The organism is Calothrix sp. NIES-3974, assembly GCF_002368395.1.
In the GTDB taxonomy this organism is placed as follows: Bacteria; Cyanobacteriota; Cyanobacteriia; order Cyanobacteriales; family Nostocaceae; genus NIES-3974.
This window is the reverse complement of record NZ_AP018254.1, coordinates 1-57671: the sequence shown is the minus strand read 5'-3', so window position 1 is coordinate 57671 and position 57671 is coordinate 1. Positions and strand designations below refer to the sequence as shown.

Annotated in this window: 41 protein-coding genes and 2 pseudogenes; 25 read left to right on the top strand and 18 right to left on the bottom strand. The window is 42.6% G+C overall.

Going from position 1 to position 57671, the window contains the following annotated elements; all coding sequences use genetic code 11:
* The first annotated feature begins 543 nt into the window (after positions 1-543).
* From CDC37_RS00215 to CDC37_RS00200, 4 genes are all read left to right on the top strand, one after another.
* Complete coding sequence (locus tag CDC37_RS00215; protein WP_096619869.1) at positions 544-819, top strand: Npun_R1517 family heterocyst differentiation transcriptional regulator; 276 nt, start codon at positions 544-546, stop codon at positions 817-819.
* An 865-nt stretch (positions 820-1684) separates the two neighbouring features.
* Positions 1685-2104 (top strand): photosystem I reaction center subunit II PsaD, encoded by a 420-nt coding sequence (locus CDC37_RS00210; RefSeq protein ID WP_096619867.1) that lies wholly within the window; start codon positions 1685-1687, stop codon positions 2102-2104.
* A 479-nt stretch (positions 2105-2583) separates the two neighbouring features.
* Positions 2584-4104, top strand: a complete 1521-nt coding sequence (gene trpE / locus CDC37_RS00205; protein WP_096619865.1) for an anthranilate synthase component I — start codon at positions 2584-2586, stop codon at positions 4102-4104.
* Between the two features lie 155 nt (positions 4105-4259).
* Positions 4260-5516: a YcjF family protein gene (locus tag CDC37_RS00200; protein ID WP_096619863.1), complete on the top strand. Its 1257-nt coding sequence runs from the start codon at positions 4260-4262 to the stop codon at positions 5514-5516.
* Positions 5517-5520: 4 nt separating this feature from the next.
* On the opposite strand, the gene CDC37_RS00195 is transcribed toward CDC37_RS00200, so the two are convergent.
* The 4 genes and pseudogenes from CDC37_RS00195 to CDC37_RS00180 all read right to left on the bottom strand — a co-directional run bounded on the left by CDC37_RS00195 (position 5521) and on the right by CDC37_RS00180 (position 7317).
* Positions 5521-5850 (bottom strand): hypothetical protein, encoded by a 330-nt coding sequence (locus CDC37_RS00195; protein ID WP_096619861.1) that lies wholly within the window; start codon positions 5848-5850, stop codon positions 5521-5523.
* A 166-nt stretch (positions 5851-6016) separates the two neighbouring features.
* Positions 6017-6462, bottom strand: a pseudogene (locus CDC37_RS25685) (transposase); the annotation flags it as partial.
* A gap of 161 nt (positions 6463-6623) precedes the next feature.
* Positions 6624-7034, bottom strand: a complete 411-nt coding sequence (rbfA, locus tag CDC37_RS00185; RefSeq protein WP_096619859.1) for a 30S ribosome-binding factor RbfA — start codon at positions 7032-7034, stop codon at positions 6624-6626.
* A 76-nt stretch (positions 7035-7110) separates the two neighbouring features.
* Positions 7111-7317, bottom strand: coding sequence for a DUF751 family protein (locus CDC37_RS00180; protein ID WP_096619857.1), 207 nt, complete (start codon positions 7315-7317; stop codon positions 7111-7113).
* Positions 7318-7867: 550 nt separating this feature from the next.
* On the opposite strand from CDC37_RS00180, the gene CDC37_RS00175 reads away from it, so the two are divergent.
* Both CDC37_RS00175 and CDC37_RS00170 read left to right on the top strand, forming a co-directional pair.
* Positions 7868-8830 (top strand): DNA adenine methylase, encoded by a 963-nt coding sequence (locus tag CDC37_RS00175; protein ID WP_231943166.1) that lies wholly within the window; start codon positions 7868-7870, stop codon positions 8828-8830.
* 323 nt (positions 8831-9153) lie between these two features.
* Positions 9154-10131 (top strand): type II restriction endonuclease, encoded by a 978-nt coding sequence (locus CDC37_RS00170; RefSeq protein WP_096619853.1) that lies wholly within the window; start codon positions 9154-9156, stop codon positions 10129-10131.
* Positions 10132-10198: 67 nt separating this feature from the next.
* Here CDC37_RS00170 and crtI read toward each other — a convergent pair whose 3' ends face one another.
* The 3 genes from crtI to CDC37_RS00155 all read right to left on the bottom strand — a co-directional run bounded on the left by crtI (position 10199) and on the right by CDC37_RS00155 (position 15220).
* Positions 10199-11848, bottom strand: a complete 1650-nt coding sequence (crtI, locus tag CDC37_RS00165; protein WP_096619851.1) for a phytoene desaturase family protein — start codon at positions 11846-11848, stop codon at positions 10199-10201.
* Between the two features lie 1019 nt (positions 11849-12867).
* On the bottom strand, positions 12868-14127 hold the full coding sequence (locus tag CDC37_RS00160) for a HetZ-related protein (RefSeq protein ID WP_096619849.1): 1260 nt from the start codon (positions 14125-14127) through the stop codon (positions 12868-12870).
* A 424-nt stretch (positions 14128-14551) separates the two neighbouring features.
* Positions 14552-15220, bottom strand: coding sequence for an L-threonylcarbamoyladenylate synthase (locus tag CDC37_RS00155; protein ID WP_096619847.1), 669 nt, complete (start codon positions 15218-15220; stop codon positions 14552-14554).
* Between the two features lie 147 nt (positions 15221-15367).
* Here CDC37_RS00155 and larC point away from each other — a divergent pair, with 147 nt between their 5' ends.
* The gene (gene larC, locus CDC37_RS00150; RefSeq protein WP_096619845.1) at positions 15368-16804 is read left to right on the top strand and encodes a nickel pincer cofactor biosynthesis protein LarC; all 1437 of its coding nucleotides are present in this window, start codon (positions 15368-15370) and stop codon (positions 16802-16804) included.
* The gene (locus CDC37_RS00145) at positions 16797-17729 is read left to right on the top strand and encodes a lysylphosphatidylglycerol synthase transmembrane domain-containing protein (protein ID WP_096619843.1); all 933 of its coding nucleotides are present in this window, start codon (positions 16797-16799) and stop codon (positions 17727-17729) included. Before larC ends, CDC37_RS00145 begins: the two co-directional genes overlap by 8 nt.
* On the opposite strand, the gene CDC37_RS00140 is transcribed toward CDC37_RS00145, so the two are convergent.
* Positions 17726-19072 carry a hypothetical protein gene (locus CDC37_RS00140; RefSeq protein WP_096619841.1) on the bottom strand — a complete coding sequence of 449 codons (1347 nt, stop codon included), beginning with the start codon at positions 19070-19072 and terminating at the stop codon, positions 17726-17728. The two genes, CDC37_RS00145 and CDC37_RS00140, sit on opposite strands and share 4 nt — an antisense overlap.
* A 1310-nt stretch (positions 19073-20382) precedes the next feature.
* On the opposite strand from CDC37_RS00140, the gene ndhL reads away from it, so the two are divergent.
* The 8 genes from ndhL to CDC37_RS00100 all read left to right on the top strand — a co-directional run bounded on the left by ndhL (position 20383) and on the right by CDC37_RS00100 (position 33683).
* Positions 20383-20595, top strand: a complete 213-nt coding sequence (gene ndhL / locus CDC37_RS00135) for an NAD(P)H-quinone oxidoreductase subunit L (RefSeq protein ID WP_096625751.1) — start codon at positions 20383-20385, stop codon at positions 20593-20595.
* A gap of 40 nt (positions 20596-20635) precedes the next feature.
* On the top strand, positions 20636-20938 hold the full coding sequence (locus CDC37_RS00130) for a DUF3007 family protein (protein WP_096619839.1): 303 nt from the start codon (positions 20636-20638) through the stop codon (positions 20936-20938).
* Between the two features lie 103 nt (positions 20939-21041).
* Positions 21042-21845 (top strand): tryptophan synthase subunit alpha, encoded by an 804-nt coding sequence (gene trpA / locus CDC37_RS00125; protein ID WP_096619837.1) that lies wholly within the window; start codon positions 21042-21044, stop codon positions 21843-21845.
* 319 nt (positions 21846-22164) lie between these two features.
* The gene (locus tag CDC37_RS00120) at positions 22165-22809 is read left to right on the top strand and encodes a heterocyst differentiation related protein (protein WP_096619835.1); all 645 of its coding nucleotides are present in this window, start codon (positions 22165-22167) and stop codon (positions 22807-22809) included.
* Positions 22810-24727: 1918 nt separating this feature from the next.
* Positions 24728-25666, top strand: a complete 939-nt coding sequence (locus CDC37_RS00115) for a DUF7507 domain-containing protein (RefSeq protein ID WP_096625749.1) — start codon at positions 24728-24730, stop codon at positions 25664-25666.
* On the top strand, positions 25663-29613 hold the full coding sequence (locus tag CDC37_RS00110; protein WP_231943165.1) for a hypothetical protein: 3951 nt from the start codon (positions 25663-25665) through the stop codon (positions 29611-29613). Before CDC37_RS00115 ends, CDC37_RS00110 begins: the two co-directional genes overlap by 4 nt.
* 15 nt (positions 29614-29628) lie before the next feature.
* Positions 29629-31911, top strand: a complete 2283-nt coding sequence (locus CDC37_RS00105) for an OmpA family protein (protein WP_096619833.1) — start codon at positions 29629-29631, stop codon at positions 31909-31911.
* Between the two features lie 152 nt (positions 31912-32063).
* The gene (locus CDC37_RS00100) at positions 32064-33683 is read left to right on the top strand and encodes an SdrD B-like domain-containing protein (protein ID WP_096619831.1); all 1620 of its coding nucleotides are present in this window, start codon (positions 32064-32066) and stop codon (positions 33681-33683) included.
* Between the two features lie 81 nt (positions 33684-33764).
* Here the strand turns inward: CDC37_RS00100 and CDC37_RS00095 are convergent, their stop codons facing one another.
* From CDC37_RS00095 to CDC37_RS00080, 4 genes are all read right to left on the bottom strand, one after another.
* Positions 33765-34214, bottom strand: a complete 450-nt coding sequence (locus CDC37_RS00095) for a hypothetical protein (protein WP_442861056.1) — start codon at positions 34212-34214, stop codon at positions 33765-33767.
* A 535-nt stretch (positions 34215-34749) separates the two neighbouring features.
* Positions 34750-36906, bottom strand: coding sequence for a caspase family protein (locus CDC37_RS00090; RefSeq protein ID WP_096619827.1), 2157 nt, complete (start codon positions 36904-36906; stop codon positions 34750-34752).
* A 246-nt stretch (positions 36907-37152) separates the two neighbouring features.
* Entirely contained in the window at positions 37153-38319 is a 1167-nt protein-coding gene (sat, locus tag CDC37_RS00085) for a sulfate adenylyltransferase (protein ID WP_096619825.1), read from the bottom strand.
* Between the two features lie 198 nt (positions 38320-38517).
* Positions 38518-39105: a L,D-transpeptidase gene (locus CDC37_RS00080; protein WP_231943164.1), complete on the bottom strand. Its 588-nt coding sequence runs from the start codon at positions 39103-39105 to the stop codon at positions 38518-38520.
* 1186 nt (positions 39106-40291) lie between these two features.
* Between CDC37_RS00080 and secA the strand changes: the two genes are divergently transcribed.
* Entirely contained in the window at positions 40292-43084 is a 2793-nt protein-coding gene (gene secA / locus CDC37_RS00075; protein WP_096619823.1) for a preprotein translocase subunit SecA, read from the top strand.
* A gap of 92 nt (positions 43085-43176) precedes the next feature.
* On the opposite strand, the gene CDC37_RS00070 is transcribed toward secA, so the two are convergent.
* Positions 43177-44208: a S1C family serine protease gene (locus tag CDC37_RS00070; protein ID WP_096619821.1), complete on the bottom strand. Its 1032-nt coding sequence runs from the start codon at positions 44206-44208 to the stop codon at positions 43177-43179.
* A 1141-nt stretch (positions 44209-45349) separates the two neighbouring features.
* On the opposite strand from CDC37_RS00070, the gene CDC37_RS00065 reads away from it, so the two are divergent.
* Entirely contained in the window at positions 45350-45796 is a 447-nt protein-coding gene (locus CDC37_RS00065; RefSeq protein WP_157780601.1) for a hypothetical protein, read from the top strand.
* 246 nt (positions 45797-46042) lie between these two features.
* On the top strand, positions 46043-47791 hold the full coding sequence (locus CDC37_RS00060) for a mechanosensitive ion channel family protein (protein WP_096619817.1): 1749 nt from the start codon (positions 46043-46045) through the stop codon (positions 47789-47791).
* 174 nt (positions 47792-47965) lie between these two features.
* Here CDC37_RS00060 and CDC37_RS23810 read toward each other — a convergent pair whose 3' ends face one another.
* From CDC37_RS23810 to CDC37_RS00045, 3 genes and pseudogenes are all read right to left on the bottom strand, one after another.
* Positions 47966-48607, bottom strand: coding sequence for an IS630 family transposase (locus CDC37_RS23810; protein WP_197707004.1), 642 nt, complete (start codon positions 48605-48607; stop codon positions 47966-47968).
* The gene (locus tag CDC37_RS24810; RefSeq protein ID WP_096619812.1) at positions 48520-48912 is read right to left on the bottom strand and encodes a helix-turn-helix domain-containing protein; all 393 of its coding nucleotides are present in this window, start codon (positions 48910-48912) and stop codon (positions 48520-48522) included. Before CDC37_RS24810 ends, CDC37_RS23810 begins: the two co-directional genes overlap by 88 nt.
* Before the next feature lie 209 nt (positions 48913-49121).
* Positions 49122-49409 (bottom strand): annotated as a pseudogene (locus tag CDC37_RS00045) (WD40 repeat domain-containing protein); the annotation flags it as partial.
* Positions 49410-49470: 61 nt separating this feature from the next.
* Between CDC37_RS00045 and CDC37_RS00040 the strand changes: the two are divergent.
* On the top strand, positions 49471-49950 hold the full coding sequence (locus CDC37_RS00040) for a PIN domain-containing protein (protein WP_231943163.1): 480 nt from the start codon (positions 49471-49473) through the stop codon (positions 49948-49950).
* On the top strand, positions 49947-50156 hold the full coding sequence (locus CDC37_RS00035; RefSeq protein ID WP_096619808.1) for a hypothetical protein: 210 nt from the start codon (positions 49947-49949) through the stop codon (positions 50154-50156). The genes CDC37_RS00040 and CDC37_RS00035 overlap by 4 nt, the downstream gene beginning before the upstream one ends.
* A gap of 148 nt (positions 50157-50304) precedes the next feature.
* Here CDC37_RS00035 and CDC37_RS00030 read toward each other — a convergent pair whose 3' ends face one another.
* On the bottom strand, positions 50305-52080 hold the full coding sequence (locus CDC37_RS00030; protein WP_096619806.1) for a WD40 repeat domain-containing protein: 1776 nt from the start codon (positions 52078-52080) through the stop codon (positions 50305-50307).
* A 486-nt stretch (positions 52081-52566) separates the two neighbouring features.
* Positions 52567-53463 carry a 4-hydroxybenzoate solanesyltransferase gene (locus CDC37_RS00025; RefSeq protein WP_096619804.1) on the bottom strand — a complete coding sequence of 299 codons (897 nt, stop codon included), beginning with the start codon at positions 53461-53463 and terminating at the stop codon, positions 52567-52569.
* A gap of 213 nt (positions 53464-53676) precedes the next feature.
* Here CDC37_RS00025 and CDC37_RS00020 point away from each other — a divergent pair, with 213 nt between their 5' ends.
* The 4 genes from CDC37_RS00020 (at position 53677) to CDC37_RS00010 (ending at position 57505) form a co-directional block, all read left to right on the top strand.
* The gene (locus CDC37_RS00020; protein ID WP_096619802.1) at positions 53677-55329 is read left to right on the top strand and encodes a Ppx/GppA phosphatase family protein; all 1653 of its coding nucleotides are present in this window, start codon (positions 53677-53679) and stop codon (positions 55327-55329) included.
* Between the two features lie 409 nt (positions 55330-55738).
* Positions 55739-55879 (top strand): hypothetical protein, encoded by a 141-nt coding sequence (locus tag CDC37_RS25055; RefSeq protein ID WP_231943162.1) that lies wholly within the window; start codon positions 55739-55741, stop codon positions 55877-55879.
* 3 nt (positions 55880-55882) lie between these two features.
* Positions 55883-56338, top strand: coding sequence for a transposase (locus CDC37_RS00015; RefSeq protein WP_255408878.1), 456 nt, complete (start codon positions 55883-55885; stop codon positions 56336-56338).
* Positions 56339-56920: 582 nt separating this feature from the next.
* On the top strand, positions 56921-57505 hold the full coding sequence (locus CDC37_RS00010) for a CPBP family intramembrane glutamic endopeptidase (protein WP_096619800.1): 585 nt from the start codon (positions 56921-56923) through the stop codon (positions 57503-57505).
* Positions 57506-57671 lie beyond the last annotated feature (166 nt).

Here is a 57671-nt window from a genome sequence, read left to right as displayed (position 1 = left end):
ATATATCTAGTTCTTAAAAGTACAATTCCTCAGTTGCTTTTACTCAGTAAATTGCCAGTTCATGGGGCGATAAAGGCACAAATAATACATTTAGTAAAACTACCCATTCATGTTCAAAACCTTGATGAGTAATGATAAGTGGCTTGTAGTTTCCTCAAAAGCCAGCGTTTTTACTTACGTAAAAATACCTTTTTTATGTAAAAACAAAAACTGTTATTGACGTTCAATTCAGCATGGTGTAAAAACACTTTAAAAAGAACCAGCTAGTTCTTACAGAATCTTTATTGAAGAAGGCTGAAGAAATTTAATAATAGTTATTGGTTTACATTGACTATTGCTGGGGTGTTAAAGTGTAGACCTCGTTATCAAAGGTTGATTACGGAAAATACAAGGGAGTGTCATCATGATATACAGCGTTTACTGAGACATATCACAGCCAAATATCGATTAAACTTTTGATTTAAGTCAAAACTAACCTTAAATCCCGCCTGCACTTCAAAGCTTAACAAAGCAGACAACCACCAGCCAAAGGAATCTACAACTATGAGTTCAAAGCCATTAGCACGCCAACTCGAAAATTCTGATGTCGGCGTATACGAGTGCGAAATCCATCTCAAATTTCGCCTAGTCGAAGAAAAGAGCCTGTTAAGCGACCCAGAACAGATTTTACAAGTGTTGTTAGAGGCCCTATGTGAAGGACAAGATGAGTTTCTCGAATACCTTCAAACCAACGTGAAGGCATACGAAATCTCTGAATTCAAAGCCTCTCCACAAATGCGCCGCCAGCTAATGCGCCTACGCAACTCAAACGAAACCTAATCCTTAATTTAGCGGTATTGGGTATCAAATATATCCAACTTTGGATATATCTTCTGAGCTTTTACCAAGACTTTACTTTATATTAAGCATTTGTTTGACCAATGTTTCGCCAGCTTAGTCTCCAATCTTTGTAATCAGTTTGCAACTACCGAATAGTCTGACTCCAGCTCAAGTGACCAAACTGCGGTTAAATTACGGAATTTTCACAAAAGCAGTCTTCTTTTTGCCTCCACGCGTGACCAGAGAAGCCACTGTCAAATTTAGCAGTAGCCTTCACCCATCACACTACGAGGAATATTGGGTGCCTACTAGAAAGTCAATTAACTTCAACTTGTCAAGTTAAGCTTCTTTAATGAAGGTAAATTTGACTCAATTTTTGTCTCAGGGTGATTCTTCACAGTTAAAGTTAAGGATTTAACTCATTCTGGATCTACGGTCTTTATAGCTATTTCTCAAGCTTCAATTTATTTATTGCCGCTTGTACCGTTTGTATAACGGGTAGATTTGCTCCCTACTCTCTCCAGGTTCTAGAGATTTTTGGATAATGGAGTTAAACCCGATTAAAACCAGGTAGAATTTTTTGCTCTTTCCAATCCTTACAACCTTTCCAACCAATTATTTCCCCTCATAGGAGGAGACTTGACCAAATTCGATCCAGATTTGGCTCAAATCACACAAAGTATCACTCTAACATCTTGAGAGTGTGGCATTGGTTTGTGTTTTCAGAATTTCTAATTTGACAAATAGCCTGATTTATAGTAAACAATCCATCCTCCACAACAAACTGTTACATACTATGAAAAAAACGCCATATCCATAGCCGACCAGTGTTAGGATGCCGTAAAAACGTTCGAGTTAAAAAACTATGGCAGAAACACTTTCTGGACAAACCCCCCTATTCGGTGGTAGCACCGGTGGCCTACTCTTAAAAGCCCAAGAAGAGGAAAAGTATGCTATCACTTGGACAAGTCCCAAGGAGCAAGTTTTTGAAATGCCCACCGGTGGTGCTGCGGTGATGCGTCAAGGTGAAAACCTATTGTACATCGCTCGCAAGGAATATGGTATTGCCTTGGGCGCTCAACTTCGGAAATTTAAAATCACTGATTATAAAATTTACCGAATTCTTCCCAGTGGCGAAACCACAATGATTCACCCAGCAGATGGCGTTTTCCCAGAAAAAGTTAATGAAGGTCGTCAGTCTGTGCGCCTTGTCGGTCGTAGTATTGGCCAAAACCCCAGTCCTGCGCAAATTAAATTTAGCGGCAAAGCAACTCACGACGTTTAATAAATCAGTATATTTTGGATTGTGGATGGGTGATTTTGGGTTCCTAGTCAGGACTTTATCCCTGATATTTGAAAGTGGAATTTCAGAGAGTTACCTTCTGTAGCAAAAACCCATAGGGTTGTTTGCCGGAAAAACATCTCCCTAGCAACTTTCCTGGGCAAAGGAATGATTCCGTAGCCTTTCTCCAGCTTTCGGAGGTACATCTTAAGATTTATCTAGCTTTGATTAATAAAATTATCGGCAGACTTAAAATCGTACCTCACCGAAGCGGGAACCGCGATGAAACCCAAAATTCAACATCTCAAATTCCAATTGATACTAAGTAAAATCCAGCTTGTATCTCCCCAGGGGTGCTAAATGCGGAGAAAGAATTGGGATAAAATGCTTCAGGGAAAAGGTAAAATTCTATTCCATTACTGGAAACCTTGAATCTAGTTCAATTCTCTCGGCATTTAGCACCCAAAACTTGGCGTTTAATTATGGTATCCCCCGACTTTTCCCAATTCGCAGCATTAGCAAAAAATGGTAATTTTATCCCCGTCTATCAAGAATGGGTAGCCGATTTAGACACTCCTGTTTCTGCTTGGTATAAGGTTTGCAGCGAAGATAAGTATAGTTTTTTGCTGGAATCTGTGGAAGGTGGTGAAACTATTGGCAGATATAGTTTTGTTGGTAGTAATCCCCTGTGGAAATTAGAAGCACGGGGTGCGGAAACAGTACAGACCCATCGGGATGGTTCCCAGGTCAAGTTTACGGGGGACCCATTTGTCGCCTTAGCTGAGTGTTTACAACCCTACCATCCTGTAAAATTGCCAGAATTACCCCCAGGAATTGGTGGTTTATTTGGGTTTTGGGGATATGAATTAATCAACTGGATTGAACCCCGTGTCAAAATTCATGGTCAGGATGAGCGCAATCTTCCCGATGGGTTGTGGATGCAGGTTGACCATTTGTTAATATTTGACCAGGTGAAGCGGCGAATTTGGGCTGTTGCTTATGCCGATTTGCGTGACCCAAATGTAGATTTACAACAAGCCTATACTCAAGCTTGTCAGCAGGTAGTAGGAATGGTGGAGAAATTATCCGCACCCGTCGCACCAGAAAAAGCAGTTCTTGCATGGACTCCACCGGGACGCAGACCTGTAATAGGTGGGGAAACGATGGGATATACCAGTAATTTTACCTGTGAGCAGTTTTGCGAATGTGTGGAAAAGGCCAAGGAATACATTAAAGCAGGGGATATTTTCCAAGTTGTAATTTCCCAACGCTTAAGTACGGAGTACAAAGGAGACCCCTTTGCTTTGTATCGTTCCTTGCGTCAGATTAATCCCTCTCCCTACATGGCCTATTTTAATTTTGATGATTGGCAAATTATTGGTTCCAGTCCGGAGGTGATGGTTAAAGCCGATAAGGATGGGGAAGGGAATACAATTGCGACAGTGCGTCCAATTGCGGGAACCCGTCGTCGGGGGAAGACTCCTGGGGAAGATAATGCTTTAGCAGAGGATTTGTTGCATGACCCGAAGGAAGTCGCGGAACATGTGATGTTAGTGGATTTAGGACGAAATGATTTGGGACGGGTGTGTGAAAGTGGTACTGTGCATGTCGATGAGTTGATGGTGATTGAGCGTTATTCCCACGTTATGCATATCGTTAGTAATGTGGTGGGTAAATTAGCTCCGGGTAAAACCGCGTGGGATTTATTAAAAGCTTGTTTTCCTGCTGGAACCGTCAGTGGTGCGCCAAAAATCCGTGCGATGGAGATAATTAATGAACTAGAACCTACCCGCAGAGGAGTGTATTCGGGGGTGTATGGGTATTATGATTTTGAAGGACAATTAAACACCGCGATCGCAATCCGTACAATGGTGGTTCGCAATGGTATCGTTTCCGTCCAAGCTGGTGCTGGTTTAGTTGCGGATTCGGTACCAGAGAAGGAATACGAAGAAACTTTAAATAAAGCACGGGGATTATTGGAAGCTATTCGCTGTCTACAGTAAATTAGGGAGTAGGGAGTAGGGAATAAAGGAAAGAAACTTATTATTATTTGAGAACAAAGTCAATAATTGGCTGATACCTGGTTTACTAAATTTTATTCTCAATATACCAGGAGGTTTTTAAAAACTTCTATTTTCTCCCGACTGCTTCAGCGACCATGAACAAACCAAAGGGTTCATTTGAAAATTCCCCCCTCAAACAGATTACTAACGTCTTTAGTAACGTGGCTTCCCAAATCACGGGATTTTTTCCTGTCAAGCAAGTTTCCCGAACTCTGACAAAATGGTTCAGTGTCAGTGATGAGCAAATCGCCGAAATTTTGGCACAGGTACGCCAACAATTACCGACTACAGAAGCATTACTCATTGGCAAACCCCAAGCTGGAAAAAGCTCCATTGTCAGAGGTCTGACGGGGGTTTCCGCCGAAATTATCGGTGAGGGTTTTCGTCCCCATACTCAACATACCACCCGCTATGCCTATCCTTCTGAGGATTTACCTTTGTTAATATTTACGGACACAGTAGGTTTGGGGGATGTGGAACGGGATACCCAACTAATTATTCAGGAATTGAGTGGAGATTTAGCTCTGGAAAGTCGGGGGGCACGGGTATTAATATTAACGGTAAAGATAAATGATTTTGCCCATGATTCCCTGCGTCTAGTAACTCAAACCCTGCGGCAAAAATATCCGGATATTCCCTGCTTATTGGTAGTAACTTGCACCCATGAAGTTTATCCTCCCACGGTTGACAACCATCCTCCCTATCCACCGGATTTGGAAGTAGTAAATAGAGCCTTTGCAGCGATTAAAGAGGGATTTACAGGTTTGTACGACCGAGCAGTTTTGATTGACTTTACCCTCGAAGAAGACGGTTATCAACCTGTGTTTTACGGAATTGAAGCCCTCCGCGATACCCTAGCAGAATTATTACCAGAAGCAGAAGCACGTACCATCTACCAGCTACTGGATCGGGGAATAGGTGATAGGATAGGCAATTTATACCGAGATGTGAGTAGACGCTATATGCTGGCTTTTGCAATTATGGCTGCAACTCTAGCTGCCGTCCCCTTACCCTTTGCGACCATGCCCGTATTAACCACATTGCAAGTATCAATGGTGACGGTTCTCGGCCAACTCTATGGACAAACTCTGACACCATCTCAAGCAGGGGGAATTGTCAGTGCGATCGCGGGAGGATTTTTAGCCCAGATGGTAGGACGGGAATTGATTAAATTTATACCAGGATTTGGTAGTGTAATAGCGGCATCTTGGGCTGCTGCCTACACTTGGTCATTGGGTGAAGGTGCTTGTGTATACTTTGGTGATTTGATGGGTGGGAAAAAACCTGATCCAGCAAAAATTCAAGCGGTGATGCAAACTGCATTTAGTGAAGCTAAGGAAAGATTTAAGTAAATGATTAGAATGTAGGGTCATGTTCCCCATCCCAGCATTTACCTCCTTCCCAGGTTCTACTCGTATGTTCACAATCAGCACGATTTTGCAACCAAGGAATGGACGTGCGGTGAAATTCTGGTTTTTCGTACTCGTATAGGGAGTTCCCCCCAAAAGGGAATTCAGCAAGGGAATCAATCACAGATGAACATAAAATTGTACTGGAACTAACAAATACACCAAATGCACTAACACCAAGCAGAACATTGCATATACTAAACTGTTTTTTACCCGGTTTGGTTGCGACTGCGACTTTTGTTGCAACTTTAGAGTTATTACGATAATCTGTTTTCATCTGAAACGCTCCTGATTTTGACGGTAATTTCTCACTCACAAACTGATAATTTTCATTGTGGATTTCTATTGTGGATTTCTGATGTTGTCGTGAGCGTTTACAGATTAGTTTGTCTTAAGCTTGAATTTGTATATTTTGTCTGATTTAGGTGAATTTATAACCCTAACTAACCTGAGTTTGGGTTAAGCAGAGATAAAACCCAATCCATTTGAAGGCTAGGCTTCTGAGGTTGGTGACAATAGGCAATTAATCCGCACAGCACATTAACGCAGAAATTTACAGGGCTTCGATGTCTGAAATCTAGCCTGCGGCAACGCTTCGCGTACGATCTGAGAAATATTCTTGAGTTAATCGTTAATTGTCTCAACGATGGAACGCTTACGTGACAACAGTTTGTCATGAAGCCGCATCAACTTATTTTTCATATTGCGGCGCGGTTTGGCGAAAAATTCGATTCCGAATTCTTTAAAATGCTTTTCAGCAAGCTCTTTCGATATATAACCCCTATCTGCAAATATAACCCCTATCTGCAAAGATTTTGCCAAACAAATCTTTGAGTAAATTAGGAATGGGTTTTCGGTCATCAATATTATCAGGGGTAAGAATCACATTTGCGGGAAATATCTCTACAGAGACAGTTAAAAATTACATTGCACAGCAACAAGGTTAACTGGTAGGCTAAAGCTTATGAAATAGCTTTCATCCCTTGGCTAAAGCCACAGGGTTTTCAGCATATCTCTTATAAATCGGATTGCTATTTTATCGATACAAACCTAATCATCCCGATCAAGGGGTGGAAGGGGGTCAGTATCATGGGAAGAATTAGCCGAGGATTCAAGACTGATTTTGTTTAACAGTGATAGAACCCGACTTCCTCGTTCAATGGACTTATCTTCAATAAAAACCACTTCCGGAGTCCTCCGTAAACGAACCCTAGCACCTAACTCACTCCGAACATAACCTGTAGCTGATTTGAGTCCAGCCATTGTTTGTGCTTTTGCCTCATCATTACCATAGATCGAGACGTAGATTTTCGCGTGTTGCAAATCGCCGGAAACATCTACATCTGTAACACTGACCATTCCCATCCCTACACGGTCATCTTTGATATCATGAAGTAGCATTTGACTGACTTCCCGGCGAATTAATTCCGCAACACGGGAAACGCGACGATTTGTAGCCATAGAAAATAATCTCGCTCGAGGTTCTCAATACCAACCGACAGTTTGCTTATCTTGACACCGGGTCGCAAGCAAGGATTTACACTGTTCCCAATCCTAACATTGCTCGCAGGGTCAAGCTGACGAAAACCAAGCTACTAATAAGCAAACCAATTAAGGCAACCAGGGTAATTGGTCGTTTCACTAGGGGTGCAAGGGGAGCGAATAAACTCAATAGCACACCCAAAGCTGTTGTCACTAGGTAGCGTGGATAGCGAAAAACGTTCTCCCAAAATCCATCAAACATTTAAACTTGAATAACCCTGTTTTTACAGTACTCTGTTTAATTTTAATTCTTCTAGGTTAATTGTAGTCGATTGCATTTGGTTTATTTTTTCCAATCCCCAGTATAACGAAAATCAGTCGATCTGTGACGCGTCTACACTTTCAAGTCAACCCCTTATGGGAAAAACCCATAACCAAACAAGAAAATAGCTGATTCCCAGTCCCCCTACAGTTGTGTCTAAACCCTATCTTTGCCAACGGATACCGATTCAAAAAATGTTTGTAACGCATTATTCAGAACAAGAGATGTAGCATTGCTACGTCTCTACAAATTTAATCTTTCGCCTTCTTTTTTCAAATTGCTATGATTTGCGATCGCCCCAAATATCCCCTATTCCCATCTAAAAACAGCAAATACACTTCTTTTCCCCTCGATAATTGTGTAATATACGACAGCGTTTATTCATCTCCTTCTTTAAGATTTTGTTGTTTATAGTACATATCAACTAAAACAAGATAAAATAATCCTAGGTAGTACAGATAGCCCACCCCACCCTCCTGAAGGTAGAAACGTGTCGTCATCCTTGTTAACATCCACATCCCATCTCCATCCTAAACCATTTTTAAAATGGGCGGGAGGAAAAACCCAATTGCTACCATCTATTAGTCGTTATTTACCCAATGGTTTGCAGGATGGTTCCATCACCAAGTATGTGGAGCCGTTTCTCGGAGGGGGTGCAGTATTTTTTTATATCACCACAAATTACCCACACGTACAGGAGTATTATTTATATGATATTAATCCGGAGCTAATTATTGCCTATCAAACAATAAAAATGAGTGTTGATAGTTTGATTGGCGAATTGCTCAAGCTAGAGGATAGGTATCGTGTTTTAAGTTTGCAGGAAAAAATCAATTTATTTTATCAAATTAGAAGTGATTTCAATCAGGGAAAAAAGTCAGTCAATTACCATGATTTTTCCGAAAAATGGGTGCAGAGAACTGCCCAAATGATTTTTTTAAATCGGACTTGTTATAATGGCTTGTTTCGGGTTAATTCCCAGGGATATTTTAATGTGCCGATTGGTCGATATAAAAATCCCACCATTTGCAATCAGCAAAATCTCTTAGCTGTCTCTCAGGTTCTGCAGAAAACGACGATTATTCTGGCTGGAGATTTTGAATTAATTAAAGATGTTGCAGATAATCCATCTACGTTCGTTTATTTCGATCCACCCTATCGACCCATTAGTCAAACAGCTAATTTTACCGCCTATTCCGAGAGTGTGTTTGATGATGAGCAACAAATGCGGTTATTTAGATTATTTAGATATTTGGATGAGCAGGGTGCAAAGCTGATGTTAAGCAATTCTGACCCGAAAAATCAAGACGAAAATGATGATTTCTTTGATAATATCTATGCAAATTATTATATTCAAAGAATCCCCGCCATTAGGTCAATTAATAGTAATTCTCTCAGACGGGGAAAAATTAATGAAATTTTAATTATGAATTATCATGAATCCGTGGTTTGATATTTATTTTGTTTTTTTTACCTGTAATTGAGAAAATGTAACATACAGCAATCCGATTTAAGTCGTGAAAAATAGCGTGCCGTTGACTGTTAAGCGTCAACTGTCAACCGTTAACAACCCTACATGTAAGATTTCACAAAGAATTTAGGACTGCTATATGTAAATTGATATTGCGTATAAATTCCAGCACCCATGACTAGATATATAATTTTGCTGTAGCAAAAAATCCTAATTTGAGATTTATTTGTCAGTGCGTAAGTACTAGGTAATTTTCTGTTTTAAGTTTGTGTTCCAACCTTGCTCAATCAACTTAATTCTTGCAGATGAAATTTCATCCAGCCTTTAAATCATTATTGAATTGTGAGAATGAAGGGGAAGTTTTTGGCTATTTTCAGAAAACTTTGACGGATTCGATTTTGACCTGGGATTACTTTGTGAATTGGCAGAAAATTTTAGACCATCATGAAGAGGTCAAGGGGAGTTTAGAGACTTTAAATCAATTATTGGGGAAGGAAAATATCGAACAGGAATTTAGAAACCTGTTAGTTATTCATCCAGAAGTAGCGGGGGTAATTCCGATTTTAATTGCCTGTAGAAATACAGATTTCCATATTTTGACCAATTATTTAAATGGCAATTTATATTATCAAAATTATAGTTTTCCCCATCATACTTTGCCCCTATTTAGCCCAGCAGAAATAGATCAGATAGTTGAATTCGCCCAAGCTACAGGTATTCTAGATTTATTTGCCCAATCTAAAATTCGGAGTGTAGCGGATTATGTATTAGGGATTGAAGTGGGGTTAGATAGTAATGGACGCAAGAATCGCAGTGGGACGACAATGGAAGCGATCGCAGAAACTAAGATTGCCCAAATGTGTCAGGAGTATGGTTTTGCCTACCTGAAACAAGCAACGAGGGAAAAAATTAGGGAGCGGTGGGGTATTCCGGTTCAAGTCGATAAATCTAGTCGCAAGTTTGATTTTGCGATTAATCATCAAGAGCAATTGTATTTAATCGAAGTCAATTTTTATGGAGGTGGGGGTTCCAAATTAAAAGCGACTGCGGGGGAATACAAATATCTATTTGATTTTTTATCAGCCCAAAAACACACACTAATTTGGATTACGGATGGTCGGGGTTGGAAGGAGTCCTTAAATCCCTTGGAAGAGACTTTTAATTATATAGACTATACCTTGAATTTGCATATGATTCATCAAGGTATATTGGCAGAACTAATCAACCAGGAAATTGAAAACCCCGATTATAGTTGGGATAGAAATATGTTAGCAGCAGGTTAGGGGGTGGAAATGCTCCACCTCACCCCTACCGGAAAAATATCCTGAAAATATATTTTTTGCTGCTGATTTAACTTACCTGTAGGTTAAGTTCCGGATTTGGTTGAGCATTGACAATTTCCGGTGCGATCGCAAAATCTTCGGCAATTAATCTCGCGGTCATTTTCGCTGACATCATCACACTCGGTGTTCCCGCACCCGGTTGGGTTCCCGCACCCACCAGATAAAGATTACGAATGTCTTCGCTGCGGTTATGGGGACGGAAAAACGCCGACTGCACCAAAATTGGTTCCGGACCAAAGGCATTACCCACATAGGAATTTAGGGTATGTTCAAAGTAATCAGGGGTAATAAAACTTTTATGTACCAACCGTTCCTTAAGTCCCGGAAGATAGCCCCGCTGATCGAGAAAAGTTAAAACAGTATCAACCAAAGGTTCTCCCAATTTTTGCCAATCCAACCCCGAACCGTTGTGGGGTACCGGGAGCAGGGTATAAGCTGCATGGTGTCCCGGTGGTGCTAGGGATGGATCGGTGAGGGTCGGAACATGCAAATACTGGGAAAAATCGCTAGCCAAAATTTTGCGGTCAAAAATATCCTTTAATAATTCCTCGTAACGTGGACCGAGAATAATCGTATGGTGACGTAACTTTTCATCCTCCCGTCCATCAGCCCTAAACCCGAAATAAATCACAAATAATGACATCGACTGCTTAGTCAACTTGATGCGGGTGTCACTATTCCAAAACCGATATTTTTTATCGATTAACTGACCGTAGGTATGTGCCCAATCGCCATTAGAGACAACCACATCAGCCGATAATTCCTCCCCGTCAGCAAGGGTGATACCCGTTGCAATCTTTTTGCCACCTTGCTTAACCACATTGATTCGACTGACCTCGGCATTGTAGCGAATTTGCCCACCCAGTTCGGTAAACTTTTTCACAAAACCCTTGACTAAAGCTCCCGTACCACCCATCGCAAAATGGATACCCCAGGTTTTTTCCACAAAGTGAATCATGGCGTAGATCGCAGGAACCGAAAGGGGATTCCCACCCACCAACAAGGTTTCAAAACTAAATACTTGACGGAGTTTATCACTTTGGAAATACTTACTGCTAAACCGAAACAGGTTCCGTACTGCATCCAAACGCAATAAATCGGGAGCAACCTTCAACATGGAACCGACGGAACCAAAATGGGTATAACCTAGTTCCAAAAAGCCCCGGTCAAAAATTGCCTTTGCATCTCGATGGAAACGTTCGTATCCTTCTAAATCCCCAGGTTCACCCAAACGCTGAATTTGTTCGCGGGTATGAACCGGGTCCCCATCATAATCAAAGAAAGAACCATCATCAAAATAAATACGATAGAAGGGGAGAATCGGGATAATCTGTACATAACGACTGGTATTGGAACCACCAGACACACCCGTTTTTATCCGCTTACTTTCATCAACGATTTCTGGGGGAAAATCGGGACTTCCCAGGTCAGCACAATCCCGTTGCAGAGAAAATAATTCTTCAATAAAGTGGGGGACAGTAATCACAGTTGGTCCCATATCAAAGGTAAAACCATCAACTTGGCGGACATAGGCACGTCCTCCGGGACTATCGAGTTTCTCCACAATCGTCGTCTCGAACCCCAGACTTTGCAGGCGAATCCCCATAGATAGCCCGCCAATACCGGCCCCGATGACAATAGCCTGCTTGCGGCTCATACCTGGCTCCTGTAGTTTAACGTAACAAACTTTAACATCTAACTAATATCTCACTATTTTGCTCGTGGAAACAAGGGCTAGCCAGCTTTGATGGGGGAAAATCGGGTTAACGGTTAACAGTTGATAGTTGACTGGTAAGGATTGTCAATGAGACGTAGCATTGCTACGTCTTTACAAAATTCATCTGTCGCATTCTTTTTTATCTCGTCCCTATGCTCCGCGTGGGGATGCATTCCACGAGGCTTTGCCTCAAATCAGGAAACAGAGCTTCCCCATATGGATCAACAGCCGCAGTATTGGAACAAGTTTGTGGTCACGGTTTGTGCATGAATTTGCGACCCCAAAAAAGGCACAAGGTACACAGCCTAGTACAGGTTGGCGGAAATAAACCGAGTATTAAGTTAGTCACAACTTTTATCTAGTGACTATGCTCTGCGTGGTCACTCAGTCAGCGAGGGCTACTGCCTTCATTCATTCACGAGGTAGGAGCTTCGTAGATTCCGCATCTATGCGGAGCATGGGTACGAGGAAAAAGGTAGGCGTATTTACGCCGCGTGGTACTAGGCTCTGCCTCTACATTCTTCAACCTAACCTACCCAATAATCAGGCTTTTAAGTCTAATATCGTTTACGCTAATGCTTGCTACATATCAAGGGCTGTAACCGTTGATTATTCTAGTTTCACATTTATTGCAAAGTACAAGAGAATCGATATAACTGAACTGTATTGGTTGATAGTTGACATCTTCTGCGGTAAATAGTTCAACCTGATAAGTAGCCTTACCAGGTTGGAAAAAATCGGAAAAATATTCACTTAATTTATATATTTGCTGGTTGGTTAATTGGGTACTGCAATCAGGATTGAATCCACTCCCTCTCTATCTCCAGAAAGATGGGAAATCTATCTGGAGATAGTAGGGATATTAATGATTGCGAGCATAGAATTGTTACTAGGATGGATTAACGGAAAATAAATATACCAAATAGGTTAGGATGAAAATATCCATACTTGATCAAGAACTAACCCGTTTGCATTTCCGTATTACCATTACGAATAGACCAAGCCATTTCCAGTAGCTGCGTCCAGCGTTTTTGTAACTGCTTAGGAGTACATTTAACGGTTTTGGCAATAATTTGATCGCTGTGTTGTTCGGCTTTCAAATTGAGAATTTGCCGTTGTTGCTCGTTAAGCTGATTGACGAACCGTTCCCATTGGTGGGAGGATAAACCAAGTTTTTGGTCTAAACCTGCACCTAACCATTGATGAACCAATTGCCATTCATGGGTACGGGCGAACTTTTCCACATGATATTTAAACCGTTGCTGTAAGTAATCCCGTTGACGACTGGTTAAGCCGAGGATTTGATCGATTTCTGGTGCGGATAGGTCTTGCATTTTTAAAGTCAGATAATCAATGCAATCTTGCTGTCCTTGCACTTCCAGATATTTAATCAATTCCGAGATAACGCGATCGCGTTCTGAATCTTCGGCGATATCGTGGTGATTTTGGGAAACCATCTGCGATCGCAACTGCTGTACCGTGGAACTGCGTTGGTAAGCTTCCCCATCTTCGGTTTTGGCTGACTCAACTGCGGCTTCAAAATCCACGGTTGTTTCCTGGGGTTGGCGACGACTAAAACCTTGCGCTCGCAAGATAATTAACTGCTGATTGCAACCGCCTGGTAAATTAATCCGCCGTTTGGCATACTGTTCTGTAAATGCCATGTATTCGGCTAATTGTAACCGGGTGCGGGGGGTATAATCTTCCGCTAACTCGTTTTCGCGACGAAAAGCTTTAATAGCTTCAATATAAAATGCTTGAAGAAAATCTTCAATTAAACTATAACGCCCATCAAACCCTAATTGGGTTCCTGGTACGGAAATATGGCGATAAACTATAGAACCTAAACTACTATGTAATTCTACGCGACCTCGCTGGGAACCCAATTGATAGTAGCGTAGACATTTTTGCATCCGGTGACGAGCAAGTGTTAATTGCCACGAATTAGCTTGACCTGAAGTTTGAATCCGCGCACTTTTATCGCAAATTCTGGTGACTTCTTTGGCGATGCGTTCGGCGATCGCTTTCACACCCGCAGGTGAGGCATTGACTTGAGATTTAATTTCGTGATAAATCAAATCTACTAATTCATCTGTATGAGAATCTGTGTTTTGCGCGTCTACGTAACGGTAAACACTAGATTCAGTCGCAGTCGGGGTGTGGTTAACGGTGGTTAAGGTAGGGGAAGTAACTGGTAGATTGGCTAAGTTGGCTTTCATGATGTTTAGTTCCTGGGAGATCGCACCTTCACAACGAGTGAGGGAACTGAGAGATAGACGTACCTTTTATTCTGTTTGAGCCTGTTATTTGCTGTTCAATACGGAATTGATAGCTGGGTCTATTTCAACATTTACACCTAGTAGATTTGCGGTGTCTATTTTTTGTTTCCCTCATGTTTATAACTTTAAGGAACTCCTCAAAATTACTGTTATCTCGATGTGTCGGTTTCTGCGATCGCAACTCGATCCCGACTGTCACACACCCCATCATACACTCCTCGAAAGACCTCAAACGTTGACGGTAAAATCATTTTGTCAATATTCAACTATCTTGAACTAGGCGATTTGGACTATGCCAATTCGCCAACTGGATCTGCGGCCTTTTTTACACTGAATTGAGAAAATTATTCTCCCCCAGGGCAAATCATAACCACATTTGTGCTTTTTCCCAACCCAGACCACGACGGATGACTTGTGCAGGTTCATCTGTCAAATCTAAAATCGTGGAAACCTCGGTTCGGGGTTCCTCTCCAGTATCAATAATCAAATCCACAATCCCGTCAAAACCATCAAAAAGCTCGATTCGTGTACAATTAGACATATACTCATCATCGATATCTTCGTACTCATCCTCATCCCACAAATTCGGTGATAATTTTGCCGAAGTCGAGATAATCGGATTTTGCAGCGCTGCCAACAGCGTTGCACAAAATTGATGGTTTGGGACTCGAATTCCTGTAGTTTTCCGTTTCGGAGCTTGCACCAACCGAGGAACCAATTTAGTTGCTGGTAATAAAAACGTGTAGGGACCTGGAACCAATCGCTTCATCACTTTATAGGCATAATCTTTGACAAATGCATAGGTTGCCACATTAGAAAGTGATGGACACAAAAATGTCAACGGTTTTTCATTCGCCAAACGTTTAATTTTTCGTACCCGTTCAACTGCGGACTTGGAATTTAAATCGCAGCCAATCGCATACACCGTATCGGTCGGGTAAAGCATAACAGCACCATTTTGTAGTGCTTGTTTTACTTCTTCTATTCTCCGGTTTTGAGGATTATCAGGATGAACTGAAATTATTTTTGCCATAATTTGAGGAAAACATGATTTCAAAACGCTTGTAATCAAAGTGTGATTATGATGTAGCCTTTTATTTGAGGCACTTTCATGGGAATACGTAATATACCCCCATCTCCTGTATCCTGTATCCTGTATCCTGTATTCTCCTCCATAACCATGTCTAAACTCATCTACCTCCAATGTCCTACGGGAATTTCTGGAGATATGTGCCTGGGTGCATTAGTTAACTTGGGTGTTCCGGTGGATTACTTAAGAGAAAATCTGTATCGTCTCGGAATTGATGGTGAATTTCGTTTGCAGGTGGAAGTAGTGCAGCGTAATGGTCAAGCCGCGACGAAAGTAAATGTGGATGTTAGGGAGTTAAATCATACACACCATCATGAACATTACCACCATCACCACGGAGGGACACGGCATTTACCGGAAATCGCTACCATGATTCGGAATGCCAAACTTCCACCCCAAGCTGAAGCTTGGAGTTTAGCAGTTTTTCACCAATTAGCTGTAGCAGAGGGTGCAGTACATGGAATCGCACCGGAAAAAGTCCATTTCCATGAAGTAGGAGCGGTAGATGCAATTGTGGATATAGTCGGAACCTGTTTGGGTTTAGATTGGTTGGGGATCGATACCACTCCCCAAGGTTTACCGATGATTTATTGTTCTGCTTTCCCGACGGGGGGAGGGATAGTACGCGCAGCCCACGGATTGATGCCCGTACCAGTACCAGCAGTGTTAAAATTGTGGGAAATGCGGGGCTGTCAGGTATACAGTAACGGTATTGACCGGGAATTAGTTACACCCACCGGAGCCGCGATCGCTACTACCCTAGCACAGGAATTTGGTTCACCTCCCCCCATGCGCATCAAACAGATTGGTTTAGGTGCGGGAAGTTTGAATCTACCGCTTCCGAATATTTTGCGGATGTGGTTAGGTGTGACTGATGCAAAAGAATTGGGAACAACAACTTTGAACCACACAACCCATCATACCCATGACCATCACCATATTCATGGGGAGCAAAAACATCACAATTTCCCCAATCATCACACCCATGACCATCATCACCACCATCATAGTCATGGGGATCAAGAACATGACCATTCCCCCAAACCATCTCCAGAGGAGGAAACCATTGCTGTCCTCGAAACCCAAATTGATGACCTCAACCCCCAAGCCATTGGTTATTTGTTTGATCGACTTTTCGCAGCAGGAGCACTAGATGTATTTACCCAAGCCATTGGGATGAAAAAATCCCGTCCAGGTTTTCTGTTAACTGTGATTTGCCGACCCTCAGATATCTCTTTATGTGAGGATATTTTATTCCAGGAAACCACCACTATCGGTATTCGTCACTCCTTCCAACAACGAACTCGATTACATCGGGAAATTCAGCAAGTACCCACCGAATACGGTTTAATTAGTGTCAAAGTCGCTTGGCAAAATCACCAAAAAACATCCAAAATACCAACTATTACCAATATCCAACCCGAATACGAGGATTGCGCAAAAATAGCCCGCGATCACAATTTACCTTGGCGAGAAGTTCACCGAATCGCCCTCCAATCTTGGTACAATCATAATACCCATGCTTAAAAAAATCGGACGCTGTTTAATTTTTGGGGGAACCCTATTCTTTGTGGCTAAAGCCTTAAAGGATAATTGGAGTGAAGTCGCTAGCGTCAGAATCGATGCTGCGGGTTGGGGTATTTTGGCGATCGCGACGGGTGTGACTTTAATGGCCCATATTTGGGCTGGATGGATTTGGACTTGGATTTTGCATAGTCTCAATCAATCCGTTCATAGCCCTGAGTTTGTCATCGTTTATCTGAAAACCAATATTGCTAAATATCTACCGGGTAATGTTTGGCACCACTACGGACGCATTGTGGCGGCTAAAAATGCCGAAATACCCGTCAGTATCGCCACCTTAAGCGTTATCCTGGAACCCCTATTAATGGCCGCAGCAGCCTTAATTACGGTGGTGCTACTGGGTAGACCATTGGCACTCATGGGAGCAAACCTCCTATTTCTGCTACTACAGTGTGTCGCATTAGCAGGGATTTTAATCGGTATCCACCCTTTTTTCCTGAATCGTGTCGTCAATTTGGCCCAAAAAATCAAAGGTAGCAAAGCAGAAACAAATCCCCAGAATACCTATCGAATCCAGCGATACCCCCTCCGTCCCCTAATAGGTGAATTTGGATTTTTACTCCTGCGTGGTAGCGGTTTTATCTTGACCATTTTTGCGATCGCTCCCTTGCCAATCCGCCAAATTCCTGTACTAATAGCAACTTTCAGTTTATCCTGGTTACTGGGCTTTATTGTGCCTGGCGCACCCGGAGGTATCGGTGTATTTGAAGCTACAGCAATCCTGTTATTAAGACACCGCTTTTCCCCTGCCCTCATCATCGCTGCTGTTGGTTTATACAGGCTCATAAGTATTATTGCGGAAAGCATGGGCGCAGGACTAGCTTCCCTAGATGAACGTTTGTCCCAAGACGAAACCAACCAAACTTAACCAGAAGTCGATTCCATATCCTTACGTAGCTGGGAAAATACGCGATAGCCATCCAAATTCATTTCATTTTCAAAGGGTGGAGATGGCTGGATTTCTCCCTGCATCCGAATCAAATTATATTCAACATTGTCAGCGTAAATGGCAAAGGTAATATTAAAAATTTCCAGAAAATTAATTACCCACTGACATTCATGTTCCGGAAATTGGTTGTAATAGCGAATTAAATTAGCAATTCGCAAATTTAGATGACTACGACTATGACGACTAATTAAAACAAGTTTCAATAACACAATCACCAAGGTCAGGGAATTCCCTTGAGATAACAACATGATAAATAACTGGGATGGTTCCCGACTATTTTCTGTTGTGAGACAATCAATTACACGGTTGCAAACCCTCAATATTAAATCTTTGTCTATCTTTCTATTATCATATTCCGGCTTCCAAGTAGCTAATTTTTCTGTTAGTTGCTGTTTTAAAGCAGATACAGTTTCTGGGTGCTGAACAGAAAAAACCAAATATTTCTCTAGGCTAATTTTGAAGGATTTTAGGGTCTGATGCTGAGTTTGTTGTAAAAATATATTAGCAATATTTTCGTAACTGAAAATACCTTTCTTGACCACTATTGCTTTAATTAATCTTAAAACGTTATCCCCCAGAACTGTTGGATTACGATAGCGATTAATAGTTGATGAGCTAGACTGGGAGCGAGCAATATACATTGCCAGTTCAAATTTGAACTTATCTTTGAGATTTTTGGCTAATTTCCGAGCTGCTTCCTGTTGTTCCCGGGGATTATTCTGATTCACAGATTGCTCAAACAGCAAGTAAGATGTATAACGTCCAATCCATGCATTCTGATGATGCTCATCATGACGCTGGGAAAATAATAGTAATTCTTGATAGTCCTGACTTTGAATAAAGTTTTTTAACCAAATATAAAAGATTTTTTTCTGTTTGCTTGATACATTAGTTAAATCGGTAATTGGAAAATTTTGAAATAAAGCAATTAAATCCTGAATGTAGGATTGGTGTTTTCTCACACCTTCCCAGTTATTAATTAATATATAACAACATCTTTTTAAAGTATGGTGATACTCCCGTTCATCCTTTTCTGATAAAACGGAATATAAATCCGGTACATATTGTGAACCATGACCTGTTAATGCACCCAAAAATATCCGCTCAAATTCTTGCAAAACCTTATCTGGTTCTCGAGTTTTGACGCAACTGAGGAGAAAATCATAAATTTTTTCCTGTACAGTCTGCAACTCCAGATGTCTACGAATTGAGTTATAAGTGTGCGGATGACCATGAGCGTGTAGCAATTGATTCCGGCTCATTTTCGCTCTTACCAATCCATTCCCTTGTGCTTTGTTTTATCAGCTTAACTCTGGGATGGAATAGCATCAATAAAGTTATGGCAAAATCAGTATTTTTTTACACAAATTTGATAAATCTGACTCTGCACAACTTTAATTGTTAAGGATTGATTTCGGTATTTACTGAATATCGGTTACGTAAGTTGTAATCTTCCAGAAACCTATCGAATCATAAATTCCAGTGGATACAACAATCCAGTTTGAAAAACACAGGACTTACCCAAAGAAGATTTGTCCGCAGCGACCGAAACACAGTTTCGGGAAGCAATCGCAGTATTTTTGCACAAGACGCACGTAGAGCGGCGTTTTCAAAAGACAACACCTGCGGTGTACACTGCGAGAGCAACAAGCTTGCTACGTGAAAAGTTACTTCGCGATCGCATCCTGTGGGAAACAAACTACGTAATAAGGCAGTGGCGTTTCTTTTGCGTCAGCCCTAAAACATTAATACAGAGATACAGATGGGGGTGAAGGGACTTGAACCCTTACGACCGTTTAAGGTCAACGGATTTTCATTCTCCTGTAGCTTTCACTACTACCGTACAGTTAATTACTGAAAATTAACTGGGTTTTGAGAATTGGACTCTCTCTTTACCCTCGTCTTGACGTTAGGGTAGCTCCCGTCGAGTCTCTGCACCTTTCCCAGTCAGGCAATAACCCGAAAGTACATATCTCAAGAATTTTTATTGAAATAGTTTACTTTCTAGTTTATTTACAGTTTCTGGGACTTGGCTCAGGATTGCCATATTTCTAAACTTACTGACGTTTAAAAACTTAGGTTTCCCTGAGTTTGAGAGCATTCACTTGTCAAATTTCTCTAACAAGGCTCAATTTACTTAAGTCCGTAGCGTCTACCATTCCGCCACACCCCCAAACTAAGTTGGGATTTTACTGTTTTCTAATTTGGGGTGAAAATTACCCCCTATCTATTTGAGCATCAATTACGTATTTTGTCCAACATTTTTTCAAAAATTTTTTTTTCCCCAATTTTCGCGCTCTCTCCCTGGGAAAATTGGGAGTAGGGAGTGGTGAGTCGGTAGTAGGAAAATTTACTTTCAGAAGTTCTGGTGCATGTAATACGTAGCCTATTCCCTGTTCTCTGTTCCCTAATCCCTCTATCTACAGCTACGATGATATGCAATCGGTACTACTTCCCTGAATACGGTGTTCAGCCTATGATGGGAATTGAGCCAATACATTTTGTTGTTTTGTTGAGAGAAGAAACAATGCCTGACATGACAAAGCTTGACCTCACAAAGCTGGATGCGACGATGATTGTTCCCTTGTTGTACTTGGGGTTAGCGGGAGCATATTTACTAGTGATGCCAATTTTGGTAATTAACTACTTGAATCTTCGCTGGTACTCAGCAAGTTCGGTAGAGCGGTTATTTATGTACTTTTTAGTCTTTTTCTTTTTCCCTGGTTTATTGGTTTTATCGCCAATCATCAATTTTCGCCCCCGCAGAAGACGCATTGAAGCTTAAACTAGTCTAAGTTCACATTACACAGTTATTTATCACTTCCATGCGACGCATCGACGCACTCCTGATTGTCTTTGGCGTTTTTGCCGCCGGAGGGCTAATATATATTATCTTCCAAGGAGTTGGTTTTGATAGCCAGCAAGCTGGTATTTGGAGTCAGTTTTTGCTGGTTCTCGGTTTAATTGGTTGGTTGTTGACCTACGTTTTGCGAGCAGTGGGGAATAAAATGACCTACCATGAACAACGTCAACGCTATGAAGAGGAATTTTTAACTAAGCAGCTGGAGCAAATGTCTCCGGAGGAAATTGCACGACTGCAAGCGGAGATTGAAGCAGAAAATAATTAAGGCGATAGGAATTGGGAATCGGAGGACAAAGGAAGGCATTAATTGTGAGATGATGATGTATTACTATTGCCGCAAAATCTAAAATCTGAGATTCAAAACCCGCATGAGTGCGATTTCTAAATGTTTTCAATCCTTAGCACAAAAGCAAGAATGTGCCCTAATTCCCTTTATTACAGCAGGTGATCCAGATTTGGAAACCACCGCTACTGCTCTAAAGGTACTTGATCAAAATGGGGCCGATCTAATTGAATTGGGAATTCCCTATTCTGACCCGCTTGCGGATGGCCCCGTGATTCAAGCTGCGGCCACTCGTGCTTTACAACGGGGTGTCACCCTTGATCGGGTTTTGGAAATGCTCGCAGCAACAATTCCTTCCCTGAATGCTCCGATAATTGCCTTTTCCTATTACAACCCAATTCTCAATCGCGGAATTGAAAAGTTTTTATCCCAACTAGCTCAATCTGGGGTGTCCGGTTTAATTGTCCCTGATCTACCCCTGGAAGAAGCCCATAGCGTCCTAGAGCCCGCGATCGCATGTGGTATCGATCTCACTCTTCTTGTCGCTCCCACTAGCTCCCCGGAACGAATTGCCGCCATTGCCCAAGCATCCTCCGGCTTTATTTATCTTGTCAGCGTTACAGGTGTAACGGGAATGCGATCGCAAACGGAAACACGAGTATCTGATTTAATTAAACAAATTCGTAATCATACTGATAAGCCCATCGGTGTGGGTTTCGGTGTTTCCAACCCAGAACAAGCCCGACAATTACGTGATTGGGGGGCGGATGGGGTAATCGTCGGTAGTGCCATTGTCAATCGATTAGCAACCACCGAACCTAGCGCCGGATTAGCTGCCATTGGCGAGTTCTGCCGCTCCCTCAAATACGCGATTGCCAACGTTAACTAACTCCCGATTTCCAGTTACAAAATATTGCAATTGGACTCCAGCCTCGTATCCGGGTGATAATGCTTAGTTTTACCCGCAAATCCTCGGAAGAAAGATAAAAAAAAGTATAAATACTGCAATATTTCTCACCTTTCTAGGTAGACATTTTCACAGATATCGTCTTGAATATATAAAGCGCAAATCCATTTCGCTCGAATGGCAAATTATCTATGTAAAGTAATATAACTAAATAACTCTAAGGCGATATTAATTATGAGTGTGAGAGTGTGGCAAATATTATTGGAGTATGGAGCGCAAATCCTAGTTGGAGGTAAGGGCGATGAGTGAGAGCATGGCGTTTATCGGTGGAGTTGCAGTGGCTGGATTGGCTGCATTACTGCTGCTAAAGGGTACGAATAATCCGGTTCCAACGGGTTTTATGCCACAAATCCAGACACCCGTAGTCACCCAACCCTATTTGAATCAACCTGCACCCTATGGAATGGGACAACCGGTACCAAATCCGGGTGTACTCCCTCCAGGTAGTGACCAATTGCGAGTTGATAACGAACGGATGAAAATGCAACTTGAGACATTCCAAAGAGAAAACGAACGTCTCAAGACAGAAAATCAACAATTGCAATTTCAGTTACAGGCTTTCAACAATCAGCAACAACTGAGCGCAATTCAAAATCAGAATCAGCAGCAAGCAGCTCAGTTGCAACAGAACCAACCTTGGTGGTCTTCGGGAATTGTTTGGGGTGTCGGTGGAATTGCTTTAACGGTCAGTGGTGGAATCGTGGCTGCTGGTGTTTCTGCGTTGTTTTCCCAGAAGTCATCCCGTCCAGTACGTACAGTCCAGGTAATCCATCCATACAATGGTCCCAGTTCACCCCTAGTGCCAACAACTCGACGTTCGGAATTTCTCCCTCCCCGCAATGAGGCTCGACGGATTGAAACTCCTGAGTATGATGATACCTATTAAGGGTTAACAGAACGCGAAAGTCCATGCATAAACGCGAAGCAAGGTAGGGATGAATCGCGGGTTGCGACGATTGCATACCTGACTAAAATCAACCGTGAAGTTGATAAAGACCCTAGAAACCAATACGCTTGGTATTAAAGATAACCGTAGGTTGGGTTGAGGTTTTGCATAGACTGTTGATTTTGTGGAAATTTACCCATAAGTTCACACAGTTTTTGTGATGATCTCGTCCCGATGCTCCGCATGGGGACGTATTCCACGAGGGCTACTGCCTCAAATCAGGAAGCAGAGTTTCCCTATATGTATCAACAGCCGCAGTATTGGAACAAGTTTGTGGTCACGGTTTGTGCATGAATTTGCCACCCCAAAAAAGGCACAAGGTACACAGCCTCGGCTCTGCCTCTACATTCTTCAACCTAACCTACCCAATAATCAGGCTTTGAAGTCTAACTGAACTGTATTGCCCTAGAAACAGAGTATTTCTTTGTTTTTAGGGTTACTTATTGCTCCAAAATATTACCTAATATTAGGAGCGCTTGTTCCTATCTATTTCTGGGATGCTTTTGCGTTACATCCTACGTATAAAAAATTTCTTCAGATTTTGTTAAGAATACTAGTTTTCAGTCTCAGAGAGCGAATTTTGTCTGTTTTGTAGTAACCGAGAATTTATGTTTACGTACAGTTTCTAAATTGTCCACAATATCTCTCACGAAAGAAAAATGTGTTAAAAATAACTGTTTGTCATGTGTAGGGTAATTAGCTACTGATAATACTTGGCTATGTATAATGCTTTTTTATACTTTTACCCTAGTCAATATCTTTGCAATTAGGTTTATTTTTCAGTAAATTATATAAATTTTGATGAAAAAATAGTATTTTTTTTACAAGCTCTAAATGAAATTTTTCTCAAGTTATCATGTAGAAAACACGAACTTGTTGAGTATAAAAAGACATGAATACTCTCCTGTTTGCATTTCTAGCAAATCTGGGTAATATTACTTAAGTGTTGCCCACTTGAATAGAAGCGCCAAGCTAAGTAGATTATCATCGGATAACTATATGGCGATGATAGTCTGTTTAGGAATTAATCAAGCGTAAGATTAAGTGACCTAGAATTAAAATCAGATTCCGAACTAGGACTAAAGGTACAGCCGTCAACAAGTTGATATGTCGGTTAGGTAATTCCTAATAAAGATGCACTCGGAGCACAATAGAGTTCAGTGGTTTATGAATTAACTTCGTAAATTTAGATTTGTGTGGTTCGCTAGTGTTTTCAGATGGATATGAAACCAGGAAAAATAAACTTTCCATAGGTGTTTTTTGACTTGTTTGGTATCAGACATTTAATAAAAATGTAGATAAGGCAGAGGTCTTTGTTGAGAGCTTTGTTGTTGATTTTTGTTGAGAAATACAGAAGTCAAAATCGGGCTGTCAATGGGTTGTCGTCGGCAATTTTTATCATAAAACTACTCAGTTTAATGAATTAACGCAATTTTGATGTAAGTTGGCGGAAATCAACCTAATTATCTAAAAAGCTTGGGTAAATTAGCTGGACATGCTGACTCCTACTATCTAGTAGGGGTGGGCTTATTAGGTATTTTCAACTCAAAGTAATCTGATTCAAAATCAAAATATTCAGTACTGATCGACCTATCTGGGTGATAGTGATTTGAATCATAGACAAAAAAGTTTATTTAACTAAATATTTGAATTTGTAGGTGTGCAAATAGTTAATTAGTTTGATAATATGCTCTAACCAGAGAAAATAAGATGAATAACCAGGAAATATGCAAATTATTCAACTTTAAATACTTTGATTACATCAGTGAATAGATTTTTCCTTAACGGGAACATTTTCGCCTCGTTAGGCGTGATTGAAAATGATTTTAAAACTCTGTTATTTATTGATGCCAGGGATATGACATCTATTTTGTTACGATTGAGGTCTAAAAACCTCTTGTATCCATTTTCTTTTTTAACTGTTTTAACGTCCATAATTTTACCTAGTAGTGCCCAGACGGATATTCGTAATATAGGTAGAATCGGCGCAGATAACTTACCACCGGGTCCCCAAGGAAGAGTTGTGGATTCAAACCCCACCAGCGTCAGTGCTGGACAGGCAGAACTACAGGTAATTAAAACAGGGGATCGGGCAGCAGCTGAACCGGGGGATACGGTTATTTATCAGATATCTGTCCGTAATACGGGTCAGGTGACAGCAAGGAATGTTCAAGTTACAGACCGTTTGCCAAGGGGATTGAACTTGATTGAGCGATCGCTGCGGGGAAGGATTGGTGATCGCAGTGTGGCGGTGAGTTTGAATCGCTCGGGGGATGGGCGATTGGTGACAATTACGACACCAGAGGAATTGCCAGCTAATCAGACCTTGGTGATTAATTACGGGGTAGAGGTGACACCGGATGCGATTCGAGGAACAGGAAGAAATCTAGCCCAAGCGCGAGCGGGGGATTTGACTAGTAATCAAGCAAGCCATTTAGTACGGATTCGCAGGGGAATTGTCTCCGATTGCGGCACATTGATTGGACGGGTATTTGTAGATAAAAATTTTGACGGTGAACAGCAACGGAATGAACCAGGTGTTCCCAATGCAGTCATCTATATGGATGATGGCAATCGGATTGTCACCGATGCCAATGGGATGTTCTCCTTGGCAAATGTGGTATCTGGGTATCGTTCAGCCACCTTGGACTTGAGCAGTCTACCTGGTTATGGGTTAGCACCGAATAAATATTTTATTGAAAGAAATAGCCAGTCAAGAATGGTGCGAATTGCACCAGGAAGTATGGTCAGGGTAAATTTTGCGGTTACGCCAGCGTTTTCAGAGGATAAGCGATGAAAACAACACAATTAAGAACGAGATTATTGAAAAAGTTAAGTATCAGCTTGTTAAATCAAGGCTTTACAAAAAAAGATATTTCCCCAGCTATGGTCAAGTTGCTAATTAGTTGCTGTCATTCTGGGGGATTATTGTCAACCGTGATGGCGATCGCGTTGCCATCGATGATTGGGTTGAGGTTGTTATCAGCTGATAAAGCCATTGCTGCTACTTTTTCCTTGGTGACACCGGGAAGGGATGATTCCCAATTATTAGCCCAAATTGGCGATGGATTACCAGGGGAAACTTCTCCTACGCCAGTAATTCCTTCTTCTAGGGAAAATAGGGACAATCCGGAAAATCCCAGCAATTCCCTTGGGGAGAAAACCCTGAAGTTAGATATTGCTCCAGTGGGAGACCCCCGCGTTCAAGCCGATGGTCGGTCGCGAATTCAACTGCGGGGGGAAATCACTGACCAACAGGGAAACCCAATTAACAAAGATGTGGTGGTGACACTGACAACCAGTGCGGGAAAATTCATCGGTGCAGACCAGAACCGGGATCAACCGGGATTTCAAGTGATTGCCCGTGATGGGGAATTTTTGGTGACTCTGCAAGCAGATACCCAACCCCAACAGGTGCGTATCCGAGCGGCGGTAGATCGAGTTCGCAATCAGGCCACATCCCCCCTGCGTCCGGGTATCGGTACTAATGAACCCTTCCCCCAACAAACGGACACATCCCTGATGGAAAAACTCACTGGTGACAATCCGATTGAAGCCTATACCCAGGTGGAATTTGTCACCAATTTGCGTCCTTCCCTAGCCACGGGGATAATCAATTTGCGAATTGGTGCGGGGGGGACAGATTATTACGGCAGTTTCCGGGATTTCCTCAATCCAGACAAAATCAACGATGGGACAACGGTGGATTTGAAAGCATCCGTTTTTGCCACGGGGACGGTGGGTGAATGGTTATTCACCGGTGCATTCAACAGCTATCGACCCTTGAATCAGGATTGTGAAGGGCGAAATCGTCTGTTTGGCACACTACAGTTTTGTGAACAACAGTACCCGGTGTATGGGGATAGTTCTACCTTTACCCAGACAACACCCTCCATTGATAGTTTCTATGCCAGATTGGAGCGGACACCGAAAATTCCCGGAGCGGACCCGGATTATATTATGTGGGGGGATTTTAATACCCAGGAATTTTCCCGACCATCCCAGTTATTTTCCGGGACATCACGGCAATTGCATGGACTGAAGTTGAATTACAACCTAGGAGCATTGCAATTTACCGGGATGTATGCCAACAACATTGAAGGGTTTGAAAGGGATACCTTTGTGCCCAATGGTACAAGCGGTAATTATTTCCTTTCCAAACGGTTGTTAGTACCTGGTAGCGAAACTGTATATTTGGAAACTGAAGAAATTAACCGACCGGGTACAGTAATTGAACGGATACCACTGTACCGCGATCGCGATTACGAAATTGATTATGACCGGGGGACGCTGCTCTTTCGCCGTCCGACTCAAGCCACTGAACTAAATCCCTTTGGTAAAACCTTGGTGCGACGGATTGTGGTGACTTACCAAAATGAAGGGGGGGGAGATGGACAGTTGTATGCCGGGAGATTGCAATATAATATCTCTCCTAGGATAGATGCCCAATCGTTTGTTGCGGGTAGTTATTTGCAGGAAAATCGAGGTGATCGGGAATTCCAGTTGTATGGTGCAGACTTTTTGCTTTCACTAGGCAACAACGCCAAAATTACCGGAGAATTTGCCCGTTCCCGCAACGAATTAGAAACGGGACAAACGGTAGATGGAAATGCCTACCGTTTAGAAGCGATCGCTCGATTTAACGATAATTTATTTGCCGAAGGCTACTATCGCGCCGTAGAGCCAAATTTCGCCAACAATGCCACCTATAGTTTTGCCCCCGGACAAACCCGGTATGGTGCATCCTTAGCAGCCCGTCTCACCCAGACTACCACATTTAATCTTGGCTACGACCAGGAAGAAAACTACGGTACAGCCCCCAGCAGGGTAGTGGACTTCGTTGACCTGTTTGACCCCCGTCCCCAAGCTCGTCCTGGGGAAGCAGTGAACAACAGGTTGCGAACATTTCGGGTGGGGGTATTGCAAAAATTAGGCCCAGGAGACAGGTCACCGGAAGTCGGTTTAGAGTACGTCAACCGCAGTCGGGAAGACAGGGTTAACGATACTTTCAGTGGTGATGCGAGTCAATTGGTGTCACGGTTACGGGTACCAGTGACAGAATCCCTATTGTTTCAAGCCCAAAATGAATTAAACCTGGGAGGTCGAGACCCCCTGTATCCCAACCGCACCACCTTCGGCTTAGATTGGCGAGCCTATCCTGGGGTGACGTTTCGATTGGCACACCAATTCTTCGATGACAGTGAACTGATTCGCGGTAATTCAATTACAACTTTGGATACTCTGATTGACCATCGTTTCAGTGAAAATACAGCTTTAACCGGACGTTATTCCGTTCTGTCGGCATACAACGGACTGCAAGGACAGGGAGCAGTCGGACTGAATCATAAATGGGCGATCGCTCCCGGTTTGCGGGTGAATGTGGGTTATGAATATGTATTCCGCAACCTGTTCAATGCCACTGCGGCAGGTCCTCGATTTGAACAATACTATGCCGTCGGTCAAACCGCATCCTCTCTGGGACTATTTTCTGGCTCTGTGTACAGTCTGGGGTTGGAGTATACCGATAATCCTAACTTCCAAGCCAGTGCCAGATTTGAATACCGGGATGGAGACGAAGGGGATAATCTGGTGGTGAGTGCAGCTGCTGCGGGGAAACTATCGCCTGCTTTAACAGCTTTGGTGCGCTATCAACAAGCAGGTGGAGCGAATGTGTTTTTACCGACGAATGCAGGGATTGATGTGGCAGGAGTGCGGTTCCAGGAATTGGGTGACACCACTAACTTGAAGGTGGGATTAGCCTATCGAGACCCGACCAACGATAAATTTAATGCCCTGTTGAAATACGAATATCGACAAAACTTTGATTTGACCCCCGAAAGTCAGTTTACAGGTAGCACCTCCACGGGTAATGTCTTCTCCCTAGAAGGGATTTATGCTCCGAATTGGCGCTGGGAATTTTACGGTAAGTATGCACTGCGTAACGGGGTGACTTTCTTCGGTGGCGATCGCTTTGATGGTACTGTGAATTTAGCCCAATTGCGGGCCAGTTACAAGTTGGGATACCGCAACGATTTGGCGGTGGAAGGTCGCTGGATTGGTCAAACTTCTAACAACAGTGGCAATTATGATGAATATGGGATTGCAGTGGAAACCGGGTATTATTTGACTCCTGACTTACGGGTAGGAGTGGGGTACGCCTTTGGTAGTGTGGATGACCGGGATTTCAATGGCTTTCGCTCCCAGGGTGGCCTGTATATGAATATCAGCTTGAAGTTGAACGAATTGCTGGGTGGATTCGGCTTACAAAGACCCGTACCCAGGCAACAACAAGAGTCGGTAGTTCAACCCGTGAGTCAAGTTGAATCCAACACTTCAGAGTCATTTAAGGATGGAGCAATTCAGGGGAATCTCGGTAGTGAAGCGAGTAATAATGAAAACCATTCATTGATGAATTTACCGAAGCAAAATCCCCCCCAAACAGAGAATACATCAACCGGATTACAACCGGAATCCCATCGTCCTGCTCCAGTGGTTAATCAAGACATATCCCCATCCGCTCCAGAATCGCAACGTGAATTAATCAACCGTTTGCGGGGAGATAATTTCCAGGCTGTTCCCGGTGGTGAAGTAACAACAGAAAAATTGTCAAGTCCCCCAGGAGATAATTTGGCAGATAATTTACAAACATTGCCAGAAAAGAGCCAAATAAATTCCCAACAGGAATTAATTAAACGGTTGCGTCAACAGCAAGTTGAGGCAAAAACCACCGCTAAAGAGGAGTGAGGAGTCGAGATTAATATGTCTAAATTGAATGTGGGATGGTTGTCAAAGTGGAAATTTCTGGAGGGAGGCTTTAGGCAAAATCAAGCAAAATTAGCCAAAAAATCACTCCTGTTGCCCATTTATTTGTTGCCAATCAGTGGTATATTCGCAGCTAATTCTGGGGTTAATGCCCAGACAGCGCCAGCTATCCGGGTAATTGTCAACTCTAACCAGGATGGGGAGGTGACAGCAGATGAAAAAATCACCCTGCGAGAAGCGATTGAGTTGGTGAATGGGACATTAAAAGCAGAGCAACTTAGTCCCCAGGAACAAGCGCAAGTCCAACCCCTGACGGGAACAGGAAGTCGAATCGAGTTTAATTTGCCCAGTGGGGAGACAACTATCCAACTGCAAAAGATTTTGCCCGATTTGGTGGCCACCGGGTTAACAATTGATGGGACAACCCAACCCGGATACGACCCGAATACATCTGCAACTGCGGAGATTTTTATTCCCGTTCCAGTGGTGACAATTACCCCAAAACCAGGGACTGAGATATTTCGTGGTTTGACGGTGACAGCCGATGGCATTACCATTCGGGGTTTGAATTTATACGGCTTTAATGCCAGTGCTATTAGACAGCAACTGGGTAACTTATTAATTTATGATGGGATTCCTAAACCCGTCACCCTGACCACACCACCGGGGGATATTGTGGTTGCTCATCGTCTACCACCCCCAGATATTAGTCGTCAACGACCCCCCAGTAGTAATTCACCCTTCCGCGATCGCGATGTTCCCCCCCAAAATGTGGTAATTGAAAACAACTGGTTGGGGTTGACCAGGGAGCAAAAAATGCCGATGGCGAACTCGGCTTTTGGTGTTTATGTATTTAATTCCCGGGGAACCACTATTCGTCGCAACCGGATTGATTTTCAGGAAGCTAGTGGGATAATTACCTCCGTGCGGGCAGAAAATACCAATATTAGTCAAAATATCCTCATTGGGAACGGTATGGCGGGAATGCCAGATGCTGTAAGGTTAGAGGGGATTGTCAATAATTCCCAACTGACGGGGAATTTAATTTGTGCCAACGATGGAGCGGGGGTGTTTTTATTTAAACCTGAAGGTCGGGTGAGATTAGAAAATAATAAAATTACCTATAACGGTCGCAGGTTACGTAGAGCAGCCGTGTATGTGATGGGTAGCAACCATGAAATTATCGGCAATGAAATCGATAATCAGACTGGTCCCGGTGTGGTGGTATCCGCCTTTCCAGAACATAACCGGGGTAAAAGCAACTCAGCCATCGGTAACATCATCCGCAACAATAGATTTGCCATGCTGGAAGGGTTAAGTATCGATTTAAACACCTTCCGTCACTTGGATGTACGGGACTTCCAGAAAGGGGATGGTCCTAACCCCCGACGGGATTCAGGTAATCGCCGTCTAGATACGGGAAATGGGGCAGTCAATGCACCTGTATTTACCAGTCGTCGATTGATACCGAAAGGCGGAAGCGTCACCATCGCCGGAAAAGCCGACCCAGGGGCAGAAATAGCCATTTATCGCTTAGGAGACTATCAACGGGGTCGAGACGCGATTTACGACTACGGCTATGGAGCCTTGAGTGAACCTTTGACCGTAATTACCGCCGACACAGATGGTAAATTTAGCACTACATTGAATAACCTCAACCGAGGAGATGTGGTGAGCGCGATCGCCACCGACCCCAAATATGGAACATCAGAACCAGCCGTCGCCGCCATCGTCGGTGCAGAGGGAATTCCCAACGTCAAACCCGATTCCCGTCCCCAACCGATTCAACCACCCCAGTGTGTCACTCCCCCCGCACCACCACCGCCACCGGAACCCCCCGCACCGCCACCACCACCGGAAACAATTCGACTGCGCGTTCCCAACAACATTCACTTCGCCTTTGACCGCTCCTTTATTAGCGATCGCAGCGCTCAAGTATTGAACCAGATAGCCGCAGTATTACGCCAGTATCCCACCATTGTGATTGAAATCCAAGGGCACGCCGACCCACGGGGAACAGATGCGTATAACTTGGCACTAGGAAGAAGAAGGGCCCTAGCCGCCCGTAATTATTTATTACGGCAAGGAATAGCACCGGAAAGGATGACGATTCGCTCATTTGGAGAACGGGTGCGTAGAAATCCTGGGACTACAGGTGTTCTCAACTATGCCCGCGATCGCCGAGTAGAAATCATCTTTAGGGATATCCGCGGGGTGGAAATCATCATCGAAAGTCAGGAATCAGACCTACAACTTGAAGGGGACCCCTTGAAACGTTAAGCCGATGCCATCAATTTTAGTGTTCAGATCAAGATAGCTGAACCACAATCGGTTATTTCATGCCGATAAACCGATAAAAAAATGTTTGCAACACCTATGAGACGTAGCATGGCTACGTCTCTACAAACCGTTAAATCCAAAATCTAAAATCCATGAAATTCCTATTAAAACGACTATATTCCCCCTCTGGATGGAAACGAAAATCCGCCCCAGTTCCTAACTATGTAAATTTACTATGGCGGTACACTTTAACCGGATTAATCTGGACATTACCATCCCTATCCCTAATTAGTTTGACAAATAGGAATAGTGCGATCGCTCAAACAACACCTCCCTCCTGTCCCGTCGGAACCCAACCCAGCAGAATCAACCTCATACCCGGAAACTTTGAAGAAACCAACGGTCGCACCTTCACCACAGAAGGAGGAGAAGTTAGCGCCACATTCCGCTTCCGGGAAACTCTTCCCGGTCGAGTCATCGATCGACAAGAAAGCCGTATTACCCCTGGTGTGTATGGGGGATTACCTGGTCCCAACCTCTTTTGGAATATTGGTCCCGAAAAAACCCCCGCACCAGTAGGGGAAAGCGCAACCCTCACCATTGAATTCAACCAATCCGTCACCCTTGCTTCTCCCCTCCTCATCCTCGATATTGACCGGGATGGTGAAAGGGATGTGGGTTTCACCTATCAAGACCGCGTTACCATCACCGCAACCAATAACGGTTCCCCTGTCAACGTCACCCTCCGTTCCCTGGGAACAACCACTAGAATTGAAGGTAATCGAGCTGTTGGTATCAACGAGAACTCATTTCCTGACCGTCCCGATGGGAATATTTCCGTCACCCCAGCAGGACCAGTTTCCCAAATACAAATTCTCTATGAACCAGGAACGGAATACGGACCACCTCTACAGGACGAAAGTATTGGTTTACAACCTATTAGTGTGTGTATTCCCAGTCCCAGGGGAGCAATCGGTGATACGGTGTATAATGACCTAGATGGGGATGGAACCCAAGATGCCAACGAACCCGGTTTACCTGGAGTCACCGTTAGATTGATTGGTGCAGGGGAGGATAACGTATTTGGCACTGATGACGATATTCAACTCACTACCACCACCGACGAAAACGGTAAATATCAATTTCGGGACTTACTAGCAGGTCAATATCGCGTTAGCGTTCCCAACCCTCCCAATAGATTTTCCCCCACCCAAGCCTTCAACGAAGTTCTCAATCTTGCTCCCGGTCAAATTTTTAACGACGCAGACTTTGGTTTTCGTCGTACCGTCGTTGAAGCAGAAGAAACACCCAACATCCGTGTGATTAAACGTATTACCAATGCCCTTCGCAATGGACAACCCTTACCAGTAGGCAATTTTAACAGCTTTAATCCAGATGGAAGCAGCGACAACGATGACCAGTTACCCGGTCAAGAACGATTCGTCGGTGTTCCTCGAATTGAAACCCCGCTACAAAGTGGTGACGAAATAGAATATACAATTTACTTCCTCTCCGAAGGTGGTGCAGCTTTGCAAAATACCCGCTTTTGTGACCCCATACCAACGGGTACAACCTTCATTAACAACAGTATTACCGTGAGCGGTGCAGGTAGTGATGCTCAACCCCCTCGGTACTTTACACCCCTAGCTCCCCTCGATGGTTTTGCGGATATCTGTGGTGCTAATAACACCAATGGGGCTGTAGTTACTAATCTGGGTACAATTTCCCCCAATAGCTTTGGTTTCGTCCGCTTCCGGGTAAGGATTAACTGACGCAAACGGTAGAGACGACCCGATAAACAGTAGAGACGACCCGACGGGTCGTCTCTACTATCTACAAAATCCAAAATGGAATTATTTTTTCTCCGTAATTGTAATTGTGTAGGGAAGATAATTATCCTTTTTATAGGAACCGACCCAAATCTGATAGGTTCCTTGTAACCATTCACCGACAATTCCTGGATTTTTGCCTTCAAAATCATCATTGCACCAGCTACCACCAGGACCACGCACAATTAAGGCTGTATCTTGAGGACTTTGAACCTGCAACTTCAGGTAATCAAACTTGCTGGTCAAGTTTAGTGTATGTCCTGGCTTTTCATCAAAATAACCAGTGCAAGGACCTGTGGGGGTATCTGCACGTCCTGCGATTCGCTCTCCGGGAATCGAACCTCCACTCATCCCCCTCACCGTTAAAGGGTCGGGTGAAAATTTGTTACCTATAGTAATATCGCCAAATATGGGTGGGGTGGACTGGTCAGCTTTGGCTGTTTCAATGATTGTTAGTAGGCAAATAGAACTCAATATTAAGCAAAATATGTTGATTTTTGGTTTGAACACAGTAACTAGCATTTAATTTCGTAATTTCATTTCATTAGTATATTTTTTCAGTGTGGTATATGACACTAATTTAACAACATAAGTTCCCGCTTTGGTAGTAATTGCTGATAAATCTTGCGGGAAAAGAGGAAGTGGGTATAGACACCACATGTCGCGTCTGTAGGGTGAGTAGGAATTAACTATTTAGATGCTTCTGTCGAAAAGTTTGGGTATAAAGGGCTAAAGTGCTACTACGTACCTTTCTTGACTCATCAAAATTAAGGGGACAGACCACTAAACATAGGGAATTATGGCAAAAAACTATTTGGAAAAAAATAATTAAAAAATAAAAAGCCGACACCTGGTAAAGGCAGTCGGTTGTTTTGTGTGTTCCCTATTAATGACTCGGCTAGAGTTCAGTTACCTTTTATTATTTCTTTTTTATCCAGAGTGGGAAAGGATATAAATCATGGCATCCTGTGATTGTCATCACACCCTAATTAGCACAAAAAGTGATTGCCTACACGACTTGAAAAGTAAACTTAAAACTAGCCCAGCAATTGACATCCCAAGCGTAGTGGTCAGATGCGATCGCATATTTTTGGGATGTGGTAGCGCTAGCGTCGTGGATATCTTGCAGTAAAGCGCGGGAAATTTCCACAGGTTTATTTAAAGTCAAGACAACTGGGGATTTGCGGGGGGAGTAATTTTCGTTACCTAGTGCGGCTAAGGTATGTTTCCAAGGTTGGGTACTAACCAAAAGTTGCAATTCCCAAACAGCTGTCAGTCCTTGCAAAGTCCATTCAAATCCGGGTGGGGTTTTCGGGATAATATCGGTTTGGTTGGGTGCAATGGTAATATCTTGCAGTTGGGATTGGGAGGTTGGGGAATCGACGGATATTTGCCAAGGAAATAGGGCGATCGCATCTTTATTGCTATTTAAGCCCACCAACATCACATAAACCGGTTGGGAATTGCTGTTTTCAATCCGTATTTGAATCCGACTACCTACTGGTATGGTGGGAAGATTACTCACGGAGGATTTAATTGCTGATTCAAAAACTGGAGATGAGTTATTATGCTTGGTTTCTGTTTGAGTTTGTCTTTGTAATGCAGCACGGGGAGCAACGCTATTAGTCACTTCCAATGTTGCTTTAATACTTAATCGGGATGAGGTTTCGTTTTCCGTCTGATTCCATATCTTGGCTGCGGTTAAAGCCTTTAATTTGGGTTCTAAGCGTTTTGTGGCTATTTTCACCGCTTCTCCCACCTCTCCCATTGTATTGGGAACTGGTTCCCCGTCAACTGAAAATAACCCATATTGACTCTTTGCACCACTTCCCTGTTCCAACTTGCCAAATACCCAATCGGCTGGTTGTTCTCCCGTCACCACCGCACTCACACGGGGAATACTCGCAATCCCACTCGTTGCATCCACCCGTTCAATCCGTTCCAACTGGGAATTGAGAGCTACTACCAAATTAATATCACGGGGAATAGTGCGGATAAATTCCTGTACAATTGTACCTAAACCCGGTACTTTCACCTTTTCCTGATTGACATTTTGCACTTTGGCAATTAATCCACTACGCGATCGCACCTGCAATAGTTCACCCTGACCCCCACCTGCAACCCGCAACAAAGATGATACACCATACAAACCTATTACTTGCGGGGGTAATCCACCTAACCAAACCAAACAGGTTTTTCCGTCCTCCTCAATCCCATTGATTACCCCTTCTCCTATCGGGGAAATGTTTGTCAACACCGGTTCCGCAAATACAGCAGCCAATTTCACTTTTTTGCCATCATCTGCCATTGGTTCTTGACCCAACCCCAAACTGGATAGGCTAATACTGACTTCCCGTAAACATCTCTGTACGGTAACTGCTGGATCATGACTCCAAAAATACTGGGTAAAGGCATAGGTGAAGGCTCCAGCTGTTAATCCCGGCAAATCAACTTCCCTAACCGCAGTATTCCTATCATCACTCGCCCTCAGCGTAATTACTGATGTATCTCGGAGAACTTGATTCTTCAAACTTTTGTGGAGTGCCAACTCATCATCAGTGACGTTAATACCGGGACGAGATGGAACAGAGCGACTCAAGAAACCACCAGCAGGATGACTTTCTATTCCGTGGTAGCCGGTATCAAATATAGCCAAGCCCTGGACTCGCAGCGATCGCAGCAATAATAAAACCGTATCTTCCAGTAAATAATTGCTAACCTTCCCATCTCCATCGCCATCAATCGGAATCAAGGCATTCTCCGCAGTTTCTAACACACCACCGGATTTCACTTGAGTCCCATAGCCACTAAAGTGGAAAATCACCCCATCCCCCGGTTTGACCAAATTAGGCAAATATTCCTGCAATGCGGCTTCAATTCCTGTCCGCGTCGCATTGGAATTAACAATTTCCAGAATATTTTCCCGTTCAAATCCGAAGCGATTAACTAACAATTCACGCTGCAAACTCACATCGGCAACACAACCCCGCAGGGGAGGCAAAAATTTATAGTCATTAATACCTACTAACACCGCAAACTTTCGCGGATTTGATTGCGCCAAAGCCGACAGGGAACGCTGATTTCCCCATAGCCAAGTCGCATCTGAGACTCCTAGAACCGTCAGGATGGAACCAACACTTCGTATAAATGTCCGTCGCTGCATCATTTTCACCCCCCTCTTTCCAGATATCAGATTAAAGGGCTGAAATCCATTGTGTAAAGTCACTACCGATACGCTTCTTGCCTGGCTGAGTAAATCAAATTATTCGATTATCGGGGTTTTTGGTGATCAATTGCAATCCATAATCGAAAATTTTCGATTTTATTCAGGAGATGGGAGGGAGTCGGGGGAGGAGGTATCAATTTGTATTCTGTCTCCTGACGACCGTCTCCTATCTCCAACCTTCAATCCCTAACCATGCATAGCTCTTGCCAACTCAGCTGCAACTTCCGGACGGGAAAATTCTGGGGGTGGTAATTCTCCTCGGCGTAACATTTCTCGTACTTTTGTACCAGACAGATGCACCCGCTCTTCTGGTGTACTAGGACTGGTTTTTGTCGTTGCCATCTGTTTAGTACGCAAACAATAAAAGGCATGTTCAAACATCATCGGGATAATACCCAACTCACCGGGTGCAAATTCATCAAAGATATATTGAGCGTCGTAGGTTCCGTAATAATCGCCTACACCCGCATGGTCGCGTCCAACGATAAAATGGGTACAACCGTAATTTTTGCGTACCAATGCATGGAAAATGGCTTCCCTCGGACCAGCGTATCGCATGGCGGCTGGGTTAATCGCTAAAATGACTCGGTTTTGGGGATAGTAATTGTCGAGCAAAATTTCATAGCAACGCATCCGCACATCTGCGGGGATATCATCTTCTTTTGTTGCACCGACCAATGGATGTAAAAATAGGCCATCAACAGTTTCCAAGGCGCATTTTTGGATATACTCATGGGCGCGGTGGATGGGATTACGGGTTTGGAAACCCACAATTGTCCGCCAACCCTTTTCTTGGAACATCCGTCGTGATTCGGCAGGGTCTATTTGGTATTTAGGAAACAATGGATGGGGATGACGTTGCAATAACCAAACATCTCCTGCTAAATTTACTGAACCTTGATTGTAGACAACTTTAACACCAGGGTGTTTTTCCTCATCTGTCCGGTAAACATTGATGGCTTCCCGTTGCTTATCATAGGTATATTTTTCTGTCAGCAATAACAAACCAATATATTCCCCCTGGGGATTATCCAGACGAACATAACCACCTTCCTGTAGGGATGCTGCGATTTCTTCCGTAACGGATAAGGTGATAGGAATCGACCAAGGAGTGCCATCTGCTAATCGCATCTCGGCTACAACCCGATTGTAGTCAGCTTGATTCATAAAACCCGTTAGTGGACTGAAACCACCAATGGCAATCATTTCCAAATCAGAAACTGTCCGTTCATCCAATTGAACGCGGGGGAGAAATTCGGCTTTAGAAAGAAATTCTTCGCGTTGTTCGGGGGTGGCAATGCGATTAATTAACTGTCCACCGTGGGGTGCAATGCCCTGTTTGTTGTAACTCAAGGTAATCCTTCTCGCGTTTTCACTGCAATAATTTCCATTTATAAATAAACTTATCAAAATGTTGATACCGAAAGAAAATTTATTTTCGGAAAGTCGGGAGTAGCCTACATGTACTACGTACACCAGAACCCATGAAAATATACCATTTCACAAACCCTTGCTTCCCCGACTTCCTGTACAGACGACCGTCGGGTCGTTCTACTCCCTGACGACAATCGGTGTTCCTACCTTTGCCCAGCTAAATAACCACCTTGCTTGCTGGGGTCTGAGGTTAATGCAACCATGACTGACGGGTGTACCAAAACGATTATGCCAGTATGCTCCGTGAATTGCATAACCGTGATGGTAATACATGGTATAGGGTACGTCGGGAATATCGTAGCCAGTTCCCCGCATTCGTGTCACCCGTAGTTTGGTTTGGACTGCAAATACTCCTGTGGGAGTAGGTGTGCTGGGTTTACCTGTAGAAACCCTGACTCCGTAAATGGGTTGATTTCCTTCCCAAGCGATTAGACGCTGCTGTTTTAAGCGAATTTCAATCCAACGTTGATTGGATTGTTTGAGGTTTCTCATGGTTTGGGTGATGGTTGGGGAGGATTTGGTGGATTGAGCGAAAACTCTCGTGTCCGTTTGTGACCGGGTATTCCCTGGGTAGGGGAGAGAAAATCCATTGAATACCGATACGGATAATATGAATGCGATCGCAATTCGATTAATCCTTCTCCATCCCCCACCGTCGTTTTGCTGGCGATCGCTGTGAGTTTGCATCCCGTGGGTTTTAATCATAATTTCACCCCTGTATAACTTTTTATACTCCAAACGGTGAGGTATTGGACTTGCTAATATTGCCAAAACACCCTTGGGTCGAGTTACATTGCTAATCGCTAGTTCATAACCCCTAACCGCTTATCGTCAAGTTTTTTACTTGAGTATTTTCCAATAATATTTATTCCGGTCAATGTTTCTTCCGTTTGTTTTAGCTATAGGTAGCTTTCCTACGCTTAACTACACTGTCAAGTAAGGCTATTCCTTTTATTCCTCCCCAAATCTAGTGACATCGGAATTTACAGAATTACACACTTGCATAAATTTTCCCGACACTGATGTGGACTATACCAACTCGTATTGCTACGCGATGATGAGTGTGCTGTGCCTTACTTTTAAATTTTGTCCCATGTTATCCGTAAACACTTACCCAACTATGAATTTTTAACTAGAGCAGTTTAAAAAGTGTCACTCATTGAAATCCACAATTAAAGATACAAGAGATATTCTGTATAAGTGCAAGGAGTGATACCACTTCACCATATGTTTGTCACAGGTTATTGTCGGAACTCCCTTCATTTATAGGGTGTTGCGACTTCCGAATGTTGCAGCAAGCAAGTGAAATGGTATAAGTTTTTACGGAGAGGCGCTGGGGTAGGCAAAAATCTCAGTCGCTTTTTCGTATGTATTTATATGCAAGTATTTATACTGTCAGCTAGGTAGAATGGTAACATTTGTGCTGTGGTAGCGATTAGGGCACAGGTATTCAGTACGGGTAGTTCTGACTACAAATAGGCTTTGTAATCTTGAATAAAAGTAAAGTTATAGGGACAACAGGAAAATAGATTTTTGCTCAAAAGCGGGATTTAGCTGGTGGTGGTAGGGGATAGGATTTGGCAGAGACAGCAGTGGATGCTATGCTTTGGGAGCAAAATGATACGATAAAGACAGTTTTAATATGGGTTATTAGATTTCCGATCAATCTTCCCGATGCGTTGGATGTTGGCAGCGAATGCTCTGTAGGGTATTCCGCAAAGACTTGCATCTTAAAATGGTTAGGGGAAGGCGATCGCGATCGAAATCGCTAAAATAATTAACATTTGATTTCGATCCGCGAGTTATTCGGTATCTATAAATAGATATGTATATAATCTAAATCCAACCTCTGATTCATCCCACCACTTGTTTTTGTTGAAAATAAACTGCCATGCTAAACAAATTGTTGGGCGACCCCAACGCTCGTAAACTCAAAAAATACCAACCTTACATCGCTGAAATTAACCTCTTAGAGGAAGAGATTCAAAGCCTAGATGACAATGCCCTCAAGGCGAAAACTGGGGAGTTTAAGGAAAGATTAAGTAAGGGGGAAACCCTCGATGATATTCTTCCGGAAGCCTTTGCCGTAGTTCGGGAAGCAGCTCGTCGTGTTTTGGGTTTGCGACACTTTGATGTGCAGTTATTGGGAGGTGTGATTTTACACACCGGACAAATCGCCGAGATGAAAACTGGTGAGGGGAAAACCCTAGTGGCGACTTTACCGAGTTATTTGAATGCGTTAACAGGTAAGGGAGTACATGTGATTACCGTCAACGATTACTTGGCTAGACGGGACGCAGAATGGATGGGACAAGTCCATCGGTTTTTGGGGTTGAGTGTGGGGTTAATTCAGGCGAATATGACTCCCCAGGAAAGAAGAAAGAATTACAATTGCGACATTACCTACGTTACCAACAGCGAAATTGGCTTTGATTATTTGCGAGATAATATGGCAACTTCGATGGCGGATGTGGTACAGCGTCCGTTCAACTACTGTGTGATTGACGAAGTTGATTCAATTTTGATAGATGAAGCGCGCACACCCCTAATTATATCTGGACAGGTGGAACGGCCAACCGAGAAGTATCTCAAAGCTGCGCAAATTGCCTCTGCTCTCAAAAAAGATGACCACTACGAAGTGGATGAGAAAGCACGCAACGTCTTGCTCACCGACGAAGGGTTTGCCGAAGCCGAAAGATTATTGGAAGTCACAGATTTATTTGACCCGGAAGACCCTTGGGCCCATTTTATCTTTAATGCCATTAAGGCGAAAGAATTGTTCTTGAAAGACGTAAATTATATCGTCCGTCAGGGAGAGGTGGTCATCGTCGATGAATTTACTGGACGGGTGTTACCGGGTCGGCGCTGGAGTGATGGATTACACCAAGCCATTGAAGCCAAAGAACGGGTAGAAATTCAGCCAGAAACCCAAACCCTGGCTACCATTACTTACCAAAACCTGTTTCTTTTGTATCCCAAATTAGGGGGGATGACGGGGACAGCCAAAACTGAGGAAGCGGAATTTGAACGGATTTATAAACTAGAAGTAACCGTAATTCCGACCAACCGCACCCGTCGTCGTCAGGATTTATCCGATATGGTGTTCAAAACCGAAGCCGGTAAATGGCGAGCGATCGCCCGTGAATGTGAGGAAATGCATAAAGCTGGTCGTCCGGTATTAGTGGGTACAACCAGTGTGGAAAAATCTGAGTACCTGAGTCAGTTATTGAAACAGCAGGGTATTCCCCACGAATTGCTGAATGCTCGTCCGGAAAACGTGGAACGGGAGGCGGAAATCATCGCTCAAGCGGGAAGGACTGGGGCTGTAACCATTGCGACAAATATGGCAGGTCGAGGTACGGATATTATTTTGGGTGGTAATTCCGAATACATGGCGCGGTTGAAATTGCGTGAGTATTTTATGCCACGGATTGTCAAACCGGAAGATGAGGATGTTTTTGCCATTAATCGATCATCGGGAGCGCCTTCAGGTGGTAGTGGTGGACAGGGATTTGCACCGGGACGTAAGGTGAAAACTTGGCGGGTATCTCCGGGAATTTACCCAACTAATATTTCCAAAGAAGCGGAAAATATGCTCAAGCAGGCGGTAGAATTTGCCGTACAGCAGTATGGGGAACGTAGCTTACCGGAACTAGAAGCGGAAGAAAAAGTGGCAGTTGCTGCGGAAAAAGCTCCCACGGATGACCCGGTGATTCAGCGTTTACGGGATGCTTACAAGTTAGTTAAACAGGAATATGAAGTTTTTACCTCCCGCGAACATGATCTGGTGGTAGAGCGGGGAGGTTTACATGTAATTGGTACTGAACGTCACGAATCCCGACGGGTGGACAACCAATTGCGAGGACGAGCAGGACGACAGGGAGACCCAGGAACAACCAGATTTTTCCTCAGTTTGGAAGATAACTTGATGCGGATATTTGGTGGCGATCGCGTTGCTAAATTGATGGAAATGTTCCGGGTTGACGAGGATATGCCAATCGAATCGAAAATGCTCACCAACAGCTTAGAAGGAGCGCAGAAGAAGGTGGAAACCTACTACTACGACATCCGTAAGCAGGTGTTTGAGTATGACGAGGTGATGAATAATCAACGACGAGCGATTTATGCAGTGCGTAGACGGGTATTAGAAGGGGAGGATTTGAAGGAACTGGTAATTGACTATGCGGAACGCACAATGGACGATATTGTCAATTACTATATCAACCCCGATTTACCTTCGGAAGAATGGGAACTGGATAAATTGGTGGAGAAAGTGAAAGAGTTTGTCTATTTACTAGCCGATTTGCAACCAGAACAGCTCTACGACATGTCCATGTCCGAAATTAAGGCATTTTTGCATGAACAGGTGCGCATTGCCTACGATATGAAGGAAGCACAGGTAGACCAAATTCAACCAGGGTTAATGCGACAGGCTGAACGTTTCTTTATTTTGCAGCGAATAGACACCCTATGGCGTGAACATTTACAAGGAATGGACGCATTACGGGAATCTGTTGGTTTGCGTGGATATGGACAAAAAGACCCCCTAATTGAGTACAAAACCGAAGGATACGAGTTATTCCTAGATATGATGACAAATATTCGTCGCGATGTGGTTTACTCCTTGTTTATGTTCCAACCCCAACCACCCCAAGCTGCTGCACAAGCAACGGAGATGGTGTAGTTTCTGGATGGGGAGAGGTGTGGTAGACTGTACCCTATTGGGTTAACACTATTCCCGACTCCCTGTTCCCTAGCCTTACGAAAATACCCCACCTAATTAGATGCCGGAATGGGAATAATATCGGTGGTAAACTTTTGGTGATTACGCAAAATCGTCAACTGCGATCGCACTCCAATTTGATCCGGGGTCAGCATTTTTTGCAGTTCATCCATATTACGCACTGGTTTACGGTTAAAGCCGACAATTACATCCCCCTCCCTTAACCCTGCATTTGCTGCGGGACTGTTCGGTTCCACGTACATGATAAAAATTCCTGCATCACTGACTAATTCGTTGAATAACATGATTCGTCTGGACACTTGAACATTTTGTCCACCAATGCCGATGTATGCCCGTTGGGTTTTACCATGACGCATCAATGCAGGTATAATATTCTTGGCCGAATTAATGGGTATGGCAAAACAAATACCCTGGGCTGCGATCGCTACTGCTGTATTAATCCCAATCACCTCCCCCGTTGATGTCACCAAGGGTCCACCAGAGTTCCCAGGATTCAAAGCTGCATCGGTCTGGATAATATTATCAATCAACTTACCGGAAGCAGAGCGAAATGACCGACCCACCGCACTAATTACCCCCGTCGTCACCGTCGTTTGAAATCCATAGGGATGACCGATTGCGATCGCTAATTGCCCCACTTTGACAGTTTGGGAATCCCCTAACCGCGCTACAGTTAGGTTATCCCCATGGATACGAATAATTGCTACATCCATATCCGGGTCATCACCGACAAGTGATGCTGCATAGTTGCGACCATCTGCAAGCGTCACCTGGATTTGACTTGCTCCCTCGACAACATGGCTATTGGTCAAAATATAACCATCGGGTGTAAAAATGAATCCGGAACCATTACCCTGAATTTCTCGACTAATAGATGGAAAACTAGGACGATATCCTGGAATCCGACGTTTGACATCGATATTCACAACTGCTGGACTAACTGTTTCTACAACACGAACAACAGCATGGGAATAAGCATCTAATAACTGTTCATCAGATTCATAATTATGCTTCAAATTCATGGCAAAATTATCATGATTCAACATGCGTAGGTTTCTAAACATGTTTAATTTCCTTTGACCTCATCACCAAGTTGAATATTGATAGTTATACTTCACACGCTGATATATTTTTCTTTTGGTTTGTTGACAGTTAACGGGTGACAATTTATGTTTCTGCATTAACCACCTGAATAAAACTGAATAAAAAGGTCACTTTTTAACTGTCATACCTAAAGGATGTACAAACTCCCTATTATCAATTATGAAATCTTTTTGAGTGAAGTTTCTTAGAGGATGTTGGTTAAGTATGAATCAATACTTTATCAACCACTGATTGAAGACAATTAATAGACTCAAACGGTATATTTGTCCTCAGAAACAGACGCGACATGTCCCGTCTCTCCCGATTCCTTGCTCCCTGTATTAAAATCGATTTTTAAAATATCCTCTTAGTCATCTCATCTCACTATCACAGTCGCTATACTTTTGCAAATTTAACATTGGTATCCAAAGTCAGGATAAGAAAATAATTTGATGGTTTTACTCCTAGTTTGGTCAAAACTGAGGATTTTAATATAGGTTATTGATTGAGATTAATTGCATCAAATCCTAATGTACCTGATAAATATGGTTGCTTACAGTTAGTCAGTTACAGTTTTTCCCTCCAAGTTAAAATAATTGATTGGCGATTTCTTAGTAGATACTACACAAGTAAATATCACATCACCGGAGAGTGGAGACGCGATGTATCATGTCTCTACTCAAAATCACCATGAAAAATCATTAACCAAACCCTACTGGGATTCCCATAATCCAGAATTTTCAGTTTTTAAAAACCCCATCACTAAACCGTTAATAGTCCACAGTTAACAATCCAATTTTTCACTTTGTCATTCTCAAAATATTTATTTTCCAGCATTTTTACTGAACTTGCTCATAAACCTTTAATCTTTAACCACAATTGTATTTTCAGTATATTTTGACGGAAAACAATGCGTTTTATGTATATTCAATTAAAAGGGGTTAAGAAAAATAAAGATTCAGTCAACTTGATGAGAACTTGCGGAATCACCCTAAATACAAGGGAATTTCTTAGCTAGGGCTAACAACTAGGGATAATCCCTAGGGGTGCAAAAAACAAATATTGAGCAATGATGATTTTCAATTACTCAACACCCGATACTATCTATATCAATTTGCATATATGTATAAAAAATTGCTGGCTTTTGCAGCGATCAGCACCATTAGTTTGCTATCTGTATCAGTTTCCGGCGATTTTGCAGAAGCACTAACACAAAATCGCCTGTTCAACAACGTAGTGAAAGCACATAAACTAATTAAATTAACCAATACCCAGCAATCACCGTTACAGATAGATAACCTTCCAACTGACAGTACCACCTACTACAGTCCAGAACTATGGCATACCTACCAAAGACTACAATCACAACAGGAAGGTATACCCACCCGTAGTGCGATCGCAGTTTATGTCGGTGCTAAAACCTTGATTAAACAGCAACTAAAGCCCCTTGTTTCCACAAAGATTAATCATCAAGGTACCAATAGTGCCAGGCTTACTAAAGATATCATTATTTTTCTTCGCAAGCAAGGGTATTTAAAATATTTTGTCAGCAAGAACTATCAATCATGATTTTTCTCGACTCCTCAAACACTGATAAATCATGAAATTGCAGAATGCACACTAGATATATAAGTTATTGGGCATTTAAATCCATCTTCAGACATAAATTATTCCTGACTTTTGGTAGAGATATATTCTCTGATACAACATCAAAAAATGATAAAATGAATCAGATAAATACAGGAACATTCCGAAAAAAATAGCAGATTCATCATCAATCATCGACACCAAAAGTATTTGGGGGATAATTTTTTCATGCGTGGAACTCATCAGATTTGTCAATATCTGAAAAAACTCAATAGCAAAAAATTTATCTCAATCTGCTTAGGATTGATTTTATTTATCTTCTTTTCAGCCTTTCCCAAATTACCAACGTTTGCCCAAGTTACCGACCAAATTCCCATCCGAATCCCTAGGGTCAACGACTTATTTTCTGCCAATAACTCGAATATCCAAACCGCTCCAGTTTTTCTCGATGGTTATGAATTATTTACAGTCACAGCATTAGCCATAGAAACCCAAAATAACCTCACTACTGATTTAAAACCAGTGAGCAAAAGGGTACAAAAAATTGAAAATAATCTCATCCGCTTCGTGCATCAGGATGAGCCAATCGAGAATATACGGGTTACTTATAATCTGGATGAAGCTAGTAATTTACCAATTATTTATATTAATGACCAGTATTTAATGACAGTCACGAATTTAGATGCCCAATTACAAGGAATGAACCAGCAAAGATGGGCATCAGAATTAACAAAGGTGATTGAAAATGCTTTAATCAGAGCCAAACAGGAGCGACAAATACCATTTTTAATTAGACAGGCTCTCAAGGCTTTGTTAATTATTTTGATATCAACTATTTTTGTTTGTATCCTCAAATCAGTTAAACAGCGAATTTCTCGTCGCCAAGAACAGTTAGAATCGGAAATAGCCCAAGAAACTCAAGTATTATCCCAACAGGAAGCAGAAGCAGATGTTCATCTCATCTCGACAGAAATTAAGGTGGTAAAAAAGCAGCAAGGATACAATATCTACGACATCCAAAAACTGCTACTGGTATTAGGACAAATTGCTATAGTTGGCAGTAGTATTTTTCTTATCCTGGGTTTATTCCCCTACACTAGAGGATTACAACCTTTTATTTATTCAACTCCCTTAAAAGTTGTATTTATTGGTTTAGGTGTATATGTATTGATAAAAGTTGGTAATATTCTGATTGATAAATTATTGAATATTGTCAATAGTAGTTATCTGGTTACACCCAGCAATTATCAAAGGCTATCACTCCGAATCACCACCTTTTCCCAAGTTTTAAAAAGTGTCAATGCAGTGGTTTGGATTAGTGTGGGAATTTTGAGTGGATTGTCCCTATTTGGAGTAAATATTGTTCCCCTTCTAGCAGGTGCGGGGATTATTGGTTTAGCCATATCTTTTGCATCCCAAGGTTTAATTAAGGATATTATTAATGGTTCTTTTATTCTCCTAGAAGACCAGTATGCTGTCGGTGATGTGATTGTGGTGGATAAGGTTGCAGGTTTTGTGGAAAATATGAATTTGCGCATTACCCAATTACGTGATAACGAAGGACGATTAATTACAATTCCGAATAGTGCGATTTCCGTAGTGCAAAATCTTTCTAAGGACTGGTCACGGGTGGATTTAACTGTTGAAGTTGCATACGATACGGAACCCAATCATGCATTGAGTGTAATTCATCGACTTGCAGAGGAGATGTTTCGGGATAAAATTTGGCAAGAAAAAATTCTCGAATTTCCCGAAGTTCTGGGAATTGATAAAATCGATCACAAAGGAATGTTAATTCGGATTTGGATTAAAACCCAACCTTTGCAACAATGGGCTGTAGCGAGGGAATTTCGTCGTCGTCTGCGGATGGTGATGCAGCAAGAAGGGATTAATATTGGTATTCCCCAGGGTGTCACTTGGTTACAGGAAAATTTGGGAATGGGTCGGTTGGAAAATGGTTATTTGTTGAGAAAATAGTATTATGGTGATATGTTTCGCTTTGAGTTTGTTGACTGTTGACTTATATCTTGCACCTTTACGTATACATACGTTGAATTTCAAAACATACGCGATATAGCTACAGTAATTTTGTTTGATTTTAACGCTAAAATACTACTTTTAGCTTTATACTGAGTACAGCAGATTCGAGGTTTATGAGGTACAGTAGCAACAATTAGTAAACCAATTTTTTAGATGCTTTGGATCAACTAATGTCAGTGCAATTTTAATTAAACCATCAACTACAGATGCACTTTTAGGAGAAAACTGTTTTAAGAACGCTTTTAATTGTGACCACCAATGTTCAATTGGATTAAATTCAGGGGAATAAGGAGATAGATAAAGAACACTTGCTCCTACAGATTCAATCAAAGGCTTAATCTCTTCGACTTTATGTGCTGGCAGATTATCCATTACAACGACTGCACCAACCCATAATTGTGGAAGTAAAAAATGCTCTACAAAAACTTTATAAGCTTCTCCATTCATTGAGCCATTTAAAGTCATCACAGCTAAGACTTTTTTGAAGCTAATTCCTCCAATTACACTTATTTTTGCACCTCGGTAATATGGTTTAAAATCATAAGCTCTACTCCCGCGATCGCTTCGAGCATGAGTTCTAGTCAAACCAAGCAAAACACCCATTTCGTCTATAAACACAAGGTTTTCTGGGTCTATGTGTTTTACTTTCTCCCAATATTCTAATCTCAGTTTTTGGACTCTTTCTGTTTTCGCTTGGCTGCTACGTAAAGTCTTTTTTTTCGAGTTAATTCTTGTTTTTGCAATGCACAACACATCACACTTGCACACACCCAAATGTTATATTTTTCTCCAAAATACTCGCAATATTCCAATAAAGTTAAATCCGGGTAACTTTGAACCATTTCTGCTAATTCGCTACCGTAATCATCTAGCTTACCCTTCATTGCTCCACCTTGCTTTTTGGGTTCTAGATGCCCTTCCAATTTTTTTTGCCTGATTAGCTTCTGCACATAGCTTTTTGCTATACCAAACTGCACAGCTACTCCTCGAATTGATGTATCACCCTTTTCGTAAGCACTTACTATTTTTTCTCGTAAATCGATTGAGTAGGGTTTCATTTTAATTTTTGATGCACTAATAACAAGTGTACCTCATTTACCTCGAAAGTGCTGTATCTTATTTCCATCAGCTTTTCTTGGTGCAAGATGTGAGTTGACCTCTAATACCGATATTTTCCTTTGGGTTTGTTGACAGTTGACTTTTAGGGATTAACCATCTAAACGAAAACCTCAGTTTATCAACATTGAAAATATACTTGATTATTCCGTCAATCACTACGTTGCCAAATTTTAATGGTTTTGTCGAGACTCGCACTTACAATCATTTCTCCAGATGTGGTAAATGTAAGGGCGGTGACAGTATGCCTGGATTTCTCACGAGTAAGTTATGAGTCTTGGGTGACGAATTAACTTTTCTTCTACTCCCTACTCCCTTTAAGTTTTAGGGTTTTGTGAGAGATGGGGGTATGGCTGTGTCCATAAAATGTCGCGAGGTGTTCTCCCGTTTCTAAACGCCAAAGTCGCACTGTTCTATCTGCGCTACCACTGGCTATTAAATATCCCCTAACTGGGGTATGATGGGAACTGGTAACGGGAGCGATCGCCTGTATACTATCAATGTACAAAAAACCAGGGTGTTTGGTTTTAATAATGCCACTAATTTACTTAGATGTATGCTGTTTGAATCGTCCATTTGATGTTCAAGAACAAGAGCGTATTAGGCTTGAGACAGAAGCAATATTATTGATTCTAGAACGATGTCACACCGCAGAATGGGAATTATTAACTAGCGAAGTAATTGATGTGGAATTAGCACAAATTATTGACCCAGAACGGAAGCAAGGAATTGAAATTTTAACTTCTATTGCTAAATCAAAAGTAGAATTAAATGAAACTATTCAAAACCGCGCCATAGTTTTGCAAGGTTTAGGAATTAAATTTTTTGATTCACTGCATATTGCTTGTGCAGAAGTAGGGAAGGCAGATGTTATGCTAACAGTCGATTATCGATTGTTGCGAAAAACAGCAAATTCTCAACAAAATTTGGCAACTATTGTTGCAAATCCAGTTACATGGTTAATGGAGGTATCTGAATGAATACGAACCGAATGAGTCCATTAGAAATTAGAAAAAAAGGTTTAGAAGCTTTGGCTAAAGCTCTTGGTCCTGTTGGTATGGTACGTTTTTTGCTGCAATTTGGTAGTAATAAAGGCAACTATACTGAGGAACGTGATCAATTACTCGAAGGAATCACGATGGATGATGTTTGGGTACAAGTTCAACAAAACCGCGATCAGAGGTAATTCGATACTTAATTTAATATAGCAATCCGATTGAAGTAGTAAAAATAGTCTGCCGTTGACTGATGACTGTTAACCGTCAACCGTTGGGTTTGTTGATAGTTGAATTTCAGAGATTAACCATCTAAACCCAATATACTTGATTATTCCGTCAATCACTACGTTGCCAAATTTTAATGGTTTTGTCGAGACTCGCACTTACAATCATTTCTCCAGATGTGGTAAATGTAAGGGCAGTGATAGTATGGGTGTGTCCGCGAAATGTCGCGAGGTGTTCTCCTGTTTCTAAATGCCAAAGTCGCACTGTTCTATCTGCACTACCACTGGCTATTAAATGTCCCCTAACTGGGGTATGATAGGAACAGGAAATAGGAGCGATCGCGATCGCATATATACTATCCTGATGTCCCGTGAGGGTGTGCACTAATTCCCCCGTAGCTAATCTCCATATTTTGATGTTTTGGTCTTGACCCCCACTCACTAAATATTCTCCGTCGCTACTAACCGCTAGGACGCGAAGATGATGGGTATGGGTGTGGATTTGTTGTCGGGGTTGGAGGGAAAATTGCTGCAAAACCTGTTCGGGGGACACTTCCCAAATTTGGATGTGGTGATGGGAACCTGTAATCAATTTATCTCCGTTGCGGTTGAATGCTAAAGCTTGTACCCCCATCCCTGATAGAGATAATCTCCCTTCGATTTCCCGTTTGCGTAAGTCCCAAAACAAGATGGTTCGGTCGTCTCCACCGCTAACTAAAATACGTTGATTCGGTGTAAATGCCATACACCTGATGGTTTGCTCATGCTCATGCAAAATATCGACTAAATCACGCGCTCCCACATGCCAAATTTTAATCGTTGCATCCGCACTACCACTAATTAGCATCCTGCCATCAGGGCTGAATGTCAAGCAATTTACCTCATCAAGCCATCCGGAATAACTCCACTGATATTCTGAAAGGGTGCAGATAAATTCTCCCCTGGTTAAATTCCACAGTTTAATTTCCCCCCTACTACCTGTAGCAAGGATGGATGGGGTTCCGTACACAGGGTTTTCTGGGGTAATTGCTAAACAGTTGATACCCCGTGTATGTCCTGTCAAGGTTTGCCAACATTCCCAATCACCAATGAGGGATTGGAGGGGATGTTTAGTTACGCAAAGGGTTGGGGAGGGATTAACTGGTGATTGCTGTTGGGTTTGTAACCACTTGATACACCAATTAAGTCCACCGCAGTAGAGTAATTCATTCAGTTGAATTTGTCGATTTGCTGTGTGTAAGTCTAGAAATTGGGAAATGACAAAGCCTAATAAAATAACCTGTGGTTCATAGTTAGGTGGGGGATGTAAACTTGTATGCAGAAAGAGAATAATTTGATGGTTTTTAATATCGTCCTCACTAATTTGTGCAGAAAATTGTTCCGAGTCTAGTCCTCCGTAATCTCCGCTAGAATCGATTTGTATTTGTAAGTTGATATCCGGATTAGCGGTTAATTGATAGGAAAACTTCCGTTTTGAAAATAAATTGGAGATGGGATAATAATTATCTTGAATGGCCAAATTATCATCACTATAATTATGCAAAGGATGAAACTTTTGTGGTTGTAAAAAATTTATGACTTGTTCGCTGACCTGCTCATAGTAAAAATAGCTTTCCACTTGTTGTTCCCAAGTCATAATTAGGTGACTTTCGGCGTTGATTTCTGAGGGTAAACCAGCTAAACTGCTGGTAAAATGGGAGACTGTCATCATCGCCTTTTGCCGAGCAGTATCCAACATTTCCAAAAACTGACCTTCTCGAAACTTCAACCGTTCTGCATGACAGCCAAAAACAGAAGCATCCAAGAAAATGGCTTCACGGGATTCGTTTTTCTTCACGCGTCGAAGAAAATCCTTCTGTTGCGATCGCAGTAAACTGATCCAATCCATTTATAACCTATATATCCATCCCTACCTGTCAGTAAGTGAAAACAGAGAACTTGGTCAACATTCTGGGAAAATTTTACATCCGCAAATATTTTTTTAGTGGGTTTTACCGATTGATTTAACTAACCCTAAATTTCTGCCGACGATATCTGATTTAAACAGAACATACCCAATAACCATTCTTGTCAATACCATGATTTTTCTCAAAAATACGTATTTGTTTATACATTTAACTTCATAGTGAATATTTATTATTGAGAGATAAAAATTTTATATGTAAATCCTGTGATTTCTATTAGTATTAACTGTCCTCCTATCTTCCGTAAAAACTAGGAGGAAAGGCATTGTATGACATTTAAATGGGCATATAGTGAAGTAGTAATGACAGAATCAAAACTGGCATAAAATATATTTTTGATTTGCCAACATGTAGAGACGACCCGACGATTGCCGACATGTAGAGACGACCCGACGGGTCGTCTCTACGAATTAAAACAATAAACCGATTTCCATTCCCACAAGCAGAATAAAACCAATCCAGACATTTTGACCAAAAATACGGCTGTAGGTAGATGATGGAATTTCCGGTTGAGAAAGCTGATATATTTGCCAACTCCAACCACAAATAGCAACTAGAAAACCCAGCCAAAAGCCAAAATGTAAATGGGTGACAAATCCTAAAGCAGCTAGAAGGATAATAGTAGAAAGATAAAAACAAGCGATCGCTGCAACAACATACTCACCGAAAAACAGCGCACTGGAATTAACACCGATACGTCGATCATCCTCGCGATCGCTCATCGCGTACACAGTATCAAAACCCAAAGTCCACATCACCGTTGCTCCCCACAGCAACCATGTCGGTAAAGACAAACTGCGGGTGACAGCACTCCAACTAATCAGAACCGCAAATCCCCACGCCATCGAAAGTATCAATTGGGGAACAGGAAACACCCGTTTAGCTCCAGGATACAGCAAAATCACTGGAACAGCTGCCACACACAGCCAAAAGGCCAAAGGATTCGCCAAGGGATTCAAATAAAACGCCAATCCCGCAGCACAGACCATCGCCACCACTAACACTACTATACCCACCTGCACAGAGAGCGATCGCGCTGCGAGGGGACGATTTTTGGTGCGCTCCACCTGGGGGTCAATATTGCGGTCCCACAGGTCATTGACAACACATCCAGCTGCACTTGTAGCCAGCGTACCGATAATAATTACTACCACTAACGGTAAAGGAGGCTTACCCATACTAGCCATGAATATAGCCCATAAAGCCGGAATCATCAAAATTAAGCGACCTGCTGGCTTATCCCAACGTAATAAACGGATAATCCGATTGACAACGGGTTCTTGCGGGGTTTCTGGCTGAGTCAACATAATCTAGTTAATTGTAGGGAGTAGGGGTAGTAGGGGGTGCTGGGGTAGCTCAATAATTATATATCTAAGTATTTCTGTGTTATTAACCATTTTCTTTCCCTCCTGTATCTATCCTGTCTCTTTAATTATTTACACAACTTTACACATAAACAACAGGTTTTTTTGATATGTATAAAGTCACAGGAGAATGTAGTAACCAAGAGAACAAGGACAATGGTCGATTTGGTATCACCCGCAGACGAGCAAACCAGTAGAACACCTGGGGAACCCCAGATAATTGCCGCGATCGATTTAGGGACGAACTCGCTACATATGGTTATAGTCCAGATTGAGCCGACCTTGCCTTCGTTTAGTATTATTGCGCGTGAAAAAGAAACCGTGCGTCTAGGCGATCGCGATTTACAAACGGGTAATTTAAAGCCGGAAATCATGGATCGAGCGATTAATACCCTGCGACGTTTTCGGGAAATTGCTCGCACTTTAAAAGCCCAAAGTATTGTTGCGGTTGCTACTAGTGCTGTCCGTGAAGCTCCCAATGGCAGAGAACTGTTACGCCGAGTAGAGGATGAAGTCGGTTTGGAGGTGGATTTAATCTCCGGACAGGAAGAAGCGCGACGAATTTATTTAGGTGTGTTGTCGGGGATGGAGTTTAATAACCAACCCCATGTAATTATTGATATTGGTGGTGGTTCGACGGAAATTATTTTAGGCGATCGCTCAGAAGAACGGGTGTTGACCAGTACGAAAATTGGGGCTGTTCGTTTAAGTACTGAATTCATTACCACCGACCCCATTAGTGACCAGGAGTTTAATTACCTGCAAGCCTACGCTAGAGGTATGTTAGAACGTTCCGTCGAAGCTGTTTTAGCCAGTTTACCTTTCGGTGAAAACCCGAAACTAGTTGGTACTTCTGGCACCATTGAAACCCTAGCCATGATTCATGCCTGTGAACACTTGGGTAATGAATTAAACATGATAAATGGGTATGAATTTACACTTGATTATCTCCAAGATTTAATCAATCGGCTGCGACGCATGAACTATCAGGAGCGTGCTGCCATCCCCGGAATGTCTGACCGGAGAGCCGAGGTAATTTTAGCAGGTGCGGTAATACTTCAGGAAGCGATGGTATTACTTAAGGTTAAATCAATTACCCTGTGTGAGCGAGCTTTACGGGAAGGGATTATCGTCGATTGGATGTTAACCCACGGATTAATCGAAAATCGCCTCCGCTTTCAAGGTTCCGTCCGTAGACGTAGTGTTCTGAAAACAGCCAAGAAATATCAAGTCAACCTACAACATAGCGATCGCGTGGCGAATTTTGCCTTGAGCCTATTTGACCAAACCCAAGGTATACTCCATCACTGGGGTGATACGGAACGCCACCTATTTTGGGCTGCTAGTATTCTCCACAATAGCGGTCACTACGTCAGCCATTCCTCCCACCACAAACACTCCTATTACCTAATTCGTCATGGAGAGTTACTGGGTTATACGGAAACAGAAATCGAAATAATTGCCAATATTGCTCGTTACCACCGTAAATCCCCCCCGAAGAAAAAACACGAAAATTTTCGTAACCTTAACCACCGAGAACACAGAGAAATCGTTGCCAAACTTAGTTCTCTATTGCGTTTAGCAACAGCTTTGGATCGACGACAAATCGGTGCAATTTCCCACATCCGTCTCCATTATCAACTCGAATCCCACCAAATCATCCTCCAAGTATTTCCTACCCATCCCAATGATGACTGTGCCTTGGAAATGTGGAGTTTGGAGTACAGTAAATCAGTCTTTGAACAGGAATTTAAATTGAAATTGATTCCCCAACTCCAACCAACGGTCATCACTGGTGTGAGGGAATAAAGGCTTTTGAAATTTAAAACTACGTGAGTTCAATGAACCTCACCTTAACCGCTCTCCGTAGCTTGCTTCCCGTAGGGTAATCGGAGAGGGGCAGAAAAATCTTTAGTTTTAACCAAAAATAAATGTTTCCCAAGCTTCTCTCCAAAATTAGCGAGAATTGGAGAGGAGTTATTGGAATCCGTTCTAGCTCGCTACGACCTAGGAGTACTCACCTGAAAACAGAATCAAATGCGAACAGAAACTTACTTAATGAGTACAACCAGGAAACAAGAGAATGAGAAGTAATCACAATATTCAACATTCAACAATTCTCCTGTCTCCTGTCTCCCCATCTAAGCTCGACTTTATCCATTTTATTGAAGAGGAAATGGTAGCAAGATCAGAAATCAGATAGTTTGGAATGTTTCTGATGAACTTGCTACGGGAAGAATTTCTTGTTTTCATGCTACCGTTTGCGGCTGCATTTTCCAAGCCAGTTTGGGAATCTGCGATCGCATTAGTTGTAGGAGCCATACTAACCCCTGGCAAACGCACCTTCAGCGGGATTTAACGAGTGCTGGGCTGGGCGAAACGCCAGGACTTTCAAACCGATCACAGGGTGTTGAATCGAGCGAAATGGTCGAGTCGGTGCTTGGGTGAGGTCTTGCTGCGGCAATTGGTGACAGTGTTTGCACCAACCGGAACGCTAGTGATGGGACTAGACGAAACGATTGAACGGCGATGGGGTCAACGGATTGCAGCGCGTGGCATTTACCGCGACCCAGTGCGTTCGAGCCATGAGCATGTGGTCAAGGCGAGTGGGTTGCGTTGGATCAGCCTGATGCTGTTAGCGGCGATTCCGTGGGCGCAACGGGTGTGGGCACTGCCCTTTCTGACCGTTCTCCCTCCATCGGAACGCTACCACGAGCAACGGGGAAACCGCCATAAGACTTTAACCGATTGGGCACGGCAGATGTTGAAGCAGGTGCGTCGATGGTTACCCACACGCGACATCTTCGACTTTTTCTGATATCGGATTCAGACCTCACCTCTGTTAAAGTCCCTAGCAAGATCGTCGAGACTTGCTTAGAGCTGCTTTGCTATGCTGCCTAATGGATAAAGTCGAGCTAACATGACCATAGTAAAATAAACAGAAAACCGTTGCGCCCTGACCGCTAAATATCATATCCGGTTGATCTAACCATAATCCCAAATTCCAGCCTTTGCACCTTACCCGTATTTTGAGTAAGGGAGTGATAAGCCTTGAGTAGTGGGTTGATTTTCCTCCTAACTCCCTATTCCCTGTTTCCTAATCACTGAAAGTTTAGGGAGTTTGTGGAAAATCTGGGTCTAACACTGATGCGTGAGTTTTTGTAGGTACGTTAATGGATATTAATATAAGCCCTAGATAAAATACCAGATAAAATACTTGCATATACTACCCAGGTGAACAAAAAATCAACTCAAAAGTGGCAACATTAGAAATAAACACCATACATCTTGACCAGATTGAACCAGATTAACAACCCTTTCTCAATGTCATTACCTAATTCCTGCAATTTGTTCCTCACATTACTGACTAACATCAACCATCTATCAAACCTAACCAATCGTGACCCCACAACAGCACCAAGAACCAGAAGCTCCCTCCTTAACTAGAATCCAAGTACTAGTTGCAATGGGAGTAACTGCAATCATCCTCTGGATTATCGCCAAAATTTGCTTGCGGTTTTCCGGAATTCCTCTTATGAGTTGGCGTTGGCACGAACCAGATTTTCTTTTTGGAGTAGGTCTAGGACTTGGTATAACCCTAATCAGTGGCCTTGGCTACAAACTAATTACTCCCTATCGTCAAAGTGTTGATTTTTACCTAGATATAGTTCTCAAGCCCCTAGCCCTACCAGACCTAATCTGGTTAGGGCTACTACCAGGTTTAAGCGAAGAACTACTATTTAGAGGAGTTTTAATTCCAGCCCTCGGCTCCAACCATTTTGCCATCATCGTTTCCAGCATCAGTTTCGGCATACTCCATCTTAGTTCCCCCCACCAATGGACATACGTCGCCTGGGCAACTGTTGTCGGTCTTATATTTGGTTATAGCACCCTGATCACAGGTAATCTACTAGTCGCTATCGTCGCCCATATCACGACCAATCTTCTTTCTAGCTATCTATGGAAATTGGAAAACTCCCACTAAAACTTCCGCACATAAAACCCGCCGAAAAGGAAACTAACACTCCGAACTCTTATCCAGCAAGATTTTCAAAAATAAAATATTTTTTTGAAAAAAAAGGGTTGACAAAGCAAGGGGGAATAGATAGGATTTATAAGTGCCTGAAACGCAAAGCCAACGCAAGAGAGGT

What these genes read in the sequence shown, in the direction of transcription:
- rbfA (WP_096619859.1), bottom strand. Translation starts at nt 7,034, where the DNA reads ATGGCTACAAATCGTCGCGTTTCCCGTGTTGCGGAATTAATTCGCCGG.
- ndhL (WP_096625751.1), top strand. Translation starts at nt 20,383, where the DNA reads ATGATTGTTCCCTTGTTGTACTTGGGGTTAGCGGGAGCATATTTACTA.
- CDC37_RS00035 (WP_096619808.1), top strand. Translation starts at nt 49,947, where the DNA reads ATGAATACGAACCGAATGAGTCCATTAGAAATTAGAAAAAAAGGTTTA.
- CDC37_RS00070 (WP_096619821.1), bottom strand. Translation starts at nt 44,208, where the DNA reads ATGTTTAGAAACCTACGCATGTTGAATCATGATAATTTTGCCATGAAT.
- CDC37_RS00110 (WP_231943165.1), top strand. Translation starts at nt 25,663, where the DNA reads ATGAAAACAACACAATTAAGAACGAGATTATTGAAAAAGTTAAGTATC.
- CDC37_RS00140 (WP_096619841.1), bottom strand. Translation starts at nt 19,072, where the DNA reads ATGAGCCGGAATCAATTGCTACACGCTCATGGTCATCCGCACACTTAT.
- CDC37_RS00130 (WP_096619839.1), top strand. Translation starts at nt 20,636, where the DNA reads ATGCGACGCATCGACGCACTCCTGATTGTCTTTGGCGTTTTTGCCGCC.
- CDC37_RS24810 (WP_096619812.1), bottom strand. Translation starts at nt 48,912, where the DNA reads ATGAAACCCTACTCAATCGATTTACGAGAAAAAATAGTAAGTGCTTAC.
- CDC37_RS25055 (WP_231943162.1), top strand. Translation starts at nt 55,739, where the DNA reads ATGAACTTGCTACGGGAAGAATTTCTTGTTTTCATGCTACCGTTTGCG.
- CDC37_RS00200 (WP_096619863.1), top strand. Translation starts at nt 4,260, where the DNA reads ATGAACAAACCAAAGGGTTCATTTGAAAATTCCCCCCTCAAACAGATT.
- CDC37_RS00105 (WP_096619833.1), top strand. Translation starts at nt 29,629, where the DNA reads ATGTCTAAATTGAATGTGGGATGGTTGTCAAAGTGGAAATTTCTGGAG.
- CDC37_RS00090 (WP_096619827.1), bottom strand. Translation starts at nt 36,906, where the DNA reads ATGATGCAGCGACGGACATTTATACGAAGTGTTGGTTCCATCCTGACG.
- CDC37_RS00025 (WP_096619804.1), bottom strand. Translation starts at nt 53,463, where the DNA reads ATGTTGACTCAGCCAGAAACCCCGCAAGAACCCGTTGTCAATCGGATT.
- CDC37_RS00170 (WP_096619853.1), top strand. Translation starts at nt 9,154, where the DNA reads ATGAAATTTCATCCAGCCTTTAAATCATTATTGAATTGTGAGAATGAA.
- CDC37_RS00060 (WP_096619817.1), top strand. Translation starts at nt 46,043, where the DNA reads ATGCGTGGAACTCATCAGATTTGTCAATATCTGAAAAAACTCAATAGC.
- larC (WP_096619845.1), top strand. Translation starts at nt 15,368, where the DNA reads ATGTCTAAACTCATCTACCTCCAATGTCCTACGGGAATTTCTGGAGAT.
- CDC37_RS00100 (WP_096619831.1), top strand. Translation starts at nt 32,064, where the DNA reads ATGAAATTCCTATTAAAACGACTATATTCCCCCTCTGGATGGAAACGA.
- CDC37_RS00030 (WP_096619806.1), bottom strand. Translation starts at nt 52,080, where the DNA reads ATGGATTGGATCAGTTTACTGCGATCGCAACAGAAGGATTTTCTTCGA.
- CDC37_RS00020 (WP_096619802.1), top strand. Translation starts at nt 53,677, where the DNA reads ATGGTCGATTTGGTATCACCCGCAGACGAGCAAACCAGTAGAACACCT.
- crtI (WP_096619851.1), bottom strand. Translation starts at nt 11,848, where the DNA reads ATGAGCCGCAAGCAGGCTATTGTCATCGGGGCCGGTATTGGCGGGCTA.
- trpE (WP_096619865.1), top strand. Translation starts at nt 2,584, where the DNA reads ATGGTATCCCCCGACTTTTCCCAATTCGCAGCATTAGCAAAAAATGGT.
- CDC37_RS00115 (WP_096625749.1), top strand. Translation starts at nt 24,728, where the DNA reads ATGACATCTATTTTGTTACGATTGAGGTCTAAAAACCTCTTGTATCCA.
- CDC37_RS00155 (WP_096619847.1), bottom strand. Translation starts at nt 15,220, where the DNA reads ATGGCAAAAATAATTTCAGTTCATCCTGATAATCCTCAAAACCGGAGA.
- CDC37_RS00195 (WP_096619861.1), bottom strand. Translation starts at nt 5,850, where the DNA reads ATGAAAACAGATTATCGTAATAACTCTAAAGTTGCAACAAAAGTCGCA.
- CDC37_RS00080 (WP_231943164.1), bottom strand. Translation starts at nt 39,105, where the DNA reads ATGATTAAAACCCACGGGATGCAAACTCACAGCGATCGCCAGCAAAAC.
- CDC37_RS00160 (WP_096619849.1), bottom strand. Translation starts at nt 14,127, where the DNA reads ATGAAAGCCAACTTAGCCAATCTACCAGTTACTTCCCCTACCTTAACC.
- CDC37_RS00145 (WP_096619843.1), top strand. Translation starts at nt 16,797, where the DNA reads ATGCTTAAAAAAATCGGACGCTGTTTAATTTTTGGGGGAACCCTATTC.
- secA (WP_096619823.1), top strand. Translation starts at nt 40,292, where the DNA reads ATGCTAAACAAATTGTTGGGCGACCCCAACGCTCGTAAACTCAAAAAA.
- trpA (WP_096619837.1), top strand. Translation starts at nt 21,042, where the DNA reads ATGAGTGCGATTTCTAAATGTTTTCAATCCTTAGCACAAAAGCAAGAA.
- CDC37_RS00210 (WP_096619867.1), top strand. Translation starts at nt 1,685, where the DNA reads ATGGCAGAAACACTTTCTGGACAAACCCCCCTATTCGGTGGTAGCACC.
- CDC37_RS00065 (WP_157780601.1), top strand. Translation starts at nt 45,350, where the DNA reads ATGTATAAAAAATTGCTGGCTTTTGCAGCGATCAGCACCATTAGTTTG.
- CDC37_RS00120 (WP_096619835.1), top strand. Translation starts at nt 22,165, where the DNA reads ATGAGTGAGAGCATGGCGTTTATCGGTGGAGTTGCAGTGGCTGGATTG.
- CDC37_RS00215 (WP_096619869.1), top strand. Translation starts at nt 544, where the DNA reads ATGAGTTCAAAGCCATTAGCACGCCAACTCGAAAATTCTGATGTCGGC.
- CDC37_RS00040 (WP_231943163.1), top strand. Translation starts at nt 49,471, where the DNA reads ATGTACAAAAAACCAGGGTGTTTGGTTTTAATAATGCCACTAATTTAC.
- CDC37_RS00180 (WP_096619857.1), bottom strand. Translation starts at nt 7,317, where the DNA reads ATGTTTGATGGATTTTGGGAGAACGTTTTTCGCTATCCACGCTACCTA.